The organism is Cetobacterium somerae (assembly GCF_022430525.1).
Taxonomy (GTDB): domain Bacteria; phylum Fusobacteriota; class Fusobacteriia; order Fusobacteriales; family Fusobacteriaceae; genus Cetobacterium_A.
The window spans coordinates 57,672-115,342 of record NZ_CP092520.1 but is presented as its reverse complement, the minus strand read 5'-3'; the positions used below and the strand labels follow the sequence as shown (position 1 = coordinate 115,342).

Here is a 57,671-nt window from a genome sequence, read left to right as displayed (position 1 = left end):
CAATTAAATTTACATATATATAATCTGTAGTTATTTTAAACATTAATAATGTTAATATTAATCCTATTACATTTTTTTTCATCATTTTTCTCCTACTTTTTTCGGACTAATATTTTATATTTTTATTTCCAAAGAATAACCTCTGTTATAGCATTAAATCCTAAAAATTTATGTATTTTTTTTATTTTTTCTATTAAATTATATGCTTCTTTAAAACTTCCATTTCCATTATTGATAATCCAATTGGAAGTTTTTTTAGAAAAGTGAACTCCTTTTGAATTTCCTAACCCTATAAATTTTATTATTTGCATTAAATATTTATTATTTTGTCTAAAAACACTTCCAAAATTGTATCCTGAATTATCTTGGAGTCTTCTCACTAATTCCATTCTTGTTTTTTTTCTTTTGTCTGATTCTATTTTTTCCATTTTTTCAAAATTAAAAATAACTCCTATTACAAAAATTTTCTTTTCTTTACATACAGAATGTCTGTAACTAAAGTCACACTCACTTTTATTTAAAATTTTATTTTTTTTCTCTTCAAAATCATACACATGTAATTCCTCGATATAATCGCTTATTGATAATTTATGAATTTTTCCTCTTCCAGCATTCATGGCCACAGCTCCACCCACTAATGCTGGAAGTGAATATAAATATTCTATTCCTCCATAACTTTTATCATTAATAAAATTTATTAATTTTTGAAGAGGGACTGAAGCCCCTATATAAAATTTCCCATCCTTTATTTGCGATATTTCACAATTCATTTCTTTTAAAGAAATAACTTTTTTAAATACTTTTAAATCATTTATTAATAAGTTTGAACCACCACTAATTATATATAACGATTCTTCTTTTCCATAATTTTCTAATAAATCTGAAAACTCTTTTGGCGATTGTGGAAAATACATTTTTTCAGCTCTACCACCTATTTTTATAGTTGTATAGTTTCTTAACTCTTCATTTTCTAAAATTTTCATTATTTTCTCACTCCTAATTAAAAATCGAGTCTTTTAAAAATTTTACTGAACTCTTTATATATTTATCTAATTTTTCTTGAACAACTTCATAATCTATTGGAGTATTTATTTCTTTTTCTGTCATTCTTTCATTAAATATTCTATTCTCTAATCCAGTTATTCTAAGGATATTTAAAACTCTTTCATCTTTTCCTTTATCTCCAACCAATATAGCCACAAAAGGAACATTTAATATTATAGCCATTGCTATACAATGAAATGAAGCTGAAACTACTAATTCTGCATTAGCTATTGTTTCTATAAATTCAATAGGTGAAATTGAATAACTTATTTTTATTTTCGAACTTAAAAAATCATTTATTTTTAGATTTTTGCTTATTTTATATACTTTTTTATCTTCAATTTGATAATTTGTTTTTTCTATAAAATTTTCCCATTGATTAGGTTTATTTGTATATGAAAAGATATATTTAAATTTCGAAGGTTTAATATTACATAAAGATAACCATTCTTTTTTACTTAAAAGAAAAACTGGATCTAAAACTAATTGTGCTTTTCTGCCTGTTAATTCCTCAATCAATTCTATCCCACAACTTTCTCTACAAGAAATATTTTTTATATCTTTTAAATTTTTTATGTACAAATTTTTATATTCTTCGGGTATTGACGCTAATCCAAAACTAGAAGAATACGAAATTTTTTTACTCTTATTTTTTACAAACTCTAAAAGAAACGAAAAATCTCTACCATTATTTTTATAATTCCAAACTTGATCACTGCCTACGATAAATTTATCATATTTTTCATTTAAAGTTTCAGCTTCTTTCATATTCTTATATGTTTTTTTTGTGCATATTAAATTTTTATCATAAAATTTTAAAAATTTTTGCTTTCTAGATGATAAAAATATCCCTCCTAAAAAATATTTTAAAGATGAAATTATTTTTTTATTTTTTAATTGTTGAAAAGCATGATAATTAGTATTATATGCATTTTTTCTACTTTCATTAACATAATCTATTACTTCGCATTCTGCTCCAAGTGATTTTATAGCTTTTTGAGAAGCATAAACTTGTAATGCTGCTCCATAATTTATTGCATTATGAAATGTTAATAAACCTACTTTCATTTTTTCTCCTCACATACGTCTTTATAAGACATTATTTTAATTTTATCAATAATTAAATTAACTTTTATTTATTACTCAATTCTTTATAAAAATTATTAAGCTCTGCTGCTATGTTTTTCCAATTAAACATTCCAGAATTTTCAATACATCTTTTCGATATTAATTCATAATTATCTTTTATTTCTAATATTTTTTTTGCTATATAGTCTGCATCCATACTTGGAACAGCATTTCCTATATAACCATCTTCAAAAATTTCATCAAATCCTTGATTTTTAGAATAAATGACCGGTAATCCTTGTGTCATCGCTTCAGCATATACTCTTCCAAAAGTTTCATTTATAGATGGCATTACAAAGATATCATTTTTTCTGTATACTTCTAACAATTCCTCTTTGTTTAAATATTTTATTAGTTTTACAAAATTTTTAGTTTTTAAAATTTTAAAAATCTCTTTTTCTACTACTTGACCAACAATTGTAAATTCAATTTCATATCCAACTTTCCTTAGTATTTCTATTGCCTTTAGTGTTGTACTTAAATTTTTATTTTTATCTATTTTTCCTACACACAGAATTTTTATAATAAATTTATCTATTTTTTTTTCTTGAGTTAATCTATTATTTATCCAAAATTCTTCTAATCCATTACGTATTACAGAACTTTTTTCTTCTAATCTTATTTTTTGATTATCATTACAATATTTTTCTAAGTATAATTTTTTATATGGAATTGATAAAAATTGTACACCTAAAGAGTTTTCAATAATTTGATTAGCTATTTTTTTAAAATATGGTAATTTTAAAAAAATATTCATATCTGTATTTCTTACAGAAATAATATAAGGTATTTTAAATTGCTTATTAGCCAAATAAGCTACATACCCTCCATTAAAGAGAGTATGTGCATGTATCATTTCTATATTTTTTAAATTTACAGATTTTATTAATTCTTTAAAAATTTTTTTTTGTTTATAAAAATAAAAAAATCTATCCCATTTTGAAAAACATTCTCTATGAATTACTAAGTCGTCCATTATATTTTCATATTTTTTATCTATTTTTGTTCCATAAGATACTGCATTAAACGCAACAACATTTTTTCCAATTTTTTTTAAAGCTTCCATTAAATCCCTAAAAATCATCGCTCTATGATAATAAGTACACAAAAATAATATTTTCATTTTTTACTCCTATTACATTCTCCAATAATTAAATTCTTCAACCATTTCTTTCTTATTAAATATTCCTTTTAAATCAAATATTAATGGTTTTTCTTCAGACTTCGCATATAATTTTTTAAGGTCATTTTTAGTTATCGTCATAAATTCATCATGCTTTACTGCCATTATCACAGCATCGATATTTTTTACAACATCAATAGCTGTAAACTTAATTCCATATTCCTCTTCCGCCTCATGTGAATTTGCAACTGGATCATTTATTAAAATTTCTACCTCATACTCTTTCAGTTCCTTTATTACATCTACAACTTTAGAATTTCTAAGATCTGGGCAATTCTCTTTAAATGTTAGGCCTAATATTAACACCTTTGCTCCTCTAATTACCTTTCCGGCTTTTATCATCTCTTTAACACATTTTTCAGCTACAAATTTGCTCATTCCATCATTAATCCTTCTTCCAGAAAGTATAAGTTGGGAAATATACCCAAGCTCTTCTGATTTGTATGTTAAGTAATATGGATCTACACCTATACAATGTCCTCCCACAAGTCCTGGTAAAAATTTTAAAAAATTCCATTTTGTTCCCGCTGCTTCTAATACTTCGTGAGTATCTATTCCCATTTTCTCAAATATCATTGCAAGCTCATTTACAAAGGCTATATTAACATCTCTCTGTGAATTTTCTATAACTTTTGCTGCTTCTGCAACTTTTATAGATGATGCTCTATGAACTCCCGGTCTTACTATGATTTCATATACCTTAGCTATTGTTCCTAAAGATTCTTCATCCATTCCAGATACAATTTTCACTATTGTTTCCACTGTATTTACTTTATCTCCTGGATTAACTCTCTCTGGTGAATACCCTACTTTAAAATCTACTCCACACTTTAATCCAGATTCTTTTTCTAAAATAGGCACACATATATCCTCTGTTACTCCTGGATATACAGTTGATTCAAAAACAACATATGAACCCTTAATTAGATTTCTACCTATTACTCTTGAGGCTCCCTCTACTGGACCAAGATCAGGAATATTATTTTTTCCTACTGGAGTTGGAACTGCCACGATTATAAATTTCCCTTCAGATATTTTTTTCTCATCTGTTGTATATTCTATAGTTTTTACAGTTTTAAGTCTATCCTCTCCCACTTCATTTGTTGGATCTTCTCCATTTTTATATTTATTTATCTTGAGTTCATTAAGATCAAATCCAATAACACTAGCCCCTTTTTCTGCAAAAGCTACAGCTAAGGGTAAACCTACGTAGCCCATTCCTATTACTGTTATTTTTTCTTGTCCAGTTAAAATTTTACTGTTCATTTTTCCCCCTATTTTTCTATTTTTTTTATTATATTATTCAATTTTTCACACGCTATTTTGGTTGAATATTTTTTTCTTGCCAATTCATATGCACTCTTACTTAATTGTTGCTTTTCTTTTGATTCTTTTATCATCAAAATTTTATCAGCCATCTCTTTTGGATTATCTGGTGAACATCCATATCCAGCTTTAAATTCTTCCAATACTTTTTTTTGCCATCCTCCATAATTAACTAATACGGGGAGTCCTGCAGCCAAAAAATCAAAAAATTTATTTGCACTGTTATCTTCTAAAATTTTAAACTTTTTAGTTATCATTAATCCTAAATCTGAGGTTTTTATTAATTTTACTATTTCTAATTTTGGAAGTGAATCCATAATTAAGATATTTTTTATTTTTTCATTTCTAATTCTTGCTTTTAATCGTTCCTTTTCTTTTCCTTCACCCACAAGCAATATTTTAATTTGTCTATCTTTTTCTTGAATAATTTTTCCAACATCTAGAATATAGTCAAGTCCGTTTACAAACCCCATAGTTCCAGGGTGAATACATATAAAATGTTTTTCAAGATTATACTTTTTTCTTTCAATATTTTTTTCAATTTCTGTAACTTGATCATATAAATAAACATTCGATAGATTATGAATAACTTCAATTTTATAAGATTTTACTCCTTTTTTAATTAAATTTTCATACATCCCTTCCGAAGCAACTATAATTTGTTCAGAACTATTATAAATTTTCATTTCAAACCATTTTAAAATTTTAATTAAAATTTTATTTTTTATAAATCCCAACTCTACTGGAATATCTGGCCATACATCTCTAACTTCAAATATTAATTTTGTTTTCTTGAATCTTTTTAAAATTAATGCAGGCACTCCTATTGTTAAAGGAGTCGAAGTTGCAAAAATAATATCTATTTCGCGTTCTTTATTCCCTAAATATATTGCTTTGATTAAATAATGAAAAAAACTATATATTCTCTGAAAAAAATTCATTTGTTGATTATACTTAGTCTTTGTTGAAATCACTCTAAATTTTAATATACCTTCTATATAATTCTGACTTCCTGTTATTATAGTAACTTCGTTATCCTCAGATAAAAATTTTGAAAATTCATATGACCTTGTTCCACCAGCCTCTTTATTTGTATTAAAGTATTGATGTAAATATAATATTTTCATTTTAATTTCCCTCTATTTCAGTTCTTATTAATCTAATTGGATTTTGCCTTATAACTTTAAAATATTTTCTTATATTCTTTATTATTACAGTTCCTGCTCCTACCATAACTTTCTTTCCTATCTTTTTTTCTTGTATAATAGTTGCTCCTGCTCCTATCCAAGTTTCTTCTCCTATTGTAATCCCCCCACAAAGAGTAGCATTTGGCGATATATGAACATAGTCTTCTATTGTATTGTCATGTTCTATTATACTTCCAGTATTTAAAATACAATGTTTCCCTATTTTAGTGTAAGAATTAATTATAGATCCCGCCATTACAACAGTTCCCTCTTCAATACTGACTTTCTCTCCTATAATTGCTTTTGGATGAATCAATGTTATAAATTTTTTATCAGAATACTTTTCTGCTATTTTTCTTCTAACACTGTTATTTCCAATTGCAATTACATAATATACATCTTCTTGTAATTCAAGCATTTCATCAATTTTACCAATAACAGGAGTTTCAAAAATTTCTATTTTTTCATCTTCATTATATTTATCATCTAAAATTCCTATTATCTTTAGATTATCATCTAAAACTTTATTTCTCTGTAAAATAATATCAATTACAACTTTTGCATGACCACCCGAACCAATTACGATAATTTTTTTCATAATTTATTACCTTCAAATTTTGTCATAGTTGCATTATTCTCTTGAGATATTCCCTCTTTTACAAATACTTTTTTTACTGTTAAAAACAGTATTTGTATATCCAGTAAAAAGTTATAGCTATCAACATAATCTACATCTAATCTAAATTTTTCATCCCAAGAGATTGCATTACGTCCATTTACTTGAGCCCATCCTGTAATTCCTGGAAGAACTTCATGTCTTCTAGCTTGAAAATCACTATATCTTCCTAGATACTCAACTAAAAGAGGCCTTGGTCCAACTAAACTCATCTCTCCTTTTAATACATTCCATAGTTCTGGCAACTCATCTAAACTAGTTGCTCTTAATAGTTTTCCAAATTTAGGAAGTCTTTCAGTATCAGATAGTAGTTTTCCATCCTTATCTTTAGCATCAGTCATACTACGAAATTTATACATAGTAAATATCTCACCATTTTTTCCTGGTCTTTCTTGTTTAAATATCACTGGGCTTCCCAGTTTAGTTTTCACTAAATATCCAACTATCAAAAATACCCACCAAAAACATGTAAAAACTATTAAGGCAGCTAAAATATCTATAAATCTTTTAAAAAAGCATCTATACATTATCTTGGAACTCCTTTAACTTTTCAATTACATATTTTGCATCTTCTTCAGTTAGATTAGATGAGCATGGAATGTTTAAAACTCTGTCATGATACCATATTGCTCTTTCTATTCCATATGCTTGATGATTCTGATATGGCTTTTGCTGGTGAATCAATCCCCAAATAGGTCTTGTTTGAATATTAGCTTCTACTAATTTTTTTAATAGCTTATCTTTATTCATTCCATATTTTTCTTCATCTACAAGCACTGAATAAAACCAATAATTTGGTCTAATATCAGAATTAAACGGTAACAGTGTTAATCCCTCAATATTTTCTATAGCCTCTTTATATAAATTATAGTTCTTTATCTTTGTCTCGATAAAACTTTCTAAATTATCTATCTGGCTAGTTCCAAGGGCAGCTTGAAGGTTTAACATTCTATAGTTATATCCAATCTCATCATGAATAAAATATAGTTGATCCGTTTTAGCTTGAGTTGTTAAGAATCTTATTTCATTTAAAATTTCAGGATTATTAGAAACAACCATTCCTCCTCCTCCAGTTGTAATTATCTTGTTGGCATTGAAAGAAAATACTCCTGCATCTCCCATAGTTCCAGCATACTTTCCAGCATATTTTCCTTCTGTATAATAAGTTCCAAGTGCCTCTGTAGCATCTTCTAAAACTTTAAAGTTAAACTCTTTAGCTAGTTCTATTATTTTTTCCATATTTGCCATATTTCCAAATACATGTACCACTGCTAAAGCAGCTATTTTAGCATTAGTTTTTTTGTTATATGTAACTCTATCTCTAACAATACACTCTTCTCTTAAAAACTTTTCCAAAAGATTTGGATCCATACAAAGAGTGTCATCACAACCTATAAATACAGGAATTGCTCCTTGGTAAGTCACTGGATTAACAGCAGCTATAAAAGTAAGTGTTGGAACTAAAACTTCATCTCCAGGGTTTACTCCTAAAACTCTTAATGATGTATGAAGTCCTGCAGTTCCAGATTGAACTCCAACTGCTTCGGAAGTTCCTACGTATTTTGCAATTTTTTCTTCAAACTCACCTATAAATCTTCCTCCAGTTGATACCCACCCAGATTCTATGCACTCTTTTAGATTTTCCACTATTGGATCTACATCTAAATTAGGCACTGATAGATTGATTGCCTTTCTCATAACTTCCCTCCCTGTATGTTTGCACAAATTTTTTCATTAATTCTTTTAATTCATCCTGCTTTGGATTTTTTACTGCTGCTTTTAGTTTCTCTAAGTGATACTCTAAATCCACGTTCATTCTATCTATATCAGTTATAAATATCTTGTTGTTATCTGTTTTAGTGGCTTTAGTCACATCATAAAGAAGCTCTTCATAAAGCTTTTCTCCTGGACGAAGTCCAACTATCTCTATATTTACTGGTGCATTTGATAATTCAATCATAGTTTTAGCTAGATCCATTATCTTTATTGGTGCTCCCATATCTAAGATAAATAGCTCTCCACCATTTCCTAAGGCTCCTGCTTCTATAACAAGTTGAGCTGCTTCAGGTATTGTCATAAAGTATCTTGTTATATCTGGATGTGTCAGCGTTAGATTTTTACCTTCGCTTATTAACTTTTTAAATATTGGTATAACTGAACCATTACTTCCAAGTACATTTCCAAATCTTACAGCCATAAACTTAGTCTCTGATCTTTTGTTCATCTCCTCCACAACTAACTCACAAGCTCTCTTTGTAGCTCCCATTATATTTGTTGGATTTACAGCTTTATCTGTACTTATAAGTACAAATCTTTCCACTCCATACTTTATAGCCATTTCAGAAACATTTTTTGTTCCAAAGATATTATTCTTTATAGCTTCCTCTGGGTTATGCTCCATAAGAGGCACATGTTTATGAGCTGCTGCGTGGAAAACTAAATTTGGTGAATATCTCTTAAATAGTATCTCTAACTTATCTTGCTCTCTAATGTTACAGATCTCACTTTGAAGATTCAAATTTTTATACTTTCTTTTTAACTCTAACTCTAAGAAATAAAGATCATTTTCATTTACATCTATTGTTATAAGTTTTTTAGGATTATGCTTTGCTATTTGACGAGCTAGCTCACTTCCAATACTTCCAGCTCCACCAGTTACAAATACAACTCTGTTTTCAATAAGTTTATGAATACTATCTCCATTTACAAGTATCTGCTCTCTTCCAAGAAGATCCTCTATACTCACATCTCTTATCTGGTTAGAAAGTTTATCATTTGATAATACCACTCCAACTTGTGGAAGAATCTTTACTTTTATATTTTTTTTCTTACATCTTTCAACTATATTTTTAATGCTCTCTTTATCTATATCTGATATAGCTATAATCAAACCCTTTGCTCTTTTTCTTTCTAAAATCTCCTCTAACTCACCAATATTTCCAAGAACTTTTACTCCATTCACATATATTCCACGCTTTTTAGGATCATCGTCAACAAATCCAAGTATGTTGTATTGAAACTCCTTATTGATTTTAGCCTCTCTTATTAGATTAACTCCCATCTCTCCAGCTCCGTAAACAATAACTCTTTTCTTATCATCATCTTCACCCTTTTTAGGTCGAGTATATGTCCTATTTAATCTAAAAACAAATCTTCCACCTAGTTGTAAAACCATAGCGAAAACTGCTGTTAATAGAACAGTTGCCCTTGAGTAACTCATACCTAAACTTGACATATATACTATTGTTGTAACTAACGTTAATGTATGAGTGTACATTAAATTTAAAACATCTAGTGAGTTAGTGAAACTCCAGCTTTTTATTCCATCTCTTTTAAAAAGATAAAACATTAAGAAGAAACTACCATAGATAAACACATACTCTTTTTTAGCATTAATTAACCATGAATCTTCAAATCTAGCTAGCAGTGCAAATCCAACACCTAAAACTATAGATAGTACATCGATTCCTAGCTTTACAAAATTACGCTTATTTGACAGTAACTCATCTAGTAACTTTTCTTCTACCATTTCATTCCCTCCCTTAAATTTTCAGTGCCTCTACTATCTCTAACTCTCCTGCTCTTTTAGCTGGGAAAACTCCAAATATTAGACCAACACCCATTGTAAGAACTAATGCTCCTACCAATTTTATAAAGTTAAAATATGGTGGTATTTTTAGTAAATTTCCAGCTAGGTACGACACCGCCACTCCAAGGATTACTCCTATAACAGCTCCTAAAGTTATCACCACTGCTGCCTCTATTAAAAATATTTCCATCAAATTTTTTTTACCCATCCCCACTGTTCTCAGTATCCCTATATATGATGTTCTCTCTCTTACCGCTGAAGCTATTAGATTTAAAATCCCAGCTCCACCAACAATTAAAGAAATAAAAGAGAGGATAAATAAACTTTTTCCTACAAAGCTTTTTATCCTCTCCACTTTTTTATAGACTGCTGGCGTTTCTAAAACACGCACCTGGTTGTAAAGCAACCGAGACCTGTTAAGCTCTCTTAGTACAACTGGTATATATTCCTCCCCGTCTTCATCTTGTGGAAAGGAGACTACTAAGCTATTGTAGTTACTCCTTCCAAAGATTCTTTCAAAAGTTTCATCACTAACTATGACTCTATCGCCCATTTTCATAGTTTCAAATGGACTCTCCTCTTGATACAAATCCCTAATTGTAAATTTCCTTTTTCCTAACTCAGTTTGTAGCTCTACTTCTGCCCCCACTTCTGCGTCTAAAAACTGATTTCTATCTAAAACTACCTCATTCTCTTTAAGACTTGGTAGCCTCATAGCCTTTAAAGCTTTTTTACTATAACCTCTATACAGTGTATTACCTACAAGTTTTCTCTTTTCTGGGAAAACTCCATACTCTACAAAAGGCATTCTTTCCATTAGCTCTAAATCTTTACTACTCAGTGATCCACCACCTACGAGAATCCTATTTCCTCCTATGGCAGATAGATCTTTATCTATAATATTTTTTGCTCCATCTCCCAGCGATAGAGTCATAACCAAAGACATAGCTCCAACTATAACTGCCATCAAAGGAAACGCTGCTCTTTCTAGATTTCCCTTTAAAAACCTAAATGCCATCCAAAATCTCATTAGATCACAGCCTTTACTCTTTCACCGTTACTAACTTTAAATGGATTTATTACAACCTCAGTTCCTAGCGGTAAGTTAAGCACTTCATAATCTGTTGAAGTTTTCGCTCCAATTTTTACCTCAGTTTTACGAACTCTTCCTTCATCCACTATGTAAACATAACTTCTATCTCCCTCTTCTATTACAGAAAAAGATGATACAGTTGCTACACTACGACTACTTTCGCTGCTTATCTCAACGTCAGTTATAAATCCAGGTTTTAAATCATTAGCTCCAGCAACTTTTACTTCAACCTCTATAACTTTATCGTTTTTTCCACCTAAAACACTTTCACGAGCTACACTAGAAACTCTAGATACAACACCGTCATAACATAGATCTCCACCTGATGATGAACTTCTCACTATGGCTTTTTGTCTTGGTGCAACACTACTTGCCTGATACATTGGAACTTCAACTTTTACTATACTCTCACCCTTTGGTGAAATAGCTAGTAATCTCTGTCCACTAAAAGCGTTACTTCCCTCTGTCACATCTATTGTTGTAATAACTCCAGCTACTGGTGCTTCGAGAGGTTTTTTTAGTTGCTCTGCACGACGAACTAAAATCTCATTCATAAGTTGTAACTTCTCTAAACTTGACTTTAACTTCGCTTCCTCAATTTGTAACTCTCTTGTTAAACTTTCAAAACTCACAGCTGATAGTTCAAACTTTTGTCTATTTAACTCTAAACTAGTTTTCAAATCCTCTAGTTCGACTATTTTTTTCTCAGCTTCATTCACAGCTTTGTTCGCTTCTGTACTAGAAACTCCATCAGCAGCTAGTAGCTTTTTGTAAGCTTCAGCTTTCTCTTTTAAAGTTCTCGTTTCCGCTGTTAATACTGGAAGTCTTCTTTCATCTCCTCTTATCTTCTCCTCTAAGTTTCTCATCTCAAGTTTTCTGTTATCTAACTCTAACTTTAGTGATCCACCATCAAGGTCAGCTATTCGAAGTTTTATATCTTTTATATCCAACTGATTTATTCTTAACTCTTTATCATTTTCAATAACACTCTTAGAACTAAAAGTCAGTAGTTTATCTCCTGGTTCAACTTCTTGTCCCACTCTTGCCATTACTGATTCAACTAGTACTGGAGCTTCAACATATACAGGTATAACCTCTCCAGGAGCAACCATTCCTGCGTAAAGTATTGAGCTAGATAGATTTCCCATCTCAATTTTTGAAACTTTAACATCTTTTCCAGTTACTTTATTAACTAGAAGATATCCTCCAAGAGCTAAGGTTGCTATCACAGCACCAATCATTAATTTCTTATTCATAACTCTCCCCTACTTATATAGATTCTCATACTCAATTACAGCTAAAACTAATCCTCTTTGAAGTTTATAGAAATCCTCTTCAGCTGTTCTAAGTTGATTTACTGAGTTTAAGTAGTCAAAAGTTGTAACTAACTCATTGTCATATCTTAAGTTATCAATTTTTAGGTTTTCTCTAAGTAGTTCCACTCTTTTCTTTTGAGCTTCACTTTGTCCTGCAAGAGACTCTATCTCTCCAAGTTTGTTTCTCATGTCTAACTCTATCCCTGCGATGTTATTGTCATATTTTATCTTAGCTTGATCTAGCTTATATTCGCTTTGATCCACTGAATCCAAAGTTGCGCCCCAAGCAAAAGTATATCTAACTCCAATTTCAACTCTTCCCTCGTTTACCGTTTCATACTTATGCGTATCTAAATTTTCCTCTTTAAACTTATGAGATGGCTTAACATACAGTATTGGATACAGATCAGCTTTTGCAATTTTCAGATCATATTCAGCTAAATCAACCATTAAATTTTGTGCTTTACCTAAAGTTGTATTTCTTGGATCTTCAACTTTTTTAATTGTTCCAAGAGATTTTAGATAATCTGCTGCATTAAACTCATCTAATGTTATTGCCTTATCTAAATCATATCCAAGAAGTTGCATTAAAGTTTCCTTAGATGCTCTCTCTTTTTGAGCGTTTTCAAAGTTTATTGCTTTATTGTTTTCAATATCCGCTTCAACTTTTAAAACTTCAGATTTTGGAATCATCTTATTCTCTTTATATAGTCCATCAAGTCTATTACGCTGTTTTTGTAGCGCTGTTATTGTTAAATCTGTTATCTCTCGCTGCTTTTTATAATTTAATGCTGCAAAATATGAGTTTACTCCAGCTTCCTGCCAAGAATACACTGCTAATCTTTGTTCTGCTTTAGATAATTCTAACTCACTCTTAGATTTTTTATAGGTGTTCATCATCTTTCCACCTTGGAAAAGAGGTATTGTAGCCTCTATCTTTTCAAATCCAAATCCCTCATTTTTAGCTGTTTCCCAGTCGTTTTCACTCTGTATAGTTACTGGTGGCAAAATTAAATTTCTAAACGCTTTCTTTTTACCCTTCTCTTTTATCTTTACATCTAACTCTTTAACTTTAACCTCAGGATTATCGCTTTCAACTCTTTTAAGAATCTCCTCCAATCCAAGCCCCTGTGAATATGCTCCTAAAGAAAGAATTAAAAACCCTGTTAACAGGTTGTTTTTTCTCATGCCCCTTAGCCTCCTTTTGAATTTCCCTATAACTTCGTCTCTCCACTCCGTGAGCGTCACTACCTAAAAAATCAATATGTTTCTCTTTTTGCAATCTAACTATATGTTTAGGTTTCTCTCCCCCTATGTTTACCTGAAATTTAACTCCAAGTTTTTTTAACCTCATTAAATCGCTACCTTTAAAGTTAGTATATCTTTCCACATGAGCTAAAATTGGGTGAAATCCTGCTACCAAAACTTTTTTTATTAAATTTTCTCCCGCTGGTACTGATGTCAAAGGTGAAAATTCTACTAAAATAAATTTATCCCACATTAAATTAAAATTTTTTTCTTTTAAAACCATATCTATATTTTCATCTAAATAAACTTCATTCCCTTTATGGAGTTTTACTTCTAGATTTAACTCTTCACACTTTTTCTGCAAAATCTTATAATTTTCATCATAGTTTTCATTACAGAATCTCCCTTTATTGTAATGAGATGTTAAATAGAACTCATTAAATCCTAACTTCATTCCATCCTTGATCATCTCAATAGATTCCTCTACTGTTTTAGGTCCATCATCAACTCCAAATAACAAGTGAGTGTGGATATCTACCATCTTTTCCCCTTTTGATCCCCACTTAACTGTCTCTTGTAGTCTCTTTTTAGTTTTTCAACGAACCCTTTAAATCCCTTTTGAGGTTTATACGCTTTTGCTAACGCTTCTCCCTCTTCTGTGTAATAATCCTTATAGTATGAATAGTTATTGTTGTAATATCCATAGTTTCCATATGACAAACCATTTTTATCAACTTTATTTACAACAAATCCGTATATATTTGCTTTTGCATTATTTAGCATAGTTTTACCAAACTCTAACTCTCTTTTAGCAACTTGGTCATAAGCTACAACATACACTACTCCATCGCAATGTTTTGAAAGTATCGCTGCATCACTTGCAATTATAAGTGGTGGTGTATCTAGTACTACTGTATTGTATTTATCTTTTAAATCTTGTAACAATCCTTTCATTTTGTCCCCTAAAAAAAGCTCTGTTACATTATGTGTCACATTTCTAGTAGGAAGAATGTCTAAATTCTTCTCTACATCCTTTAAAATAACATCTTCAACTTTACATTCTCCTGACAATACTGATTCTAACCCACGATTAAAATTAACTCCAAAGCTCTCGTGAGCTCTTGGTCTTCTGATATCACAGTCTATTAGTAAAACTTTTTTTCCTGTGATAGCTATACTCATTGCATAGTTAGAAGCTATTGTACTTTTTCCCTCTTTAGGTGTAGTGCTTGTAACAAGTACTGTTCTTGCTTTCTCTTTCTCATTTAAAAAATGTAAATTTGTTCTAATAACTCTAAGAGCCTCATTCATCTCATGATTATCAGCATCTTTAAAAAATAACTGTCTTCTTGCTTTATTTTCCATCTTTACCTCCATCTACTAGAGAAAGATTGAAATCTGGAACCATTCCAAGCATTGATGTCCCTAAAATTTTCTCTATGTCTTTTGGCTTACGTAACTTACAGAAGAAAAACTCAACTATAAATGCTGCCATACATCCCATCATAATTGAAAGCACAAATGAGATAGCAATTATTAACGCACGCTTTTTAGGCAATGCCTCTCTTGGAATCTCTGCTGGTTCAACAACTTTTATATTTTGAAAGTTCATAACCTCACGAACTTTTAACATAAACTCATTTCCAATCTCATTTACCACAGCTGCGGCTAAAGCTGGATCTCCATTTTTATATGTCAATTGAAGTAGCTCTGTATCTTGAACTGGAGATATTGTAACACTATTTTGTAATCCCTTTAAACTTGTTTCTAAATCATATTTCTTAATAACGCTTTTTAAAATAGCGTTACTCTTAGCTATCTCTGCATAAGTTGTGGCTAACTTTTGATTTACTGATAGCTCTCCACCATCTAGTGAGCTAGCACTGAAATTTCTTCCACTTGATACCATCATTGTCATCTCAGCTTTATACACAGTTGGTCTAGTCATTGCAAAGAAAACTCCTAGTGCAAAAACTGGTATAGCTATCAAGGTAATTAACTTCCATCTTCTAAGAAGTGTAAAAACAAGATCCATTAAATCTAACTCTTCCTCATCTTCATAGAAGTCATCCTCGTAAAAATCCTCTTTTCTCCTCATCCTTCTCCCCATATTCCAATATTTTTTTCATAAAAAAAAGCTGTTCTCTGAACAGCTTTTCACTTTAATTATTAATAATTATTTATGTGTTGCTTTCAGTGTTACTTAATTTTTATTTCTTATTTGTAGCTATAAGGTGTATTTTGTAAATGTGTTAAACTTATTGCATTTCCATGAGCTGATGCGTGAGCTACAGCTGTTGAACCTGTTTGATTTTCTTCTCCATCTGGAGAATCTTTCATTCCAAAAGCCACTAAAAATGAATCGCTTTTTGAAAGTGTTACTGCTGGAGTCTCCTGTGCTGCTGGTGTCTCCTCTGGCTCAGCTGCTAATGCTAAACTACTTACTAATAAAAGTGATGTCATTATTAATAAAATTTTCTTCATTTTTACCTCCCATTAAAATACATATGCTGCTGCTAAAGATCCAATTGCAGCTACTTTATCATTTGATCCCTGTTCATTTATATTTGTTGCTCCTAAAGTAAGTGAAACTGGATAATCTGGGAATGGTACTAAACTTACCCCTGCTGTTAATATATTACTTGTATAATCAACTATTACACTTAATTGAGGATGTACGTAAAGTGCTACTGCTCCAAATCCATCAACTTTATCTTTTCTATCATTTTCTCTATTTATATCTGCATATGAATTATTTCCAAATCCAGCTGTAATAGCTACAGGTATAAATTCATTTGCCCATAATTTTGTAACTGCTGTATAAAAACTTGGATCTTGATAATCTCCATCAAGTCCATTATCATGCCAAAGGTCAAGTCCTATCATACCTACTGACCAACCAAATCCATATTCTTTGAAATGGTGTCCAACATTTAAGTTTAAGTTTCCTCTATTAAAAGATCCGCCATCTCTTGGATCAATACTTCCAATTCCTAAAGATACAGCTCCTCCTATTTTATTGGCATCTCCAAATCCCATTCCAAGTGACATTGCTCCATCAGTGTTATCACTGTCTCTTCTTCCTGAAATACCTGCAAAAACTACTCCGTATGACGAAACTAGTCCAGAAGGTGCTCCTAAAGAAAAACTAGGTAGTGTTGCCATTTCATGAAAATTATCAGCTAAATAGATTAACGGTTTATCACTCACTACTTCTTTTTTTGCAAAAGTTGCTACATTCTCTCCAGTAACGGTTGATAAATCTGATGCATAAAGTGCTGAGCCTAATAGCATTGTTCCCACTAAAACTTTTTTCATCATGTTTTCCCCTCCATATTTTTCATTAGTATGAAAACCTTTTTTATATCTAAGGGTAGTATACTCGATAACTCTTCTTTTTTTCTACTTGAAATTTTTTTATTTTTTTATAATATTTTTTCAAAAGTGTTTGACTTCTGAACTTTTTTACTCTATAATAAACTGGAATTCATTTTCAAAGAGGGGGAAGAATTGTGGCAATTACAATTTGTTCAAAACATTTAAGAGTTTTAAATCTCTTAAATTTCACAGAGGGAAATAACTTGGATTTTTTAGAAAATTTTTTAGAGCTTTCAAGAGCAAATTTAAATGTATATCTTAAGGATCTTTATAGTTCTATTCCAGATATAAATAAAACAAATAAAATTGACTTGATGATTAAAGAGATTTTAAACTGTAATGATCTTTTTTCTATACTAAAAAAACAACAAGTAATTTCAAAAAATGAAAGAGTATTTTTTTTAACTTTAAAGCTTCTTGTAAAAGGTAGCCTTAATTTAGAAACTCTTTCTAAAAAACTAGATGTTTCTAGACGTACTGTTAATGGTGATTTAACTGATATTAAAAAGGATTTGGAAAACTTTCAATTAATTATTGAAAGTCACACTGGTAAGGGTGTATTTTTAACAGGGGAAAATATAAATAGAAAAAGAGCACTTTCATGTTACATATATAAGTATCTGATTGAAGAGCAGTATCTTCCACCAATTTTTATAGATTACTTTCACTCTTTAATCCATAATAGTGAAATTGATACTTTTTTATTAAAGGATATTGAAAAACTCTTAACACTTTCAAATATGGATAATTTTTTTTGTAATAGAGAGTTACTCAAAGCTTTTTATATTAGCTTTAAATACTTTGATGACTTAGGAAATAATTATAATAATACTTTTGGAAATATTTTAAAAGACTTTTCTATTTTTAATTTTTATTTTTCTAAACTTTTTTCAAATGATGATTTAAACTCATTTTATAATATTTTACACCATTCACTTTTCAAAGATATTGATTTTAATGAAATCCCATACTTTTTAAATATTTTAAAAATATGTACTGGAAGTTTCCCAGAAGAGGCCATATATTTCGAAGATCATCTTATCTCTTGGAATGCAGCTAGTAAAAAAATTTTGAATAGACATTTAACTTCTAAAGAAGAGTTAGCTCTAAAAAAGATTATTTTGAGAGTTGGGTTTTCTAGTAGACAAAAACACTATATTCCTGTTCAAGAGTTTTTATTTTTTAACCTGAATATTGAAAAAGAAATTATTCATAAATGTATCTCCCTTTTTACAGAATTAAAACAATACTATTGGAACTTATCTTTTAATGACATCGTTTCTGTTTTTTTTATAATGAACTGTATAAAAGAGGATAAAAAAGAAGTTGTAGTGGTGTATAAAGATGTCCCTAGATATATTGTTGAAAATCTAAAAGATAGATTAGAATATAAATATAACATTTTTATAAAAGACTTTGTTACTATGCCACTATTTGAAAATTTTAAAAAAAATAACTCTGTTAAAACCGTCGGAGTTTTCACAGAGTTAAATTTTGACACTAATGATTTTGAAGTTATAAAATTAGATCTTAATCTATAAATATTAATTATCTACTTTAAAAATTTTAAAGTCAAGGGGGAGTTTTTCCTAAACTCCCTTTTTTATAAAAGTACCATAAATTTCTAATAGTTCTTTTATTAGCTTCTCTTTGTTTACTCTCTCACTATTATTTTCTATAATTTCCAAAAGAGTTTTCAAACTTATAACTCTATTTTTCTCGTTCTCCATATAAGTTTTAATCTCCTTAGCTATATGAAAAACCTCATTTTCAGTTAATTTTTCAGGAAGATAACTTTCATCTTTAGAGTACTTTTCCACTAAAGTAAAGATTTCATCTCTCTCTCCACTCTCTTTTATACTAAAGTTATTTTTTAGTCTATATATAGCTGGGATTAAGTACCCCATAAGTTTTGAACTAAGCTCATCATAATTTAAAGATCCATTAAAAGTTTTTTCCAGTGCTAAAATTAATCCATCTAAATATTTTTCAGTACTTTCCTTTAGCTCCTCTATATTTTCAGTTACTCCACCACTAATAAAGTACTCTGTTATATGTACTAACTCATAACTTAACTCTTTATCTAAATATTTTTCCAAACTATCTCTTGCTATTTCATAGTGAGTAGTATTAACTAAAAACTCATAGTTAACCTTTCTATCTATAACATGTCCCTCTTTTACTCTTTCAAAAGAAACATATAAAAATATCTCCATAAGTTTTACAAAGTCCTCTTTAAACTCCACAGAAAATTTCTTACTGATATTTAAAATAACCTCTTTTAACTCACTTAACAAATCTCTATCTACATTTTGAAAAATATAATCTATATCTAAAGGTGTTATCTCTACATCAAAATATTCTAAAAACTTTATAGACTTCAAATGTCTCAATTTTTTTTCATTTCCAACTATAGAGAATCTATTTTTTTCTGATTCTAACTTTAAACTATATCTTTTCAAACTTTCATTTAAAACATCTATATCTTTTTTCAAAGTAGCTCTTGTTATTCCTAACTTTTCCTCTATAAAACTAAGTCTTACATCTTTCACAAAAAGAAAGGTCATAAGTATAACCTCTGCCCTTTCCTCTTGCTCTAATATATAGTAGTTTTCATAAACCACTTTATAAAATCTTCTTAGTTCACTCTCACTTAGATGAACTAACAGTTTTTTTCTATCCTTCTCTATCCATTTATCCAATATTTTTTTTAGATAAAAGTTTAGATTATCAATTATATATCTTAAATTTCTTTCACTTGTTTCCATTTGAAAAAGAATCTCATCTACTGTTTTCCCAGTATTTATAAGTTTTAAAACTTCTAACTCTTTTCTTTTTAAACTCATTCACATCACCTAAGATATTATAACTTTCTTACCTTACTTTTTCAATAGCTCTTTTAATTCCTTCAACAGCTATTTTAACTTTTGATAGTGGACATCCTACATTTAAACGTATTCTATTTTTGTCACCATAAGCTTCTCCAGACATAATTGCCACTTTTCCATCTTCAATAAGTGCCTTTTTAAATCTATCCATATCTATATTACAATCTTTTAAATCTATCCACATAAGATATGTTCCCTCTGGAATATTAGCTTTAATTCCATAAAATCCATTTAATTCTTTTTCCACATACTCACAATTTTTAGTTAGGTAACTATTTAACTCATCCACCCAGTATCCACAACTATTATATGCAACCATTGTTGATAGCACTCCAAAAATTGTTGGAGATGATAGTGAGTCTACCTCTTTTAAATGTGTTACAAACTTTTCTCTAATATCATCTTGAGGAATTATTGCATATGATCCTCCAAGAGCTGGTGTATTAAAAGTTTTTGATGCTGAACTTACAATTAAACATCTCTTCGTGTCTATTTTTAACACTGGAGTTACCTCTCTTCTAGCTATATCCATATGAATATCATCTGAGATTAAAACTACATCATACTTTTCACATAGTTCTATAAGTTCTTTTAACTCCTCATACTTCCAAACCTTTCCAACTGGATTTTCAGGATTGCAAAGCAAAAACGCTTTAACTCCATTTTTAAATCCCTCTTCTATTACAGAAAAATCTGTATGAAACTCTCCATTCTCATCCTCTTTTAAAGTTACTTCAAAAAGGTCATATGGTTTTAAAATTTTTGTAAACCCATCATATCTTGGAGTGTGAGTCATAACTTTTCCATTTTTTCCAAGTAGCTCCTCTAGTAGCATAGAGATACTATAGATTACATTTGGCGAATATACAACCCAATCACTATTTATCTCTGTAGAATATCTAGTTTTATACCAGTTTTTTATAGCCCCTTTATAATCCTCATGATTCCAACGTGAGTATCCAAAAATTCCATGAGTTGTTCTTTCTACTATTGCATCTAAAATCTCTTGAGGACATTTGAAATCTGTATCAGAGATAGAAAATGGAGTTAAATCCTTTGTTCCAGGTCCAAATCTATCCTCTATATAATCCCACTGAGTACAGTAAGTTCCTTTTCTATTTATAATTTCATCAAAATTCATAAGTCCTCCTAATATTCTCCTATATAAAAGGGGGGATTATTTCCCCCCACTTTATTACATTAATTTTTGTAATTGCTTCTTTAACATTTGAACTTTTGGTCCAATTATTACCTGTACATTTGTATCATTTAGTTTTACTACGTTTACTGCACCTGCTGCTTTAACAGCTTCTACATCTATTATACTTGCATCTTTAACTACAAGTCTAAGTCTTGTTATACAGTTATCTAAACTTACAATGTTCTCTTTTCCACCTAAAGCTTCTAACATAACTTTAGCTGTATATCCAGCTATATCTCCACTATCAACAGCTTCTTGTGCTTGAGCTGAGTTATCTCTTCCTGGAGTTGGGATATCATATTTTACAATATACCACTTAAACACAAAGTAGTAAATTAGGAACCAGATAATTCCAACAGGAATTACGTAGAACCATTTTGTCCAGAATCCTTGGAACACTCCAAATACTAAGAAGTCAATTATGTTTCCATCAGTGTTTCCAATAGCTACTTTTAAAAGTCCCATTACCATAAATCCAAGTCCAGTCATAATTGCGTGGAACACATAAAGAACTGGTGCAATAAATAGGAATATAAATTCGATTGGCTCAGTTATTCCACCAACTGCTGATGCTACAACTGCTGATATTAAAAGTCCTTTGATCTTTTTTCTATTCTCTAAGTATGCTGATTTATATATTGCTAAAGCTGCTCCTCCAAGTCCAAACATAAATGTTGGCATCTTACCTTGAGATAAGAACTTTGTTGCTTCTGGAGATACAAACTCTGCTCCTTGTGCAAATTGATTATAAAATATATTTAAAGCTCCATGAATTGTTTCTCCTGCCTGAGTTACATAAGTTCCTCCAGCTTCTGTAAATCTTATTGTTGCAACTAAGATGTGGTGAAGTCCAAATGGAAGAAGTAATCTCTCTCCAGCTCCAAATAGGAATGGTCCAAATGGTCCAGCTCCGTGGATTGCTGCTCCAACTTTATTTATTCCAGCTGCAAAGAACGGCCATACCATTGGCACTGCAAGTCCAACCACTGACATTATTAAAACTGTTGCAATTGCTACAAATCTTGTTCCTCCAAAGAATGAGAAAGCATCTGGTAACTCAACGTTTTGGAACTTCTCGTGGATAAAGAAAACTATAACTCCACATATTAATGCTCCTAGTGCTCCTGTATCGATACTTTGAATTCCCATTACCATCTTTGTATCTACAACTTTTAAAAGTCCAGTCTCACTTAAATAGAAATTTGTTCCAAGCTGCATTGCAATGTAACCCATAAGTCCTGCAAAAGCTGCAATCTCTTTGTTCTCTCTAGCCATTCCCAGTGGAATTGCCACAGCAAACATAAGTGGTAAAAATGAAAAGGCAACTAAACTTATTTTTATCATAAAGTTAAATATACCTTGTAAAAAACTGTTTCCTAAAAACGGAAACATCTCTATTGTTGTTCCACCAGTAAAGGCAGCACCTATTCCAAGTAAAATTCCCATTGCTGCTAGTAAAGCTACCGGCAACATAAATGTTTTTCCTAAGCTTTGGAAAAACTCCCATGCACTTATTCTATTTTTGGTAGTCATCTGACACACTCCCCTTAAAACTTTTTTTATATCACAAATTGTACATATAAAAATACTTTTGTTCAATTCATAATCTTTTTCATAATTTTTTGAAAGAAATTAATAGTTTTATTTATGAAAATTACTTTTCATTATACCACATAAGAAAAAATTATTTGATTTTTGTACCTCTTTGGTGTACAATTGTACATATTAAAGTGAAATATTTAACAAAAAAAGGAGTACTAAATTAATGGAATCAAAAAAATTAAACTGGCGTATGCTAGCCATGATGGGATTCACAATTGTTTGGGGATTTGGTAACGTTGTTAATAACTACGCAAATCAAGGTTTAACAGTTGTAGTTTCTTGGGTATTAATTCTTTCTCTTTACTTTTTACCATATGCACTTATGGTTGGAGAAATGGGATCTGTGTTTGATCATAAAGCTGGAGGAGTTTCAAGTTGGGTTGGTTCAACTTATGGACCTATGATAGCTTATCTTGCTGGTTGGACATATTGGGTTGTTCACATCCCTTATTTAGCACAAAAACCTCAAAGTGCACTAGTTGCTTTAAGTTGGGTTTTCTTCCAAAATGGAGACATGATAAAAACTTTTAATCCTTTAGTTTTACAGAGTTTTGTTTTAGGAATCTTCCTACTTTTCCTTTGGTTATCATCTAAAGGTATGAACTCTTTAAAAAGAATAGGAGCTCTTGCTGGAACATCTATGTTCTTCATGGGTATTTTATATATTTTATTAACAGTTGCTGCACCATCTCTTATGAGTATAAATCCTGCTACAACTGATTGGTCACTGGCAACATTTATGCCTAAATTTGACTTTACATATTTTACTACTATATCTATGTTAGTATTTGCTGTTGGTGGATGCGAGAAAATCTCTCCATACGTTAAAGACGTTGAAAATCCTCACAAAAACTTCCCTAAAGGGATGTTAGCACTTGCTGCTATGGTTGGTATGTCAGCTCTACTTGGTTCATTTGCTATGGGAATCATGTTTAACAGTGGAAACATCCCTGCTGACTTAAAAATGAATGGTCAATACTATGCATTTAAACTTTTAGGTGAGTACTACGGTGTTGGAAATGCACTTATGGTTTTATATGCTGTAGCTAATACTTTATCTCAAATATCAGCACTTATGTTCTCTATCGACGCTCCATTAAAAATATTAATTGGAGAAGGGGATAAGAACTTTATACCAGCTGCATTTACTAAAACAAATGAAAATGGAGCACCTATTAATGGATATAAGTTAACAGCTGTACTTGTTGGAATCTTAATTATAATTCCTGCACTTGGAATTGGAGATATGAACAACCTTTATAACTGGCTTCTTGATTTAAACTCAATTGTTATGCCACTTAGATACTTATGGGTATTCTTAGCATACATTGGACTTAGAGGATTAATTAAAAATAAAGCTTTAAGTGATAGTTCAGGATTTAAGTTTGTTAAAAATGATAAAATTGCAACTGCAATTGGAGTTTGGTGTTTTGCATTTACATCATTTGCATGTTTAATGGGTATCTTCCCTAAAAACATTGAAACATTCAGTTCTGAGTGGTTCTTCCAAATTACTCTTAACATTTTAACACCAGTTGTTTTAGTTGGACTTGGACTTATCTTCCCTAAAATAGCTAGAAAAACAAATAAATAGTTTTTACATAGAAAACACAGAGGTTTTATAGAAACCTCTGTGTTTTTTTATTTTTTTGTATATAAAATAACATTTCTTTTACTTCATTTTAATTTTCATTTAACATACCTAGTTTATAATGAGTCTGATAAATATTTTTTACAGGGAGGATTTTTAAAAGTGAATACCATTAAATTTTTAGCTATTTTTACCACTTTAGCTACTTCAGCTTTTTCAACAGACTTTAACTACTTAGGTACTAAGCAACCATACAATGTTAAAGAGATTTCTACAGCACCTGTACCTAATGGATATAAACCATTTTTTATAAATCACTTAGGAAGACATGGATCTAGACATCTATCTTCACCTAAATATGATGTATCTTTATACGAATTGCTATCCATTGCAGAAAAAGAAGGTGCTATTACTCCTGAAGGGTTAGAGTTAAAAAACTCTATAGCACAACTAATGGAGATTGAAAAAGGAAATTACGGTCTTTTAACTGATGTTGGAGTTAAAGAACAAAAAGATATTGCTAAAAGATTCTATGAAAATAATAAAGAAATCTTCGGAAAAGATATATTCGCTTCATCTACTTATGTTGAAAGAGCTCAACAAAGCAGAGATGCTTTTTTAGAGGAGCTTGGCCAGTACACACCTAATATAAATTTTAAAGTTTCAACAAACAATAAAAAAGATATACTTTTAAGATTTTTTGATCTTTCTCCAGAGTATGAAGAGTTTTCAGAAAATGGTTCTTGGAAAAAAGAGCTAAACACATACTCTAAAAGTAAAAATTTTAATAATGAAGTTTTAAATCAACTTTTCTCTAAAGATTTTATTAAAAAATTAGAAAATGGTGAATTTAAATTAAAAGATAGTAAAGGTAAAACAGTTTTAAAAAATCCAACTGACGCAGTTAGAAACCTTTATGATTTATATATTATTCAAGCTAACATTGGAAAAGATTTAGGTTTTGGGAAATACTTTAGTGAAGAGCAACTAAAGTGGTATGAAGAGGTTGATAATCTAAATGATTTCTATGAGAAGGGACCTGGAAAAAATGGTGAAGATATTGCTACTAACATAGCCTTTCCTCTCCTAGAAAACTTTATAGTTACAAGTGATGATGCTATAAAAAATCAAAACACTTCAGCTAATTTGAGATTCGCTCATGCTGAAACTACTATCCCATTTATAACTTTATTAGAGATCAATGGTTACTCAGCAAAAGAGGACAATATTGAAAAGGTTTATGATAAATGGTTAGGAAGAGATATCTCTGGCATGTCTACAAATATTCAGTGGATATTCTATAAAAATAATCAAAATGATATCTTGGTTAAAATTTTACATAACGAAAAAGATGCCGAGTTACCAATAGCAACTTCTATGAAACCATACTATAAATGGGATGACGTTAAAAACTTTTACACTAATAAATTAAAATAAAATTTGGGAGGATATAGATTTGAAAACTTTAAATAAGTTATTTACATTGGGGTTACTTAGTTCTGGGCTTTTTATAACTGGATGTGGTAAAGAGGAAACAAAAGAGAAAAAACTTGTTATCGCCTTTGGAATTGATGAAGATTTAGAATCTAAGGTTGTGGCTAAAGATAAATTTTTAAAAGATCTTGAAAATGCTGTTGGAATGAAAGTTGAATGGTTTGAACCATCATCTGATATGGCTTTAACAGAATCTTTAAAAGCCAAGAAAAATAGAACTGATGTAGCATATACAGGAGCTATGCCATATTTTATGGCTGCTACTAAAACTCAGATTGAACCTTTAGTTTCTTTTGCTAAAGATGGAAAATTAGAAAATTGGGGGAAGTTTTCATATTTTTTAACTAGACCAGATACAAATATAAATGAGTTCAGTGAAAAAGATTTGATAAATCCAAAGAGTCCTTACACTTTTGCTTATACAAAACAATCTTCAGGTTCTACATATCTTTGGCCTGTAAATGATCTTATTACAAGTGGAATAATTAAAGATTCTAACGATTTTACCATTAAGTTTAAACCTTATGAAACTGGTTCTACAACAAATACTGTTAGAGCGCTTTTAGATAAAGATGCAGATATTGGAGTTATTTCATCTAACTCGTATGTTAAAAATAGAAAGTTTTTTACAGAGGATAATCACAAGATTATATATAAAAGTTCTGTTATCCCTGACAATCTTTGGTTAGTTCAAGAAAGTATGCCACAAGATTTAAAAGAAAAATTACAAAACTTTTTCTTAAACTATAATGATAAGTTCTTCATGGAAAATTTTTATGGAAAGAAAAATGGAGAACAACATATTAAGGTTACAAAAGAAAACTTTAAAATAATCGGACAAGTTATGAAAAATCTTAATTTAACAGAGATTAAAGAGGATTAATTTTTAGGGGGAATATATGAACACTATTATAACTATAAAAGATGGAGTTAAAAGCTATAACAATAGTTTTTTAGCTCTAAATAATATTAACTTATCTATAAAAAAAGGGGAATTTGTAGCTATTATAGGTTCTTCTGGAGCTGGCAAATCTACATTACTAAGATCTATTAACGCTATGAATCCACTTAGTAGTGGAAGTGTTATTTTTAACGGAGAAGATATTTGTAAAGTTTCTGGTGGAAAACTAAGAAAAGTGAGAAGAGAGATTGGAATGATTTTCCAACACTATAATCTTATTGAAAGGTTATCTGTTGTTCAAAATGTTCTTCACGGAAGACTTGGTTATATGTCTGACTTTAAAGGTTTCTTTGAACTTTATTCTGAAAATGATAAAACAAAAGCTTTAAATATTCTTAAAAGATTAGGACTTGAAGAACACTGTTATAAAAAAGCTTCTGAACTAAGCGGAGGACAAAAGCAAAGAGTTGGAATATCTAGAGCTCTTGCACAAAATCCAAAACTAATTTTAGCTGATGAGCCTATTGCAAGTTTAGATCCAAAATCTTCTGAAATTGTTATGGAAACCCTAAAAAACATCTGTCTTGAGGATAATATAACTTGTATTGTAAATCTTCATCAAGTTGAGTTTGCTAAAAATTACGCCACTAGAATTATTGGAATGAAAAATGGAGTTATAGTATTTGACAATACTCCTGAAAATTTAACAGAGGAGATTATAAATGAAATATACGGTAAAAATGTTTAATAAAAACGATATCTTTACTTTAGGAGTTATCTCCATTATCTACCTTTTCATAGCTTATAGATTGGATTTTTCTTTTTTATCTTTCTTAGTTGAACTTCCATCTGCAGTTTCATTTATAACTGAGGAGATGTTACCTGTAAATTGGAAAAGTTATAATAACTATATGACACCTTTACTTGATACATTTTGTGTAGCTATAGTTTCATTAATTTTTTCCTCTACTATCTCATTTTTTCTAGGTTTTCTATGCTCAGAAAAGACTATGCATTTTAAACCAATTAGAAATTTTGTTAAAAGTTTTGCCACAGTTTTAAGAAATATTCCTAATATAATCTGGGCACTAATGTTTGTTCCTGCTTTTGGTGTTGGCATAACAACTGGAATCATAGCTTTAACTGTTGGAAACATTGGAGACATGACTCGTTTTTATTATGAAACTATCGATGAAGTTGATTTAGAGCTACTTAGTTCTTTAAAAGCTACTGGAATGTCTCATCTACAAGTTATAAGATTTGGAGCTATTCCTCAAGCTATTCCTGGATTTATCTCTTGGACTATCTACTCTTTAGAGAGCAATATTCGTTCCTCTGCTGTAATAGGTTTAGTTGGGGCTGGAGGAATTGGAATGTACATAAGTAATAACCTGAGTCTTATGAAATACAACACTGCTGCTATGGGTATTCTTTTAATTGTTGTTTGTGCCATTGCAACCGAAATCATCTCTAATATTTTAAGAAAGAGGATTATTTAAATGAAGAAAAACTATTTTGGAAAAATAAAAATAAAAGATCATAAAAATGATAAGTTTTTAAATAAAATTATGTTAGGAATTTCAATTTTGTTCCTTCTATCTTTTTTTAAGTTAAACTTAGATTTTGGAAGAGTTGCAAGAGGATTAAATAAATTGGGAAATATTCTTTTAGAGTTTGGAAAACCAGATACCTCTGTTTTTAAGTTTGTTTTAATCGCTGTTTGGGAATCTTTTGAAATTGCTTTTATGGCTACCTTAGTAGGAGTTGTTTTCTCTGTTCCTCTAGCTTTTTTAACAGCTTCAAATACAGCACCTTGGAAACCTTTATCTTTAGCTATAAAGTCATATATATCTTTTATTAGAGCGGTGCCCTCTTTAATCTGGGCTGTTATATTTGTATCATCTGTTGGTCTTGGACCTTTTTCTGGAATTTTAGGACTTTCTGTTCATACAGTGGCTTATCTCACTAAGGCATACTTTCAATCTATCGAAGATTTAGGAGAGGAAAGTATTTTAGCCATTAAAGCTACTGGTGCATCTTGGTTAAATATTATGAAAGCTGCAATACTTCCAAATATAAAAAGAGTTATTACTGGATGGACTGCACTGAGATTTGAATCTAATATGGCACAATCATCTATTATAGGAGTTGTTGGTGCTGGGGGAATAGGTTACATAATATCAAAATTTATAAAGTCTTATGATTTTAACGCTGCTGGAACCGCTTTAATTGTTTTAATGATTATATCAGTTTCTGTAGAGCGTTTAGGTTCACTACTAAAAACTTATACAGAGAGAGGTTAAAAATGAAAACTATTTTTTTAGGAACGGGGTCTGCAAATGGACTTCCTGATGTATTTTGTTCATGTGAGTATTGTAATTCTTTAAGAAAACTTAAAGGAAAAAATATTCGTAAAAGGTCAACTTTTTTATTGGGGGATAAAATACTATTAGACTTTTCACCAGATATTAGAACCCAGATTTTAGAAAATGGTATAGATTTTAGTAGAATCAAAGGTGTTCTTCTATCTCATACTCACAATGATCATTTAGATATACAAGAACTTATAAAAATTAAAAATCCTATGAATATATATGTTAATAGTTCATCTGAAGTGTGGCTAAAAGAACAGATTAAAACAGCAATAAAACCTAAGCATCAAAAAAATCTTCAGGAAAAAATAGGTCATCTTAATATAATTCCTATGAGTTATTATACTCCTTTTACTATTGAAGATTTTGAAATTATACCTATTGAAGCAAAACATACAGGTTTAAATGGTAATGAGCAAGGTACAAACTTTATAATAAAACATGAAAAATTTACTAGATTGCATGCTTCTGATACTGGCATCTACTCTTTAGAAACATTTGAATTTTTGAAAAATTTTAAATTTGATGATATTGTTATTGAATGTACTTTTTTAGATTTTCAAAAGGATAACTCAGACCATCTTGATATTTTCACACTAAATATGGTTTTGAATAGATTGAAAGATTTTAACTGTATCGATTCTAAGACTCCAATAACTGTTACACACTTTGGTCATGATCCTAAAAAAACTCACGAAGAGATTGAGAAACTTATGAAATCTTTAAATTTTAATATCTCTGTTGCATATGATGGATTGTCCATTAAGTAAAATAAAAAAAGGGAAATTAATTTTCCCTTTTTTAATTCTATAAATCTATTCTTACAGGTTCCTTAACTCCAGACTCAGATGCTATAATCGCCTCTTTTGAAAGTAGCTTAAACTGTACTAACGATTCTGTTGCTCCAGCAACATTATCTATTTCATCTGGATTTTGTGTTTGTACTAACTCTTCAGAGAAAATCTCTTTAAGCTCTGGTACATCTATTTTACTAATCTCTTTATATTTTTTATTATACTCTACATCTTCACTTTTTAATTTTCCATCTTTATTGATGTAATCAAAATTTGCAGATTCAATTTTTCCCTCTTTCACTGTAAGATCCAAAAATACTTTCCAACCTCTTTTATCAAAATCTTTTGCTTCACTTTTATACACTCCATCATTCATCTTAGCAAATCCCAATGATGTTATACATAGAGCTCCAATTAAAATTAACATCTTTTTCATAATATCTCCCCCTAGTTTTTAGTTATTATTTAATAATGTTACTTCAATCATTTTATATACTCTATTTTTTATCTCTTGTCAAATTTTTAACCATTTATTATATTACTCTTCTTGTTTGCCAGAATCTTTTAGCCCAGTAGCTATCATACTCAGATATTGTAACTCCTGTACTTCTTCCTGCATGAACAAATTTATTATTTCCTATATATACACCTACGTGTTTTATTCTACTATTCATTTTAAAGAAAATAAGATCTCCTACTTTCCAATTTTCTCTATTTCCAACAACTTGCTCACCAATCTTAACCTGAGTAAGTGTTGTTCTAGGAAGCTCTACATCAAATTGCTCTTTATACAGATGCTGCATAAGTGCTGAACAATCAACTCCCTTTTTTGTTGTTCCTCCATAACGATACCTAGTCCCACGCCAACTTGAATAGAAATCAGTTATTTTACTACTTTTTATATATTCTTTTTTCTGATTTAAAATCTCCTCATCCACTTCAATTTTTTCTACGACCTTTGGTTTAGTAAAACTTAATGCATGAACCTCTGATGTTATAAAACTAAAGGCAAGTATGAAAAAGGTAAACAATTTTATTAATCTTTTCCCCATAATCATCTCCTGTCTTTTTGTATTTGTTATTTTTCTGAACCTCCCCATGTCTAAAGACAGGGGGTTCTAAAATATCAAATATTCTCATTTCTCTCGAAAGATGAAATGCACTATATTTTTTCTTTTAGACTTTCACTATCAATTATTCCATTGAACAAATTTGCGATAGTATTACGCCCGATTCAAGACGTTTTTTTTTTAATTTTTAAAACCTTATATACCTATACTACTTAAATTTTTATTACCTATTAACCTTTTTATCTCTTCATTGTGCAATTTTAAAAAATTCTTGTATGTTTCTTCACATCTTTTTTTATCTATTGATTTTAAATCTTCATTCACATTCATAATTAAAAATGCTGAATACATATCTCTTTGTACTCTTTCTCCTTCTATTATATTCCATCTAGCACTTAATTTTTTCTTTTTATAACTATCATCTATATGATTATACTGACTGGCTTTTACACTCCATGTATCTATTTTTTTTAAACTCAGATTCCATGACAAAAGTTTTCTCTCTAAGATATTCAAAAACATACTTGGAGCCTTATTTCCTAAGGACTTTCCGAATCTTTTTTTTCTTTTAAATTTCCCTTGTTCATTTACCTCAGTTCTTTTTGCTCTTCTCTGTAGTCCTGAAAAACTCATTTTTTCTACAAAAAAATCATCTCCTAAAGAGATTATCTCATTAGCTAATTTTTCATGTTGGTATTTTCTCACATCTGCTTGTTTTCTATATAGCTCTTTCAATTTTTTCTGAAGTGCTACATATCTATTAGATTTAATCCAAAGAACCCTTTTGTTTCCCTGTTTTTTTATTGTCCCATTAAGATTAAAATTATCTTTATTACTTGCTCTTCTTGATCTATCTAGCTTTCTTAAAATATTTTTTTTCATGTGTTCAATATTATTAACTCTATCTGCTATTTCTAAAATTTTTACTTCTTTTTCGCTTGATATAGCAAGTGTTTGTGTTCCTATATCTAATCCTACTCTACCCTCACCAATAGGATTCTTTATCTCTCCAGTTTTTAGATTAATCTTAGCTGGTGGCACACCTTTAAAAATTATTTGAAGATAATATTTATACTTGTTCCTTACAAATTTTCTAATTATTCTACAATAACTAATAGGATTTTTTAAAGACTCTACCTCATATTGATTATTTTTATTTATTACTACTGGCACTTTAAGACCAAGCCATATTAAATTATTATCTAAAAATCTAATTCCTGTTTTATTAGATTTCCCTTCAATAGAAAACATAGAATCAAATTTTTTATAGTGAATCTTATTTCCATTTCCAAAAATAAATTTTTCATAACTTTTCCATAAGTTTGTAGCTAATTTTTGAGCAGTAAAGCTATCTAAATTTTTTTTAAAATGATGTTGAAACTCTTTTACATCAGCATGAAACTTATATTCAGAAAATCCATATTCTTTATATAGAAGGTTCAACTCTTTTAAAGATTGTTTTTTCAACTCTTCATTTTTTATATTTTTACATTGAGTTAGAACTATTTGAACTTTTCTATATCTCTTAGTTTTAATGAATTCGTGATAACGTTTTGCAATTTTAGTTACTAAAGCATTATATATTTTTCTAGCTATTTCAAATCTTTTTTCTAAAATATCTTCTTGATAAATTTCTGTTTTAAGTTTAAATTCAACAACAAAATTACTCACATTACCACCTCACTTTATACTTTTATATTTATCTAATGTCAATAATTAAAAGATATGCTTATATCCCCATAACTAAAGCAAGGAGCTTTACGCACAATTTGGTAACTGATATATTATACTCAATTTTTGTCTATCTTGCAAATTTTTGACTTTTATATAACCTTTATGATAGAATCTAGGAACTTTATATAAGTTAAGGGGAGTGAAATTTTTATGATTAAAAGTGCATTTTTAAATCGGTCAAAAGAGATTATAAAATTAGCTATTCCCGCTGTTGGTGAAATGATACTCTATATGTTAATCTGGGTTTTTGATACACTTATGGTTGGAAAGTATGGTGGACAAATCTCTGTTTCCGCTGTTGGTTTCAGTTCTGAAATTATGTATACTTTTATTAATATCTTAATTGCTATGGGCCTATCTATATCTATAACATCTATTGTAGCTCGTTGCCTTGGAGCTAAAGAGCATAAAAAAGCTGAAGATATGGCTGATCTAGGAGTTAAAATTGGTGGAGTTATTGCTGTTCTTGTCTTTCTAATCTTTTTTATTTTTTCAAAAAATATATTAAGTTTAGCTGGAGCTAAAGGAGATGTATTAACTTTAGGTTATAAATATATGAGAATCTGTTCTATTGGACTTTTCTTCAATATGGTTACTAATCTTTTAAACGGTGTTTTCCGTGGATGTAAAAATACTAAAACTCCTCTTTATGGAGCTGCTATTTTAAATATTGTAAATCTTTCTTTAGATTATACACTTATATTTGGAAAGTTTGGTTTTCCTGAACTAGGAGTTGAAGGTGCTGCCATTGCTACTACAATTGGAAATATATGTGCATTTTTATTTATTTTAAGTCAACTTAAAAAACTACCATTTAAAATATCTTTAAAAGGTAAAGTTAACTTTAATTACTTAAAAGAGCTTGTTGATTTAGCTGTTCCATCTGGACTGCAAGAGGGAGCTTTTAGTATTGTAAGACTTTTAAGTGTTATGATGGTTATGAAACTTGGAAGTTTAGCTTTCTCTGCTAATCAAATATCTGTAACCATTGAAAGCATCTCCTTTATGCCAGGTTGGGGATTTGCTATATCTGCAGTTTCCTTAGTTGGGCATAGTATTGGAGAAAAAGATTTAAAAGGAGCTAGAGAATATGCTAATACATCTCTACTTCTAGCTTGTATTGTCATGGGATTTTTCTCTCTAATATTTCTATTTTTCTCTGAAAATTTAGTTAGATTATTTATAAAAAGCGATGAGATTGAAGTTATCGCTCTTGGGGCTGCTTGTCTTATGATTGGATCTATTCAACAGATTCCTACAGCTATAGATATGGTACTTTCAGGTGCCCTTAAAGGAATGGGAGATACTAAAACTCCATTTAGAATAGTATTGTTTTGTAACTGGTGTATAAGATTACCTTTAATGTATTACTTTATATATTTAAAAAGAATGCCTGTTACATATTTCTGGTGGATCACATCATTACAATGGACTGTTGAAGCAGCAATATTTATTAAAATCTACCATGATAAATTTTATAAGAATCCATTAAAGAGTTAGTTATTCTAACTCTTTTTTATTTGGTATAAATTTCCAAACAAAAAAGAAGGATTTCAATTCTTTTCTATGTATAGTACTTTTTGTTTAATAGTGCACAATATTTTATTTGTCAGGAGGAAAAGTTATGAAAAATTTTAATCTTTTACTACTTGCAGTAACTTTACAAACATCCAGTGTCTTTGCCCAAGAGCAAAGTGGCCTCATCTTTTGGTCAGATTATAATTACTTTAAAGACAACACTCGACCTATGAGTCAAACTAACAACTCTTATTTCAAATTATCAACTCAAGCTATTACACTTCCACCTATTGTTCCACCTCAAAAACCAGTTCTTCCACCTGCTCCACCTATTATTCCTACGCCTCCCACACCAGAACACCCATCTACAGATCACGTCCATGAAGTTGAACCACCAGAACAACCTCATACTACTCCATCACCTAAAAATGGATATATTTTCTATGGTAAATATTATTATCCCGGAAAAACTTTATACACAGACAAAGCCCCTTTAATGGGTGATTTTACTATTAACAAAGATCATTTTGTTGGAATGGGTAGTATTCTAACTGGCTATACTCTTTTTAACAAAAATACTTTAACTATTGATAATAATCCTCATAATACTACTACAACTGGAATGCAAGCTTCTGGTGGTGGAACTGTTATTAATGATGGAAATATAAATATTAATGGTCTTTATGGAACTGGTATCAATGTTATCAGTGACGGTTTAGGAATCAACAACGGAAATATTCACTTAAATTCATACTACGCAACTGGTATTCAAATTTATGGAAATACAACAGGAATTAATAACGGTACTATTTCTGGTAACGGGTATCAAGGAGTTCAAGTTATTGGAAAGGGACACTTTACTAACTCATCAACAGGTGTTATTGATATAACTAATGGGAATATTGGTATTTGTGCTTCTGAAGGTGGTATTGGAGTTAATGATGGTATCATAAAAACATATAACACTAACTTTGGTATGTTTTCACCTGGAGGAACTATTATAAATAATGGGACTTTAACAATGGATGACACTGGAAAAAATCCAAACAATATTGTTTCTAGTGGTATGGGTGTTTCTGAAGCTGGAGTCGCAATAAATAATGGGACTATAAATATAAATGGTAGAAGTTATTCAGGAATGAGTGGTGGAAAAAATACTGTTCTAAAAAACTTTGGACTTATTAATATCAATCCACCTGCTCCTCAAGATATATATACTGATGGAAGTTTTGCATTCCAACTTGGTCATTCAGCAATTGGAACAAATGAACCAAGTGGTGTAGTTAACCTGAATAAAAATGGTATTTTATTAAATGGAAAAGGTACTCTTCATAACTGGGGTAAAATAGTTAAACCTACTGATAATAATCTCCCTTTAATATATCGAGGTGGTAATTTAGTTATGGAGAAAGGTGGTTCTATTGTTACCTCTTCTGAAAAAAAATCTATTGAAACTATTTATTTAGGAAAAAGTTATATGGGAAATAACTACAATCTTATGAGTAAAGCTACTCTAGATAATACCATTATAAAATCTGCAAAAGAGATAAAAAGCAATCTCTACGGCTATAAATTAATTCTACACGGAAATGAAGCTATCTTTAGTAAACTTAGCTTTTCTGTTCTTACAAATGATCCTTTAGGTAATTATTTAGAAAATATCTATTACGATTCTAAAAATCCATCTAAAGATAGATTGTTTGATATAATTCTATCTTCTAAAAGTAGTGATCATTTTGAAAATTATTTAAATGAAATTTTTGGTCGTGGATATTTCCCATCTCTTATTTATCAAACTAGAGATGCCATAGAGTTTGGAAACAATAATATTTTATCTCATTTAACTGAAATTCCAAAAATTTTATCTAAAGAGAGATATATTTTCGGATACTCTTTTGAAAAAGTTAATAAAAGTGGTTATGACAATATTCTTGGGTATAATCAAGAGTTAAATAGTCTTTTTATTGGTAAAAACTATCCTTTAACCTCTTCTATCAGTAGTGGTTGGCTTCTTAATTATACTCGATTAAGTGACAAATTTAAAAATGACTACGGAAAACGTGAGGATAATTTATTTCAAGGAACAGGTTATTTAAACTATAATAAAAATAATTTTAATGGACTTGGAGCTTTATTTCTTGGATATTCTAAAGGCGATTTAGATAGAAATATTCAATTTGATTACTCTCAATACAATGATACTTTAACATCTGTCAAAACTGTAGATTTCAATGAAAGTTTAGATTCTAAAATTAAAACTTTCTATGTTGGTGGAATGGGAAAAATATCAAAAATATTTAATTGGAACTCTTTTTATGTAGAACCAATTGGAAAATTCCAATCAATGGGAGTATTTCAAAAAAGTATTGATGAACACAATGGAACATATAATCTTAACTTAGATAAATTAAATGGATTCTTAAATACTTTCTATCTTGGTGGAGATTTAGGAAAAAAATTTGATATTAAAAACTATGGAGTTAAACTTTCTTTAGTTGGATATCTAAAACAAGACTTAAACAATATTGATAAAAATATGAAATTTAAAGTGCAATCTTTGGGAAATGAAACTGGTTCTATAGATATAAATAACAAAAATAGATTTTCTCAAGAAATTGGAATTAATGTTAAAGTTGGGGAACTTCAAACAGGACTTTCTATATATACTAACTATTTATACGAATTTTCTAAAGAGAACTCTTGGAGAATTGGTGCTGGAATAAGTTACATTTTTTAATAAAAAATCCCAAGAGTATTTAAACTCTTGGGATTTTTATCTTATCCTATACCTCCATATAAAACTCCTAATATCAGAATTATTAATACTCCAGGTACAAATATATATTTTCCTATTTTTACAATATACTTTCCAACTTTATGTTTTGCTCCTAAATCAATCTCATATTCTATAGATTTTGAATCTATTCCATAGAAATAGAATCCTAAAATTATAATCGCTCCAAGAGGAATTAAATAGATTGTCATTGTATCTGCAAAAGTTCCAAATAGATTCATATCTAAATCCAATGGTAATCCTATTAAAAATAAAATTCCACCAACTATTATACTAGCTTTGACTCTAGAGATATTAAACTTTTCCATAGCTGCTTCTACAGGAACTTCCAATTGGTTTATTGCAGATGATATCGCTGCAAATATAACACTTAAAAAGAATATTATTCCTAAAATTCTTCCACCAGCCATATTATTAAACACAGATGGAAGCGTTATAAATAGTAAGCTTGGTCCTGCTCCAGGTCCATATCCAAAAGCAAAAGCTGCAGGTATAATTATAAATCCGGCCATTAGTGCTGCTAAAGTGTCTAAAATACATGTTTGAACAACACTTACAGATATATTTACATCTTTATCTAAATAACTACCATAAACTAAAAGTGCTGATCCACTTACTCCCACTGTGAAAAATGCTTGACCTAAAGCCATTACCCAAGTTACTGGATTTAGAAGTTTATCCCAATCTGGATTTAATAAAAATTTAACTCCCTCCATAGCTCCAGGAAGACTTAAAGATTTTATCATAAGTCCAAAGAATATTATAAACATAAGTGGCATTACAATTTTATTTATCTTTTCAATACCTTTTATAACTCCTAAAGATATTACTCCAACACTTAAAACTACAGCTACAAAATGCCAGAATATTGATTCTGTATTTCCTGTAAAACTCATAAAATACTCTTCATAATTTAAAGTATTCATATCTACCATTAGATATGTTACAAAATATTTTATTATCCATCCAAAAACTATTACATAAAATGTAAATATTCCAGCTACAGAAACTATTGGAACAATTGGTAAAAACTTAGCAAATGGTACTTTCTTTTTTTCCATAAGTTTTCCAACACCTAAAACACCTTTTTTCATCATTCTTCCAAATGATATCTCCCCAACTAATCCGATATAAGCAAATAGTGCCATGAATATAAAGTATGGTATTAAAAACGCTGCTCCACCATAAGTTCCTAACTTCCAAGAGAAAAGCCAAATATTTCCAAGTCCTATGGCTGCTCCTACACATGATAAAATAAATCCGATTCTGTTACTAAACTTTTCTCTTTTGTCGTTCACTTTAATACACCTCCTAAATTTTGTAAAAAAAAATTCCACAGAAATATATCTGTGGAATAAATGGTTTCTCAATTTAATCTATCAGATACAATCTTTTTTAGTTTTTGACCAAGCTAAAATAAGTTTGTATCCTGCATTCTCAGGTTACAAACTAACTATGGCCACCACCAAAATAAAACTGTTTCTGTTAAAGATGTATTAATTTTTAAGATATCTAATTGCTTTTTCATTTAATACACCTCCCTAAGAATAATTATTTTGAGTTATTGTAGCATTATACAATAAAAAAAACAAGGATTTTTTTATTTTTGTGATATAACTATATGTAGATATTATTTTTTTAAGAGAGGTAACTATGGAAAAAATTAACTGTAATCAATTTCAATTATTAAACTACTACAAAAAAAATAGAGAGCTTTATCGTAAATTGGGAAAAAGATTAGAACGTTTTTTAAAGCAGTCCTTTGAAAAAGAAAAGATTATCTATCATTCAATTACAAGTAGAGCTAAAACTCGAGAAAGCTTCCAAAAGAAAGTAGAACGAAAAGGTTATACATGTATTGAAGAAGCTACAGATTTATGTGGTCTTAGAGTTATCACATTTTTAGAAAGTGAAACTAAGATTGTTGAACATTTTTTAAGACACGCATTCATAATTGATGAAAGCAACAGTGTTGATAAAAGCGATACTTTAGGAGAAGACAAAGTTGGATATAAATCTATTCACTTAGTTGCAACTCTTCCTAAAACTCTTTTAGAGCTTCCTGAGTTCGAAAGATTTGAAGGACTAAAATTTGAAATCCAAGTTAGAACAATACTACAACATGCTTGGGCTGAAGTAGAGCACGATAAAAACTATAAGTTTAGTGGACAACTTCCCACAGATATAAAAAGAAGATTTAAACTTTTAGCTGGATTTTTAGAAATTGCAGATAGAGAGTTTGAAAGTATTTCAAAAGAGATAACAGAGTATGAAAAGAAAGTTGTAAATACTATCGAAGGAAATACTCTGCACGAAATTGAGATAAACTCTACATCATTAAGAAAATATCTAAATAAAAAATTCAATATCACATTCTCTCAAGGCATAAGTCCAAAAATTATTACTCTTTTACATAGTAATAATATAAATACCTTAGAGGATTTCTCTAAAATAGAGGAGTTAGAAATTATGAAAAAATACTTTGGAAATGGTAGTAAAAAATTTCCAGCTCGTTATGATCTAATGATTAAAAATCTTTTAGACTATAGAGAAAAACAATTATAGATTCAAAACAGGAATTGCCTTCTTACTCTTGTATATTCTAGAAATAGAATTTACAAAATAAGGAGGTTTTTTTATGGGCATTTTAAATAATGAAAGCTGTTTAAAAATGAAGGAAAAGGAGTATCATAAAACTATTGACCCCTTAAAGTTAAAACTTGCTGAACTTCAAAGAGTTGGTAAAGAGAAACAAATTCCTATTTTAATTATTTTTGAAGGTCTTGAAGCTTCAGGAAAGGGTGCTATTATAAATGAAATTCTTGTAACTTTAGATCCTAGAGGATATCGTGTTATTAACCATAATCATCCTTTAGCTGAAAATAACCTTCCTTTAAAACAATACTTAGAAGATATTCCTGGAAAAGGAGAGTTTCATATTTTTGATAAATCTTGGTATGATTTAGCTTTTCAAGAATCGACTGATATCACTCGAAGATGTAAAGAGATAAATAAAATTGAACGTTCTCTTATTAGAAGTGGAATGTTAATAATTAAATTTTTTCTTCATGTTTCTAGAAAAATTCAGAAGAAAAGATACTTTAAAGCTAAAAAAAATCCAGCTAAATCATGGAAAGTAACTCCATACGCTTGGAAACAAAATTTTAATTATAAATCTATTATTGAAAGTTGGGAAGATATTATTGAACGAACTAATAACTATGATTGTGGATGGAATATTATCTCTTCAAATAGTTTATATGGAGCTAAATCTGAAGTTTTTAGAATAATTGTTGAAAAAATAGAAAGTTATTTAAATCAAAAAGAAGTGCGACCTGATGATGTACTTCTTCCTTATAAAAAACCATACTCTTTAGATGATGTGGATCTTTCTAAAACAATTGATAAAAAAGAGTATAAAAAAGAGTTAGTAAAACTACAAAATAAAATTTCAAATCTTCATCATGAACTTTACACTAGGCGTATCCCTGTTATAATAGCCTATGAAGGTTGGGACGCTGCTGGAAAAGGTGGAAATATTAAAAGAGTTGTTGAAAAAATGGACCCTAGAGGTTATGATGTTATCCCAATTGCAGCTCCTAACGATGTTGAAAAGAGTAAACACTACCTTTGGAGATTCTGGAGATCCTTTCCTAGATATGGCCATGTAGCTATTTTTGATAGAACATGGTACGGTCGAGTTCTTGTGGAAAGAGTGGAAAAATTTGCCACTAAGTATGAGTGGAAAAGAGCTTATCAAGAGATTACGGATATGGAAACTCAGTGGGTAAATAATGGTTCTATTATTATTAAATTCTGGTTACAGATATCTAAAGAGGAGCAATTAAAAAGATTTAAAGAAAGAGAAAATACTCCATCTAAACAATGGAAAATAACTGAAGAGGATTGGAGAAACCGTGAAAAGTGGAAAGAATATAAAGAAGCTGTAGAAGAGATGATCTCTAGAACCTCTACTAACTCTTCTCCTTGGTATATAGTTCCTGCTAATGACAAATACTATGCTCGAATTTTTGTATTAAAGAAAATTATAAAAGAGATTGAAAAATGTCTGTACGGAGTTTAGATTAATTAAAAATCCCCTTCTGGCTTAGCCAAAAGGGGATTTTCTTTATTTATAAGAACAACAGTAATCTGCGTAATCATTAACTACAACTTTAAAAGATGAATCTCCCTCTACAGAAAAACTTTCTCCCTCTTTTATCTTGATAAATCCAGAATCTTGAGCTCTTTTAATTAGCATCTCTCCACCTAAAACTTCCATTACTTCTGGAGCTGCTGTTCCAAACTCATATTCTCCTTTTTGCATAAACCCTAAAGTTTTTCTACTTCCATCTTCAAATATAATTGTTCTACTATCTACCCTTCCATCAAAATATACATTTGCCTTTTTTATAACCTTTACATTTTTAAACTCCACTTTTTCTCCCCCTTACATTTTTCTAGCTTTAGCTACACAACCTCTAATCGCTTCTATAACACTACTTCTCATTCCTCTTTCTTCTAAAATACTCACAGCTTCTATTGTTGTCCCTCCTGGAGAACAAACCATATCTTTTAAAGCTCCTGGGTGTATCCCTGTTTCTAAAACCATTTTAGCACTTCCTAAAACTGCTTGAGCTGCAAACTTATATGCCATCTCTCTTGGCATTCCCTCCATTACTGCTCCATCTGCCAAAGCCTCTATAAACATATAAACATATGCAGGTGAGCTTCCACTAACTCCAACTACAGCATCCATCATATACTCAGCTACAACTTCAGCTTTTCCAATTGAATTTAAAAGAGTACAAATATAGTCTAACTCCCCTTTAGTAACTTTTTTATTTGCACAAATTGCTGTCATTCCTTCACAAACCATTGCTGGAGTGTTTGGCATTGTTCTAACAATTTTAATCTCTTTTCCAAAAGTTGCTTCTAAATTTTTTAAAGTTTGTCCAGGGGCTATAGTTACCACAGTTGTAGTTTCTTTTACAAATGGTGATATCTCTTTTATTACTTCACTATAAAATTGTGGTTTTACAGCTAAAAATATTACATCACAATTTTCTACAACCTCCTTATTATCCTCTGTTATATTTATTCCATAGTTTGTTTTTACTTTTTCTAAAGTTGGTAAAAACTTATCAGCAGCAAATACATCCTCTTTTTTAACAATCCCTGAAGAGATTATCCCTTTTATTATTGCACCAGACATATTTCCTGCCCCTATAAATCCTATTCTCACTGTGTCCTCCTTCTTTTTCTAACTAATTAAAGTTTTGTTCTGTTCTATCTATTATTTCATCTTGTAAAGCTTTACTTAGATTTCTAAAATGATCACTATATCCAGCAACTCTTACTATTAAATCCTTATATTCATCTGGATTTTGCTGAGCCTTTAAAAGTGTCTCTTTATCTATTACATTAAATTGTATGTGATGTCCATCCATATTGAAATATGTTTTTACAACATCTGCCATATGATTTAATCCCTCTTCACCTTTTACTACATTTGGAAGAAACTTTTGATTTAACAACGTTCCACCAGTTTTTAAATGATCCATTTTTGCTGCTGATTTTAAAACTGCTGTCGGTCCATAAATATCCGCTCCCTTTTCTGGAGAGATTCCCTCTGAAACTGGTTTATGAGCTAATCTTCCATTTGCACTTGCCATCATAACTTCACCGAAATACACGTGACATGTTGTTGGTAACATATTTATAGCATATCTTCCACCTTTCATATTAGGTCTATCTGTTACAACTGAGTTATAATACTCAAATACTGATTTCATTATATCATCTGCATAGTCATTATCGTTTCCATATTTTGGAGTTTTATTTTTTACTAAATTTAATATTCTTGCACTACCTTCAAAGTTATTATTTAAAGCATTCATTAACTCTTCCATTGTAAAGTTTTTTTCATCATAAACATTATATTTTATAGCTGCTAGAGAGTCAGTTATTGTTCCAATTCCTACTCCTTGAACATACGTTGTATTATAACGAGCTCCTCCAGCATTATAATCTTTTCCTCTAGAGATACAATCATTTGTTATAACTGATAAAAATGGAACTGGCATATATTTAGCATAAATTGTTTCTATTATATTACTTCCCTCTATTTTAATATCCATAAAATACTTTATCTGTTTTTTATAAGCTTCAAAAAGTTCATCATAGCTTTTAAAATCCTCTGCATAACCCAATTTTAATCCTAGTTGCTTGTTACTAATTTTATCATAACCATTATTTAAAGTTAACTCTAAAATTTTTGGTAGATTAAAATATCCTGTTAATATATATGCTTCATTTCCAAAAGCACCAGTTTCTACACATCCACTTGCTCCACCTCTTCTAGCATCAGCTAAAGTTTTCCCAGCATTTAAAAGTTCTTGAACTATAGCTTCTGTATTGTAAAAAGCTGGTTGTCCCCACCCTTTACGTGAAATCGCACAAGCTTCTTTTAAAAACTTAAGAGGTGTTTTTCTACTAATTTGAACATTGGAACTTGGTTGTAGAAGTTTCATCTCATCCATACATCTTAAAATTAAATAGCTTACATCATTAACTCCATCCTGTCCATCTGGAGTTATTCCTCCTGTATTTATATTTGCAAAATCTGTATACGTACTACTCTCTTTTAAAGTTATTCCAACTTTTGGAGGTGCAGGTTGATTATTAAACTTAATCCATAAATTTTCTAAAAGTTCTAATCCTCTCTCCTCATTTAAAATTCCATCTTCGCAGTCTTTTATATAGAAACCATTTAAATGCTGATCTAATCTTCCTGGACTAAAGGCATCCCATGGATTTAACTCTGTAGTCACTCCAATATGAACAAACCAATACATTTGAATAGCTTGCCAATATGTTTTTGGCTTATGAGCTGGTACAACTTCACAATTTTTAGCAATTTCTAAAAGCTCCTCTTTTCTAACTGGATCTTTTTCAACTTTTGCCAACTTATGAGCTAACTCAGCATAACGTTTTCCTAAAGTTATAATTGCATCACAACAAATACTCATTGCATTCAGTTCTTGTTTTTTATCTAAAGCTTCCTTATCATTTAAAAAATCTAGTTTTTCAATAGTTTTTTGAATTTTTTTCTTATAATCTAAAAATCCATATTTATATATATTTTCAGAACCTACAGTATGTCCTGGGCCTCTTTGCTCCATAAACTCTGTAAAAATTCCACTTTCATAACACTCTTTCCACTCTTTCCCCATAGAGTTTATAATTTTATTTCTAATAGATCTTTTCTCCCAATATGGAATAATTTCATCTTCCTGAATTTTCAAATCCTCTTTTGTAACTTTAAAAGATATTAAATCTCTATCATTCATAATATGCATATCTTCTAAAGTATGACAACAAAGTTCTGGAAAAGTTGGAGCTGCCTGTGGTCCATTACCTTTTTCTCCTACAATTAACTCACCTTCATTTATACAAATAGATTTATTTTCCATAAAATGTTTAAAAGCAAGAGCTCTTAACTCTGGAATAGAAACCTCTCCTTCATACTTTTTATACGCTTCTGTTATTAATTTAGCTCTTTCAATATAAATATGTGCTGGAGTTTCCACACTTTGCTCTCTCAATTTTTGAATTCTTTCATTCATTCCTCTTTTTTTCATTTTATCTACCCTCCTATTTTAACATCTGAAAATCCATTTTTTCTAAAGATATCTAAATATTTTTCTAGTTCTTCCTGTGAAGGTGTAACAAAATCTTCTCCTAAATAACTTAAATCTAACTTCTCATATTTATTGGTTCCTGCTTTGTGATAAGGAAGCAGATTTATTTTTTTTACCTGAATATTCTCTTTTAAAAACTTTACAATTTTTTCAATACTTTCCTGGCTACTATTCACTCCACCTATTAAAGGTATTCTTATGTATATATTTTTTCCACACTCACTTAAATACTTTAAATTCGATAGTATTAACTCATTTCCTTTCCCCATATACTTTTCATGAACTTCGTTGTCCATTGTTTTTATATCGTATAAGAATGTATCTACATAATCTATTAAAGCTTCATAATTTTTTTGTGGAGCATAGCCACAAGTGTCTACAGTAACATGGTACCCTCTTTTTTTTATCTTTTTTAATAACTCAACTAAATAGCCAATATCTTGAGTCATTATCTCCCCACCTGATAAAGTAACTCCTCCACCTGACTCCTCATAAAACATTTTATCCTTATCAATCTCTTTTAAAAGCTCTTCCACTGGATATTGCTTCCCAACTATTTCTCTAGCTTCGTTTACACAATAATCTAAACATGTTTCACATAATATACAACTTTCTCTTTCTGTTTTAGCTATGTTCTTTTCAACTTTTATAACATGTTCTGGACAAATTTTTTCACACTCTTTACATCCTTTACATCTTTCATAATTAAAAAGTAGCTCTGGTGTATATCTTTGACTCTCTGGATTATGACACCACCAACAGTTTAAAAGACACCCTTTAAAAAATATTGTCGTTCTTATTCCGTCTCCATCATGAAGAGAGTACTTCTGTATATTTATTACATAGGGTATTGCCATCTTCTTCACTTCCTTTAAAATAATAATAGTAGTTTAAATAGATAGTTTGCTGCAACTCCTGCTATAAGCCCTCCTAAAAGTTGCCATAAAATACATATTTTTATAAAATGATTATGTTTTAATGTATCCAACATTCCAACATGTGTGCTTAAAAAACCACTCCAACAAATCCCCATTCCTGTAAATACTGCAATTGTATTTGCATTAGCTAAACCTTTATCTATAAATCCTTTAGTTAATCCCATAGCACTTCCTACAGCTCCCAACGCTGTAAAAGGATAAGCTAACAATTCTGGTTCCCCAAATCCCCATAACATTTTTGCAACTGGTGTAAAGTATGATCCTAACCTTGGCAATAATTGAACTCCTTCATAAGCTGCTCCCACATACGTTCCATTTTCTCCTTGAGGTCCAAATGTTAAAATCATAACAAATGTACAAATTAAAACTGTTCCAGAAGCACAAGCAAGACCTAGAGTTACTCCTGATTTAGCTCCATCCATCATAGATGCTAAAAGTCTTTCAAAAGCACTTCCTCCTCTAATCTTTCTAAGATCTCCTTCTTCTTTAGTATCTATTTTTTCACTACTTGATTCATTATAATATTTCTTAGCATATCTAAGAACCATTCTAACTGAGAATACTCCTCCAATAACTGCTCCTATATTTCCTATAAGTACCGCTTTAATATACTCACTTCCTAAACTTAGCATATACGCTGTTACAATAAGCCCCATTCCAAAAGTTGTTCCTAAATTCGTATAAGTAACTTTTTCAGCTTTTGTAAAATATTTACTAAATCCATGATCCTCTGCAAGTCCTAAAATAGCTGGATTGTCTGATATATACGTTGTTACAGCTCCTAGTGCTGCTGCTCCTGGTAATCCAAAAAGTGGCCTCATAAGTGGTGATATTATTTTATTAATTAAAGCGACAATTCCAAACTCTGACATAATTGAAGCTACTGCTCCTGCTAAAATGGCTACAGCCATAATGTAAAAAGATGTGTTCATTAAAACATCGTGACCAGTTTTCATCATAACACTAAAAACTTTGTCAATTCCCATAACGCTACCAAGATAAATAAAAAGAGTTACAAATACTGTTAAAACTACAAAAGTTTCCTTTGAAACTGAGGCGACTTCCCTTTCAACGCTCTCTTTTTCTGTCATTTCTTCTACTGCATTTTCATCTGTTATCTTTTGTTCTGTCATTTCCATTTTAATACCTCCCTTTTATTTTTTGAACGTATTATTCGTATTGTGCCTATTATAATCTTTAATTTTATTTTTTTCAACTACTTTTTTCATTTTTATGAATTTTACATGTTTAAAATAACTTAAAAACCATTTTTGAACTAAAATTCAAGGCTTATAAAGCCTTTGAAATTCATATATATGAATTTATAGATTTAATTTAAAAATTTTTCTAGAATTTTATCATTTTTTATGATAATTTAAACTATAAAGATATTTTTTACAATAAAGGGGGTTTTAATGAGTAAATATTCTACTAATATTGGTTCTTTAATAAAAGAACTTCGAAAAAAAAGAGAGATGACTTTAAAAGATTTGAGTACTGCTTGCAATCTATCTGTTGGTTTTTTATCTCAATTAGAAAGAGGAATGACAAGTATCGCCATTGATTCTCTAGAGATTATTGCTCACTCTCTAGGTGTTGAATTAGAATTTTTCTTTGATTTTAATAAAAAAGAAGAGGAGAGTAAGTTAATTGTAAGAAGTTACAATAGAGATGCTGTAGCTATTACAGATAAGATTATCCAACATAATTTAAGCTCAAATACAAAAGCTTATAATTTGTATCCTAGATTAATAGATATTATGCCCTTCACAGATAATGGTTCATACAATTTACAACTGTATTCTCATGAGGGAGAGGAGTTTATATTTGTTTTAGAAGGAGTCTTAACTTTAAATCTTGAGGATGAAGAGTTTATACTTTACCCAGGAGATAGTACTACTTTCAACTCGACAAAACCACACAATTGGAAAAATGAAACAAACTGCATAACTAAAATTATATGTGTTCATAATCCAAATCCATTTAAAGAGATTTAAAAAATATTACTAAATAAAAAGAGAGAGGATTATTTCATAACCCTCTCTCTAGCTTTTATAAATTTTTTATTACAATACAAACATCTACTACTCAATTCACCTTCATCTTCAAATTGCTCTGAAAAATCACTATTTGGAACTCTTTTTCCACAAATTTTACAAAATTCGTTTCGACCCTCTCTCTGTTCAAAAATCAACTCTATATTTCTAGCTATATTTTTAAAAATCTCTTGAATCCTTTTAAAACTAAAGAAATTTAGCATTTTTATCACCTCTTAATTATTATAATCATTTTACAAAAAATAAACAACATTCCTTTTATTTTATTAAAGTTTTAAAGGATTTTTATTTTTTTTCAGAACATACAGATGTAGATATTTTTATCGGGAGGATTTTCATTATGAAAAAAGTTGTTATTCTATTAAAAAATGGCAATGATTTAGATCTTATTTTTAAAAGCTATATTCACTTAAAAACTCATTTTGGTTTTGACATCGTTCCAATGTATATTCGAGACATTGCTTATAAAATTCCAATTAGCGAGACTGTTTTAAATTCAGGTGGCGCTGCTGAAATTTTAAATGAGATGGAAGATGATTTTGTTGCTCAAGTGCACGAAGCTTTAAGAAAATACAAAATTGAAACTGAACTTATAGTTCAATCTGAAGTTGGAGTAGACGAAGTTAAAACTCTTTTAAAAACTGCCGACTTACTTATGCTAGAACAAAGTGTATATTTAAATGATTTATTCTTAGAACTATTAAAAATAGCTTATAGACCTATTATTATTTTAAGAAATAAACCATTAACTTTTGAAAATATCTCAATAGTTTCTAACGATGGTGTTAAAATTAATAAGAGTGTTTATAACTTCTTAAGTCTTTTCCCTAATTTAGATACAGATAGTATTCCAATACTTACATGGAATTGTAATTATGAAAAGCACTACTTAGTTGAACTTCTAAAAAACAAAGGTCTTTCTGCTGATGTTATAAACTTTAACTCTAAAGATGATACTTTAAAAGATTTTTATTTTGCTTTAGGAAAATCTAACTTAGTACTTATGGGAAATCTAAGTCGTTCTTTTTTCTTTGAAAAAATAACTAATCGAACTGGATTAAACCTTTTAGAAAATCTTAATACTTCAATTTTTATAGGATAGATTAAAATAAACCAATAAAAAATGGTGTAACTACTTTTAGCTACACCATTTTTATTTATGCTTCCACTTCTCTTTTAACTTTTATAGCTTCAACTATTTCATCATAATATTCACCATTTAATCTATAATATTTTTTATAGATTACATACCCAAATATTGAAAGTAGAATTGGGAAAACTATCATCAAATATTTTATTCCCATTATAGCTGACCCACTTTGAGCTACATTTGGAACATATCCTACTAGTGACAATCCCATTCCTATTAACCATCCACTTACAGCTGATGCTGATTTTACAAGTAGTGTTTGAACTGAGAAAATTACACTTTCATTTCTACTTCCAAACTTAAACTCTCCATAATCTACAACATCTGCTAGCATTACTGTTGAAATACCTAAAGTTAATCCCCCACCTAACTTTGCCACTATTCCAGCTAAAGCTATTAATGTTCCATTTGTTGGTGCTACATTTCCAAAAATGAATAACATTAAAAATCCAACTACAGGAAGTGCACATGCTAAGAAAAACACCTTTTTTCTTCCTAGCTTTCTTGATAAAATTGGAAACATCATTAAAGATCCAATCTCTGCTAACCCTGAAAATCCAGTGAAAACTGAAAATAAAGTTTCCACTCCAATTACATATTTAAAATAATATATTGCTACTCCACCAGAAATTTGCGCCATTAAGTTATACATTAAAACTGTTCCAATCAATGCTACCAATTGATCATTTTTCAAAATTAATCTAAAGGCTTCTTTTAAATTTATCTTTTCACTATTTTTTTTAGTTTTTATCTGCTCCTTTACATTTGTTACCATTAGTAAAGTTGTTAAAATAAATACTCCTGCAATTCCAAGTGATAGTAATGAGAATCCCCTTCCCTCATTTCCTTTTCCTAAAAATGCTATTAGTGGTAATCCTAAACTTCCAAGAGATAACCAAGCTAAACTTGCAAATATTCTAGGTACTACTGCTATCTCCTCTCTTTCTTTTTTATCATCAGAAAGAGCTGGTATCATAGACCAAAATGGTATATCCATAACTGTATAAGTCATTCCCCAAAGAATATACATAATAGATATATAGATATATAAACTTTTCCCACTAAATGCCTCTGGTTTTGTAAACATTCCAACCACTGTAATAGCATTTAAAAGAGTTCCAATTAAAATCCAAGGTCTAAATTTTCCCCATTTACTTCTTGTATTATCTACAATCATACCCATAGCAGGATCATTTATTGCATCCCACATTCTAGCTACTAAAAATAGTGTTCCTACAAAGGCTGGAGCTAACCCTAAAACATCTGTAAAATAATACATTAAAAATATATAAACTATTGCACAAGCATAATCTTTTCCTAAAGCACCTAAACCGTATGATAATTTTGTTTTTAAACTAACCATGATACTCCTCCCGTGAGCTTTTATTTAATCTCTTTTAATTTAAAAATTCTACTTTTAAAATCTTGAGTTTCTGAATCTTTTGAAAAATATCTCTCTGGTTGTGGAAATACAATTCCAACACTCATAAGTTCATCTCCATAAGCTTCAAATTCATCATTTACTAAATATTTTTTCTCAGAATCTAAACCTTTTAGTATCACTTTTTTATTATATCCTGGATTTGGCTCAGCTAAAATTGTAAAATGTCCAACTAAAGCCTCATCTTTTTCTTTACTCACAACCATCCAAGCTGCTGTATTGCTTTCAAAAGGACTTTCTAATCTATAAAAATCTCCAAACTGTATAAGTTTTCTATTTCTTTTATAAAAATTTAAATACTGTCTTACCTCTTCCCCCATTTCAGTATCAAAATCTAAAAGATTCAATTCATATCCAAAGTTTCCAAAACTAGCTACATCATTTCTTGTTTTTAAACTAGTTTTTCTAGCTGTTTGATGATTTGGTATATCTGACACATGAGCTCCCATTGATATTAAAGGATAAGCTAATGATGTACCATGTTGAATATTTAGTCTCACTATTGCATCTGTATCATCACTAGTCCAAACTTGTGGCATATAATGTAACATCCCTGCATCAAATCTTCCCCCTCCTGATGCACATGATTCAAATAATATATGCGGAAACTTAGTTGTTAATGTCTCTAAGATCTCATATAATCCAAGTATGTATTTATGTGGTAAATCTTGATATGTTATCTCTGTCATATTTCTATTCATATCCCATTTTACATAACTTATTGGTGCCTCTGAAAATCTTTCAGATAAAATATTAACTATATAATCTCTAACCTCTTCTTTTGAAAGATCTAATATATATTGATTTCTCCCCATTGATAATCTTCTATTTTGTACTCCTAAAATCCAATCTGGATGCTCCTCATATAATCTACTATTTTTACTAATCATCTCTGGTTCAAACCAAAGTCCAAATTTAATTCCCTCTTTTACTACTTTTTCTCCTAAACCTTTAATTCCATTTGGTAATTTTTCTAAATTTGGAAACCAATCTCCTAAAGATGTTTTATCATCATTTCTTTTTCCAAACCAACCATCATCTAAAACAAAAAGTTCAAATCCTAACTCTTTTGCTTTTCCTGCCATAGCTACAATTTTTTCCTCATTAAAGTCAAAATATGTCGCTTCCCAGTTATTAACTAAAATTGGTCTTTCTTTATCTCTCCATTCCCCTCTTGCAACTCTCTCACGGAAAAGTTTATGAAAAGTTTGGCTTAAATCATTCATTCCTTTATCACTATACACAATTATTGCTTCTGGAGTTTGAAAACTTTCTCCGCTTTTTAGCTCCCACTTAAAATCAAATGGATTAATACCCATCGTAACTCTTGTTGCATCAAAGTGATCTACCTCTACATGTGCTAAGAAATTTCCTGAATAAACCAAAGCAAAACCTATGCTTTCTCCCATATTTTCAGTTGTTTCAGGTCTTTTTAAAATTATGAATGGATTTTGATGAGCACTACTCGCCCCTCTAGTACTATCAATATATTGACATCCAACTTCAAGTTTTCTATTTTTTATAAATCTCTCTCTTGCCCAAGCTCCCGAAAGGTGTATCATTTCATAATTATAATCTGGAAGATCTAATGCAAAACTCATAGCTCTATGAATATTTATACTTTCTTTTCCATTGTTTTCAAACCTTGCATTTCTTGTAATTACATCTCTATCTTTATACACCGTGTATGTTAAAAACAGTTTACAATTTAAAACATTATCTTCTAACTCTATTTCTAAAGTTTCTCCCTCTCCTTCATTTTCCATATAAGTGGAAGGTAACCCTTTTAATTTTTCTTTTCCTTTATAAACTCTATACCCTTTATATACAAAATCACTAATTCTACTATTATCTCCACTTTCTATTTGAAAAGCAGGTTTTCTAAAATCTGTTGTCCCATACGATGGATACTCTTGTTTATAATACTCTAATGAAAATCCAGGATCATCTTCATGATGAGCTATTATTCCTATACCTACTTCTGGTTGATGAAAAAAATGAGAGAAACTTTCTCTATGTTTTATTTTTTTTCCAAAGTATAAGTTACCTAATTGCCCATTTTTCATAACATTAAATATATAGCTCATATTTATACTTTGTAAGTGAAACTCTTTTTTCTCTTCGTTTATATATATCATCTTTCCTCCTACTTAATCTAAATAACTCTCTTTTACATACTCCTCTAAACCTTTTATTAAAGTTGTTTTCACAAAAGTTACCTTTGGTTTTTCTCCTTTATCATTTACAAGTAGTTCTACTGCTGTTTTAGCCAAGTTATTTATATCTGGAGCTACCGACATAAGTCCTAAAGGAATTGTATTTCTTAAATTATCAAACCCTATAATTGGAATATTCTCTTTTCCATTTTCTTTTAAAATATTATTTACACAATAACTCATATTGTCATTGGCACAAAACACTCCATCAAACTCTATATTTTTCTCTAATAATTCCATTACTATCTCTGTAGCTTTTTCATCTGAATAGTTACCATTATAAATCATTGGAGCTATTCCAAATTTTTTCATAGCTTCTAAATAACCATTTTCTCTTTCTTTTCCAGAAAGTTTACATCTATCTCCTGATATATGGATAACTCTTTTTTTTCCTAATTTTATAAGGTGTTCCGTAGCTTCTTTAGCTCCATTAAAATCTTCTGTATTTATATAATAAACTCCTTTGTTTTCACAACTTGGATTTAAAAGATAGTCAACTAATACAATTGGAGAGTATTGCTTTATTATTTTTTTTATATTTTCTTCGCCCTCTTTAAATCCTATAAATATTCCTCCAACAATATCTCTATTTACATATAACGACTCTACTTTAGAAAAACTATTATCGTTTATTACATCAACTAATAACTGGTAATCTGATTTTAATGCCTCTTTTAAAACTCTATTTATAAAATCTAAGTAATAACCAAAAGATAATCCATTATCTAATATCTTGCTTTTATCATTATTATCTCCATAGATAAAAAGTCCAATTGTTCTACTTTTTTTTCCAGCTAAAACTTGAGCACTAGAGTTAGGAATGTATCCTAGCTCATCTATAATCTTTAAAACCTTTTCTCTCGTTTCTGAAGGAACATTGGGATAATTATTTATAACTCTCGAAACTGTACTTCTTGAAACTCCAGCTATTTGAGCTACTTTAGTGCTATTTATCTTCACTTTTCTTCTCCTTATTGTTTTATGAACGCGTGTTTATTGTATTTATAAAACGATTATATTGTATTTAGAACATTTTTACAACATTTTTTATTTGTATATTCAACCACTTATTTAACTCAGGTAAATTAAGTATTCTTTTTTTTATTTTTATTTAATAGAGGATAATTTAGTTTTTTTTGTAAATCTATTATAGTGATATTTAATTAATGAGGTGGGGTTACTATGGAAGATGTTTCAAAATTTAATAAGAAAAAAATTATTGAATATTTTAAAATTGCAGCTGAATTAACTATTTTTTTAGTTGCTGTATTTTTTATACACAAAGAGTTAAAAAAATATAGTCTTCATGACTTAAGATCTTCAATTGAAGCTATCCCTTTTTGGGCAATAACTTTAATTATTTTCTTTGTATGTTTAGACTATCTAATTTTAACTTGCTTTGATATTTTAGCTTTTAAAAACGAAAACTACAATTTACCTAAAAAAAATATAGGTTTCGTTGCTTTTGTTAGTTTTGCTTTTGCTAACTCTATCGGTCTATCTGGTCTGACTGCATCTGGACTTAGATTAAATCTGTATTCTATTTTAGGAGTTCCGTATAAAACTATTATGAATGTAGTTATATTTTGTTATACAACCTTTTGGTTAGGACTACTTTGGATTGGAGGTATTTTTTTAACCCTTCTTCCAGTTTCTTTAGTTGATATAAAGTTACCTATAAAACTACCTATAGACACTACAGTTCCCATTGGAATTATTCTTTTAATTGGAGCTATTATTTTTACTGGGGTAATCGTAAAAAAGCATAAAAACACTAAAGAAATTTTAATCAATAGGATTATTGTTGCTTTAGCTGATTGGATTTCTTTAAGTTTTGTATTGTATTTTGCACTACCTCCACATAATAGAATTGATTTTTTCCATTTTTTAGCTATTTTTATTATTGCACAAATTTTAGGTTTCTTAAGTAACGTTCCTGGAGGAATTGGTGTTTTTGATTTGATTTTTTTAACTTTATTAGGAGGGGCTTATTCTTCAGATAAAATTATTGGTGCTCTTTTAGTATATAGAATAGCTTATTTCTTCATACCACTACTTGTAGCTTTTACTATTTTTACAATCTATCATCTTTTCATCAGAAAAGATAACACTAAAATTACTGGTATTGAAAATATTATTTTTTCTCAGTTCCCTAATTTTTTAAGTGTGATTATATCACTTTCTGGAATTATTCTTATTTTTTCAGGATTTTTTCCATTTAAGTCTGATTTAATAACAAAAGTAGAGGTTATCTTTCCGTTTTTAAGCTTGGAAACCTCTCATTTTATAGGTGCTGCTGTTGGAACTACTCTATTATTTTTAGCTTATTATATTCAAAATAGATTTGAGCTTGCTTATTTTCTTTCTATAATATTCTTAGGATGTTCTGTTGCTTTATCTATAGTTAAAGAGTTCCATCTATTTTTTATAGCTTTTTTAACTTTAACCTTTATTGGAACTATCCCTACTAAAAAATATTTTTATAGAAAAAGTGGATTTTTATCTGAAAAACCATCTATAAAAAAGATTTTAACTATTGGTTTAATCATTTTAATAGGAATATATTTAGGTATTTTTTCATATAAAGAAACTGAATTTTTTTCAAAAATTTCTTGGAAGTTTTCAAATACACTTTTAGGTATTTTCTTTGCCTTTGCTATATTAGCTATTTTAAACGTTATTGTAGCTAAAAAAAATTATAAGAAAGAACCTAATATTGAACCAAGTGAAATAGAAAATTCTCCAACAGATACAGATTTAAAAAATTGTATCAATCTTTCTAGTACAACAGATGCTTATTTAGCTCTTTTAGGAGATAAAGAGATTATATTTGATGATAGTAAAAACTCTTTTATCATGTTTGGAAAAAGTGGGCACTCATTTGTAGCTATGGGAGACCCTATTGGAGATGAAAAAACTTTTGGAAGTTGCATTTGGAAATTTTATAATCACTGTAAAACTAATAAAAAAGAGACTGTTTTCTATGAAATTAACAAAAATTACTTAAATTATTATTTAGATGTGGGACTTAGCTTTTTAAAAATTGGTGAATTTGCTCAAGTTCATTTAGAAAATTTTACGTTAGACGGTAGTGATGCGAAACCTTTAAGACATGCTTTTAATAGAGTGGAAAAAGAGGGGTATGCTTTTGAAGTTATTCCAGTTGAAAAAGTGCCTGAAATTTTAGATGATTTAGAAAGTATTTCTAATGAATGGTTACAAGATAAAAATGCCAAAGAAAAAGGATTTTCTTTAGGTAAATTTACAAAAGAGTATCTATTAAACTTTCCAGTGGGAGTTATAAAAAAAGATAATAAAATTTTAGCCTTTGGAAATCTCTTAGAAACAAGTAATAAAGAGGAGATATCTCTTGATTTAATGAGATATCGAAATGATGCTGTTCATGGAACTATGGATTATTTTTTTATCTGTGTTATGAATTATGGAAAGGAAAATGGCTTTAAAAAATTTAATTTAGGGATGGCCCCCTTAGCTGGAATCGAAGATAATACCGCTTCATTTTGGAATAAGATAGAACGTGCTATTTTCTCCCACGGAGAGCATTTTTATAATTTCAAAGGACTTCGTAGCTTTAAAGATAAATTTAATCCTCAGTGGGAACCTAGATATATAGCTTACTCTGGTCCTTTCAATCTACCTAATATACTAAAAGATGTTACTCTTTTAATTTCTGGAGGTATTCGAGGACTTATTTCTAAAAAATAAAAATAATTTAAGGAGGATTTTAATGAAAAAAATATTTTTATCTATGTTATTACTAGTTTTAGGTTTAAACTCTACTTCTTTTGCTAATACTCCATCTTACAACGATGTTGAAGGTTACTATGAAACTGTTTCTCTTTCTGAAGTTATGGATATTCTAAATAAAAATAAAGGTACTCTTTTAGATGTTCGAAATAACGATGAAGTTGAAAAAACAGGATTAGTTAAAGGAGCTAAACATATTCCTCTTCCTGATCTAGAAAAACGATTGTCAGAACTTAATAAAGATGAAACATATATAACTTTTTGTGTAAGTGGAAATCGTTCTAAAAAAGCTGCTGAAATTTTGAAGAAAAACGGCTTTAAAAATATCTATAATTCTAAAGAAGGGATGAGTACTTGGCCTTATAAAGATATGGTTGAACCAGTTAAAAAGTAAATAAAAATCTGAGCTTGTCACTAAGCTCAGATTTTATTTTATTTTATTTTATTTTATTCCAAAACTCTCCTATCTCCTCTAAAGTTTTACCCTTTGTTTCAGGAATAAAAGGAATAAAAAATAGTGATAATAAACTTATTATAAAAAATATAAAAAATGGTAGTGATTCACTTCTTAAATCTATCGCTGGATAAATTTGTGTTAATGTTATATCAAATATATAGTTTATAACATTAAATAGTGTAACTCCCAACGACCTAATTGAATTTGGTGTAATCTCTGATATATACACTGTTAAAGCTGTTCCTAGTGCCACTGTATAAGTTAAATTATATATGTATACTGAATATACATCATAAACTCCTCGCTCTTTATAAAATAATGCATACGTTAAATAACCTAAAGAAATTGTCATTACTAAAGTTCCGTAAAATAACAATTTTTTCCTTCCATATCTATCGATTAGAAATAAAACAATAATTGATCCTAAAATCTCATATATTCCCATTGTTACACTTTGAAAATATCCTGATGTACTAACTGAAGAAGTCTCTTGAAAAATTTCTGGCGCATAATATATTATTGGATTTATTCCAGAGAATTGCTTAAAAACTGCCGAAACTACAACTAACAAAAGAACTATTTTTATTCCTTTTGTTATGCTTTGAAAATTCCTTTTATTTGGTGTTTTTTCATTGCTTTCAGTTACATTTAACTCTTCCATAACCTTTTCAACTCTATCATCAGGTAATACTTTTTTCAAACTTTCTCTAGCTTTATCTTTAAATCCTTTTAAATATAGCCATCTAGGACTTTCTGGAATCTTTAGAAAAAGTATAAATATAATTAACCCTTGAAAAGTTTCTAAAAAAAATAA

General features: G+C 29.6%; 51 protein-coding genes (2 of these 51 cut by a window edge). 16 read left to right on the top strand and 35 right to left on the bottom strand.

Annotated features, from left to right (window positions below; genetic code table 11):
* The 18 genes from MKD34_RS09615 to MKD34_RS09530 form a co-directional block, all read right to left on the bottom strand.
* Nucleotides 1-82 carry the start of an O-antigen polymerase gene (locus MKD34_RS09615; RefSeq protein WP_240221110.1) on the bottom strand. Its footprint begins 1,196 nt before the window's first position, so only the first 82 of its 1,278 coding nucleotides appear in the window; the start codon lies at nucleotides 80-82; its stop codon lies beyond the left edge, outside the window.
* Nucleotides 83-122: 40 nt separating this feature from the next.
* On the bottom strand, nucleotides 123-983 hold the full coding sequence (locus MKD34_RS09610) for an FAD-binding protein (RefSeq protein ID WP_240221108.1): 861 nt from the start codon (nucleotides 981-983) through the stop codon (nucleotides 123-125).
* 13 nt (nucleotides 984-996) lie between these two features.
* Nucleotides 997-2,112, bottom strand: a complete 1,116-nt coding sequence (locus tag MKD34_RS09605) for a polysaccharide pyruvyl transferase family protein (RefSeq protein ID WP_240221106.1) — start codon at nucleotides 2,110-2,112, stop codon at nucleotides 997-999.
* Nucleotides 2,113-2,176: 64 nt separating this feature from the next.
* Complete coding sequence (locus MKD34_RS09600; RefSeq protein WP_240221104.1) at nucleotides 2,177-3,295, bottom strand: glycosyltransferase family 4 protein; 1,119 nt, start codon at nucleotides 3,293-3,295, stop codon at nucleotides 2,177-2,179.
* 12 nt (nucleotides 3,296-3,307) lie between these two features.
* On the bottom strand, nucleotides 3,308-4,621 hold the full coding sequence (locus MKD34_RS09595; protein WP_240221102.1) for a nucleotide sugar dehydrogenase: 1,314 nt from the start codon (nucleotides 4,619-4,621) through the stop codon (nucleotides 3,308-3,310).
* 8 nt (nucleotides 4,622-4,629) lie between these two features.
* Nucleotides 4,630-5,808: a glycosyltransferase family 4 protein gene (locus MKD34_RS09590; RefSeq protein ID WP_240221100.1), complete on the bottom strand. Its 1,179-nt coding sequence runs from the start codon at nucleotides 5,806-5,808 to the stop codon at nucleotides 4,630-4,632.
* A 1-nt stretch (nucleotide 5,809) separates the two neighbouring features.
* Entirely contained in the window at nucleotides 5,810-6,466 is a 657-nt protein-coding gene (locus MKD34_RS09585) for an acetyltransferase (RefSeq protein WP_240221098.1), read from the bottom strand.
* Nucleotides 6,463-7,071 carry a sugar transferase gene (locus MKD34_RS09580; protein WP_240221096.1) on the bottom strand — a complete coding sequence of 203 codons (609 nt, stop codon included), beginning with the start codon at nucleotides 7,069-7,071 and terminating at the stop codon, nucleotides 6,463-6,465. The genes MKD34_RS09585 and MKD34_RS09580 overlap by 4 nt, the downstream gene beginning before the upstream one ends.
* Entirely contained in the window at nucleotides 7,064-8,242 is a 1,179-nt protein-coding gene (locus MKD34_RS09575; protein ID WP_240221094.1) for a LegC family aminotransferase, read from the bottom strand. The genes MKD34_RS09580 and MKD34_RS09575 overlap by 8 nt, the downstream gene beginning before the upstream one ends.
* Nucleotides 8,211-10,073, bottom strand: coding sequence for a polysaccharide biosynthesis protein (locus tag MKD34_RS09570; RefSeq protein WP_240221092.1), 1,863 nt, complete (start codon nucleotides 10,071-10,073; stop codon nucleotides 8,211-8,213). Before MKD34_RS09570 ends, MKD34_RS09575 begins: the two co-directional genes overlap by 32 nt.
* Nucleotides 10,074-10,086: 13 nt before the next feature.
* Nucleotides 10,087-11,151 carry an ABC transporter permease gene (locus tag MKD34_RS09565; RefSeq protein ID WP_240221090.1) on the bottom strand — a complete coding sequence of 355 codons (1,065 nt, stop codon included), beginning with the start codon at nucleotides 11,149-11,151 and terminating at the stop codon, nucleotides 10,087-10,089.
* An 11-nt stretch (nucleotides 11,152-11,162) separates the two neighbouring features.
* Complete coding sequence (locus MKD34_RS09560) at nucleotides 11,163-12,482, bottom strand: efflux RND transporter periplasmic adaptor subunit (RefSeq protein WP_240221088.1); 1,320 nt, start codon at nucleotides 12,480-12,482, stop codon at nucleotides 11,163-11,165.
* A 9-nt stretch (nucleotides 12,483-12,491) separates the two neighbouring features.
* The gene (locus tag MKD34_RS09555) at nucleotides 12,492-13,730 is read right to left on the bottom strand and encodes a TolC family protein (protein ID WP_240221086.1); all 1,239 of its coding nucleotides are present in this window, start codon (nucleotides 13,728-13,730) and stop codon (nucleotides 12,492-12,494) included.
* Nucleotides 13,645-14,331: a CpsB/CapC family capsule biosynthesis tyrosine phosphatase gene (locus tag MKD34_RS09550; protein WP_240221084.1), complete on the bottom strand. Its 687-nt coding sequence runs from the start codon at nucleotides 14,329-14,331 to the stop codon at nucleotides 13,645-13,647. The genes MKD34_RS09555 and MKD34_RS09550 overlap by 86 nt, the downstream gene beginning before the upstream one ends.
* Nucleotides 14,325-15,155 carry a CpsD/CapB family tyrosine-protein kinase gene (locus MKD34_RS09545; RefSeq protein ID WP_240221083.1) on the bottom strand — a complete coding sequence of 277 codons (831 nt, stop codon included), beginning with the start codon at nucleotides 15,153-15,155 and terminating at the stop codon, nucleotides 14,325-14,327. The genes MKD34_RS09550 and MKD34_RS09545 overlap by 7 nt, the downstream gene beginning before the upstream one ends.
* Nucleotides 15,145-15,888, bottom strand: a complete 744-nt coding sequence (locus MKD34_RS09540) for a YveK family protein (protein WP_240221081.1) — start codon at nucleotides 15,886-15,888, stop codon at nucleotides 15,145-15,147. The genes MKD34_RS09545 and MKD34_RS09540 overlap by 11 nt, the downstream gene beginning before the upstream one ends.
* A 119-nt stretch (nucleotides 15,889-16,007) precedes the next feature.
* On the bottom strand, nucleotides 16,008-16,274 hold the full coding sequence (locus MKD34_RS09535; protein WP_240221079.1) for a hypothetical protein: 267 nt from the start codon (nucleotides 16,272-16,274) through the stop codon (nucleotides 16,008-16,010).
* Between the two features lie 12 nt (nucleotides 16,275-16,286).
* Nucleotides 16,287-17,111, bottom strand: a complete 825-nt coding sequence (locus MKD34_RS09530) for a hypothetical protein (protein WP_240221077.1) — start codon at nucleotides 17,109-17,111, stop codon at nucleotides 16,287-16,289.
* A gap of 191 nt (nucleotides 17,112-17,302) precedes the next feature.
* Between MKD34_RS09530 and MKD34_RS09525 the strand changes: the two genes are divergently transcribed.
* The gene (locus MKD34_RS09525; RefSeq protein WP_240221075.1) at nucleotides 17,303-18,709 is read left to right on the top strand and encodes an HTH domain-containing protein; all 1,407 of its coding nucleotides are present in this window, start codon (nucleotides 17,303-17,305) and stop codon (nucleotides 18,707-18,709) included.
* A 48-nt stretch (nucleotides 18,710-18,757) separates the two neighbouring features.
* Here MKD34_RS09525 and MKD34_RS09520 read toward each other — a convergent pair whose 3' ends face one another.
* The 3 genes from MKD34_RS09520 to malX are packed head-to-tail and all read right to left on the bottom strand — an operon-like array spanning nucleotide 18,758 to nucleotide 22,790.
* Nucleotides 18,758-20,014 (bottom strand): helix-turn-helix domain-containing protein, encoded by a 1,257-nt coding sequence (locus MKD34_RS09520; protein WP_240221066.1) that lies wholly within the window; start codon nucleotides 20,012-20,014, stop codon nucleotides 18,758-18,760.
* 28 nt (nucleotides 20,015-20,042) lie between these two features.
* Entirely contained in the window at nucleotides 20,043-21,197 is a 1,155-nt protein-coding gene (locus tag MKD34_RS09515; protein WP_240221064.1) for a MalY/PatB family protein, read from the bottom strand.
* Nucleotides 21,198-21,251: 54 nt separating this feature from the next.
* The gene (malX, locus tag MKD34_RS09510) at nucleotides 21,252-22,790 is read right to left on the bottom strand and encodes a maltose/glucose-specific PTS transporter subunit IIBC (RefSeq protein ID WP_240221062.1); all 1,539 of its coding nucleotides are present in this window, start codon (nucleotides 22,788-22,790) and stop codon (nucleotides 21,252-21,254) included.
* Nucleotides 22,791-23,022: 232 nt separating this feature from the next.
* Between malX and MKD34_RS09505 the strand changes: the two genes are divergently transcribed.
* From MKD34_RS09505 to MKD34_RS09475, 7 genes are all read left to right on the top strand, one after another.
* Nucleotides 23,023-24,453, top strand: a complete 1,431-nt coding sequence (locus MKD34_RS09505; protein ID WP_240221061.1) for an amino acid permease — start codon at nucleotides 23,023-23,025, stop codon at nucleotides 24,451-24,453.
* A gap of 159 nt (nucleotides 24,454-24,612) precedes the next feature.
* Complete coding sequence (locus MKD34_RS09500; protein ID WP_240221059.1) at nucleotides 24,613-25,887, top strand: histidine-type phosphatase; 1,275 nt, start codon at nucleotides 24,613-24,615, stop codon at nucleotides 25,885-25,887.
* Between the two features lie 19 nt (nucleotides 25,888-25,906).
* Complete coding sequence (locus tag MKD34_RS09495; protein ID WP_240221057.1) at nucleotides 25,907-26,827, top strand: PhnD/SsuA/transferrin family substrate-binding protein; 921 nt, start codon at nucleotides 25,907-25,909, stop codon at nucleotides 26,825-26,827.
* A gap of 16 nt (nucleotides 26,828-26,843) precedes the next feature.
* Nucleotides 26,844-27,593, top strand: a complete 750-nt coding sequence (gene phnC, locus MKD34_RS09490) for a phosphonate ABC transporter ATP-binding protein (protein WP_240221055.1) — start codon at nucleotides 26,844-26,846, stop codon at nucleotides 27,591-27,593.
* Nucleotides 27,568-28,344, top strand: a complete 777-nt coding sequence (gene phnE / locus MKD34_RS09485) for a phosphonate ABC transporter, permease protein PhnE (protein ID WP_240221053.1) — start codon at nucleotides 27,568-27,570, stop codon at nucleotides 28,342-28,344. Before phnC ends, phnE (MKD34_RS09485) begins: the two co-directional genes overlap by 26 nt.
* Entirely contained in the window at nucleotides 28,345-29,148 is an 804-nt protein-coding gene (phnE, locus tag MKD34_RS09480; RefSeq protein WP_240221051.1) for a phosphonate ABC transporter, permease protein PhnE, read from the top strand. It begins immediately after the preceding gene.
* Nucleotides 29,149-29,150: 2 nt separating this feature from the next.
* Nucleotides 29,151-29,987 carry an MBL fold metallo-hydrolase gene (locus tag MKD34_RS09475; protein WP_240221049.1) on the top strand — a complete coding sequence of 279 codons (837 nt, stop codon included), beginning with the start codon at nucleotides 29,151-29,153 and terminating at the stop codon, nucleotides 29,985-29,987.
* A gap of 37 nt (nucleotides 29,988-30,024) precedes the next feature.
* Here the strand turns inward: MKD34_RS09475 and MKD34_RS09470 are convergent, their stop codons facing one another.
* From MKD34_RS09470 to MKD34_RS09460, 3 genes are all read right to left on the bottom strand, one after another.
* Entirely contained in the window at nucleotides 30,025-30,447 is a 423-nt protein-coding gene (locus tag MKD34_RS09470; RefSeq protein ID WP_240221047.1) for an FMN-binding protein, read from the bottom strand.
* A gap of 97 nt (nucleotides 30,448-30,544) precedes the next feature.
* Nucleotides 30,545-31,063 (bottom strand): NlpC/P60 family protein, encoded by a 519-nt coding sequence (locus MKD34_RS09465; protein WP_240221045.1) that lies wholly within the window; start codon nucleotides 31,061-31,063, stop codon nucleotides 30,545-30,547.
* A gap of 213 nt (nucleotides 31,064-31,276) precedes the next feature.
* Nucleotides 31,277-32,752, bottom strand: a complete 1,476-nt coding sequence (locus tag MKD34_RS09460; RefSeq protein WP_240221036.1) for a transposase — start codon at nucleotides 32,750-32,752, stop codon at nucleotides 31,277-31,279.
* A gap of 213 nt (nucleotides 32,753-32,965) precedes the next feature.
* Between MKD34_RS09460 and MKD34_RS09455 the strand changes: the two genes are divergently transcribed.
* Entirely contained in the window at nucleotides 32,966-34,315 is a 1,350-nt protein-coding gene (locus MKD34_RS09455) for an MATE family efflux transporter (protein ID WP_240221034.1), read from the top strand.
* A 124-nt stretch (nucleotides 34,316-34,439) separates the two neighbouring features.
* Nucleotides 34,440-37,070, top strand: coding sequence for an autotransporter outer membrane beta-barrel domain-containing protein (locus MKD34_RS09450; RefSeq protein WP_240221032.1), 2,631 nt, complete (start codon nucleotides 34,440-34,442; stop codon nucleotides 37,068-37,070).
* A 41-nt stretch (nucleotides 37,071-37,111) separates the two neighbouring features.
* Here the strand turns inward: MKD34_RS09450 and MKD34_RS09445 are convergent, their stop codons facing one another.
* Nucleotides 37,112-38,425, bottom strand: a complete 1,314-nt coding sequence (locus MKD34_RS09445) for a sodium-dependent transporter (protein WP_240221030.1) — start codon at nucleotides 38,423-38,425, stop codon at nucleotides 37,112-37,114.
* 355 nt (nucleotides 38,426-38,780) lie between these two features.
* On the opposite strand from MKD34_RS09445, the gene MKD34_RS09440 reads away from it, so the two are divergent.
* Both MKD34_RS09440 and MKD34_RS09435 read left to right on the top strand, forming a co-directional pair.
* The gene (locus MKD34_RS09440) at nucleotides 38,781-39,692 is read left to right on the top strand and encodes a GTP pyrophosphokinase (protein WP_240221028.1); all 912 of its coding nucleotides are present in this window, start codon (nucleotides 38,781-38,783) and stop codon (nucleotides 39,690-39,692) included.
* A 73-nt stretch (nucleotides 39,693-39,765) separates the two neighbouring features.
* On the top strand, nucleotides 39,766-41,211 hold the full coding sequence (locus tag MKD34_RS09435; RefSeq protein ID WP_240221026.1) for a phosphate--AMP phosphotransferase: 1,446 nt from the start codon (nucleotides 39,766-39,768) through the stop codon (nucleotides 41,209-41,211).
* Nucleotides 41,212-41,256: 45 nt separating this feature from the next.
* Here the strand turns inward: MKD34_RS09435 and ppnP are convergent, their stop codons facing one another.
* The 5 genes from ppnP to MKD34_RS09410 are packed head-to-tail and all read right to left on the bottom strand — an operon-like array spanning nucleotide 41,257 to nucleotide 46,859.
* Nucleotides 41,257-41,565: a pyrimidine/purine nucleoside phosphorylase gene (gene ppnP / locus MKD34_RS09430; protein ID WP_023051300.1), complete on the bottom strand. Its 309-nt coding sequence runs from the start codon at nucleotides 41,563-41,565 to the stop codon at nucleotides 41,257-41,259.
* A 12-nt stretch (nucleotides 41,566-41,577) separates the two neighbouring features.
* Entirely contained in the window at nucleotides 41,578-42,372 is a 795-nt protein-coding gene (gene proC / locus MKD34_RS09425) for a pyrroline-5-carboxylate reductase (RefSeq protein ID WP_240221025.1), read from the bottom strand.
* Between the two features lie 22 nt (nucleotides 42,373-42,394).
* On the bottom strand, nucleotides 42,395-44,770 hold the full coding sequence (gene hypD, locus MKD34_RS09420; RefSeq protein WP_240221017.1) for a trans-4-hydroxy-L-proline dehydratase: 2,376 nt from the start codon (nucleotides 44,768-44,770) through the stop codon (nucleotides 42,395-42,397).
* A 5-nt stretch (nucleotides 44,771-44,775) separates the two neighbouring features.
* Complete coding sequence (locus tag MKD34_RS09415) at nucleotides 44,776-45,687, bottom strand: trans-4-hydroxy-L-proline dehydratase activase (protein ID WP_240221015.1); 912 nt, start codon at nucleotides 45,685-45,687, stop codon at nucleotides 44,776-44,778.
* Nucleotides 45,688-45,701: 14 nt separating this feature from the next.
* Nucleotides 45,702-46,859, bottom strand: a complete 1,158-nt coding sequence (locus MKD34_RS09410) for a CD0519/CD1768 family membrane protein (protein ID WP_407933870.1) — start codon at nucleotides 46,857-46,859, stop codon at nucleotides 45,702-45,704.
* A gap of 324 nt (nucleotides 46,860-47,183) precedes the next feature.
* On the opposite strand from MKD34_RS09410, the gene MKD34_RS09405 reads away from it, so the two are divergent.
* Nucleotides 47,184-47,765: a helix-turn-helix domain-containing protein gene (locus MKD34_RS09405; RefSeq protein WP_240221011.1), complete on the top strand. Its 582-nt coding sequence runs from the start codon at nucleotides 47,184-47,186 to the stop codon at nucleotides 47,763-47,765.
* Between the two features lie 29 nt (nucleotides 47,766-47,794).
* On the opposite strand, the gene MKD34_RS09400 is transcribed toward MKD34_RS09405, so the two are convergent.
* Complete coding sequence (locus MKD34_RS09400) at nucleotides 47,795-48,028, bottom strand: hypothetical protein (protein ID WP_023051294.1); 234 nt, start codon at nucleotides 48,026-48,028, stop codon at nucleotides 47,795-47,797.
* A gap of 137 nt (nucleotides 48,029-48,165) precedes the next feature.
* Here MKD34_RS09400 and MKD34_RS09395 point away from each other — a divergent pair, with 137 nt between their 5' ends.
* Nucleotides 48,166-48,927 (top strand): hypothetical protein, encoded by a 762-nt coding sequence (locus MKD34_RS09395; protein ID WP_240221009.1) that lies wholly within the window; start codon nucleotides 48,166-48,168, stop codon nucleotides 48,925-48,927.
* 55 nt (nucleotides 48,928-48,982) lie between these two features.
* Here MKD34_RS09395 and melB read toward each other — a convergent pair whose 3' ends face one another.
* The 3 genes from melB to MKD34_RS09380 are packed head-to-tail and all read right to left on the bottom strand — an operon-like array spanning nucleotide 48,983 to nucleotide 53,592.
* Entirely contained in the window at nucleotides 48,983-50,338 is a 1,356-nt protein-coding gene (gene melB, locus MKD34_RS09390; RefSeq protein WP_240221007.1) for a melibiose:sodium transporter MelB, read from the bottom strand.
* 20 nt (nucleotides 50,339-50,358) lie between these two features.
* Nucleotides 50,359-52,554 carry an alpha-galactosidase gene (locus tag MKD34_RS09385; protein ID WP_240221005.1) on the bottom strand — a complete coding sequence of 732 codons (2,196 nt, stop codon included), beginning with the start codon at nucleotides 52,552-52,554 and terminating at the stop codon, nucleotides 50,359-50,361.
* A gap of 12 nt (nucleotides 52,555-52,566) precedes the next feature.
* Nucleotides 52,567-53,592 (bottom strand): LacI family DNA-binding transcriptional regulator, encoded by a 1,026-nt coding sequence (locus MKD34_RS09380; RefSeq protein ID WP_240221003.1) that lies wholly within the window; start codon nucleotides 53,590-53,592, stop codon nucleotides 52,567-52,569.
* A 222-nt stretch (nucleotides 53,593-53,814) separates the two neighbouring features.
* Between MKD34_RS09380 and mprF the strand changes: the two genes are divergently transcribed.
* On the top strand, nucleotides 53,815-56,358 hold the full coding sequence (gene mprF, locus MKD34_RS09375) for a bifunctional lysylphosphatidylglycerol flippase/synthetase MprF (protein WP_240221001.1): 2,544 nt from the start codon (nucleotides 53,815-53,817) through the stop codon (nucleotides 56,356-56,358).
* 22 nt (nucleotides 56,359-56,380) lie between these two features.
* Nucleotides 56,381-56,794, top strand: a complete 414-nt coding sequence (locus MKD34_RS09370; RefSeq protein ID WP_240220999.1) for a rhodanese-like domain-containing protein — start codon at nucleotides 56,381-56,383, stop codon at nucleotides 56,792-56,794.
* A 43-nt stretch (nucleotides 56,795-56,837) separates the two neighbouring features.
* Here the strand turns inward: MKD34_RS09370 and MKD34_RS09365 are convergent, their stop codons facing one another.
* On the bottom strand, nucleotides 56,838-57,671 hold the 3' portion of the coding sequence (locus MKD34_RS09365; RefSeq protein WP_240220997.1) for a sugar porter family MFS transporter. The gene runs 516 nt beyond the window's last position; the window shows 834 of its 1,350 coding nt (coding positions 517-1,350); its start codon lies off the right edge, out of view; its stop codon occupies nucleotides 56,838-56,840.

Bases quoted from the DNA above. Each gene is read 5' to 3' on its own strand.
- phnC (WP_240221055.1), top strand. From the start codon at position 26,844: ATGAACACTATTATAACTATAAAAGATGGAGTTAAAAGCTATAACAAT.
- MKD34_RS09605 (WP_240221106.1), bottom strand. From the start codon at position 2,112: ATGAAAGTAGGTTTATTAACATTTCATAATGCAATAAATTATGGAGCA.
- MKD34_RS09465 (WP_240221045.1), bottom strand. From the start codon at position 31,063: ATGGGGAAAAGATTAATAAAATTGTTTACCTTTTTCATACTTGCCTTT.
- MKD34_RS09595 (WP_240221102.1), bottom strand. From the start codon at position 4,621: ATGAACAGTAAAATTTTAACTGGACAAGAAAAAATAACAGTAATAGGA.
- MKD34_RS09550 (WP_240221084.1), bottom strand. From the start codon at position 14,331: ATGGTAGATATCCACACTCACTTGTTATTTGGAGTTGATGATGGACCT.
- MKD34_RS09470 (WP_240221047.1), bottom strand. From the start codon at position 30,447: ATGAAAAAGATGTTAATTTTAATTGGAGCTCTATGTATAACATCATTG.
- MKD34_RS09545 (WP_240221083.1), bottom strand. From the start codon at position 15,155: ATGGAAAATAAAGCAAGAAGACAGTTATTTTTTAAAGATGCTGATAAT.
- MKD34_RS09610 (WP_240221108.1), bottom strand. From the start codon at position 983: ATGAAAATTTTAGAAAATGAAGAGTTAAGAAACTATACAACTATAAAA.
- MKD34_RS09580 (WP_240221096.1), bottom strand. From the start codon at position 7,071: ATGTATAGATGCTTTTTTAAAAGATTTATAGATATTTTAGCTGCCTTA.
- MKD34_RS09600 (WP_240221104.1), bottom strand. From the start codon at position 3,295: ATGAAAATATTATTTTTGTGTACTTATTATCATAGAGCGATGATTTTT.
- MKD34_RS09475 (WP_240221049.1), top strand. From the start codon at position 29,151: ATGAAAACTATTTTTTTAGGAACGGGGTCTGCAAATGGACTTCCTGAT.
- MKD34_RS09575 (WP_240221094.1), bottom strand. From the start codon at position 8,242: ATGAGAAAGGCAATCAATCTATCAGTGCCTAATTTAGATGTAGATCCA.
- MKD34_RS09400 (WP_023051294.1), bottom strand. From the start codon at position 48,028: ATGCTAAATTTCTTTAGTTTTAAAAGGATTCAAGAGATTTTTAAAAAT.
- hypD (WP_240221017.1), bottom strand. From the start codon at position 44,770: ATGAAAAAAAGAGGAATGAATGAAAGAATTCAAAAATTGAGAGAGCAA.
- MKD34_RS09565 (WP_240221090.1), bottom strand. From the start codon at position 11,151: ATGGCATTTAGGTTTTTAAAGGGAAATCTAGAAAGAGCAGCGTTTCCT.
- MKD34_RS09530 (WP_240221077.1), bottom strand. From the start codon at position 17,111: ATGATGAAAAAAGTTTTAGTGGGAACAATGCTATTAGGCTCAGCACTT.
- MKD34_RS09410 (WP_407933870.1), bottom strand. From the start codon at position 46,859: ATGACAGAAAAAGAGAGCGTTGAAAGGGAAGTCGCCTCAGTTTCAAAG.
- MKD34_RS09515 (WP_240221064.1), bottom strand. From the start codon at position 21,197: ATGAATTTTGATGAAATTATAAATAGAAAAGGAACTTACTGTACTCAG.
- MKD34_RS09540 (WP_240221081.1), bottom strand. From the start codon at position 15,888: ATGAGGAGAAAAGAGGATTTTTACGAGGATGACTTCTATGAAGATGAG.
- MKD34_RS09570 (WP_240221092.1), bottom strand. From the start codon at position 10,073: ATGGTAGAAGAAAAGTTACTAGATGAGTTACTGTCAAATAAGCGTAAT.
- MKD34_RS09440 (WP_240221028.1), top strand. From the start codon at position 38,781: ATGGAAAAAATTAACTGTAATCAATTTCAATTATTAAACTACTACAAA.
- MKD34_RS09585 (WP_240221098.1), bottom strand. From the start codon at position 6,466: ATGAAAAAAATTATCGTAATTGGTTCGGGTGGTCATGCAAAAGTTGTA.
- MKD34_RS09560 (WP_240221088.1), bottom strand. From the start codon at position 12,482: ATGAATAAGAAATTAATGATTGGTGCTGTGATAGCAACCTTAGCTCTT.
- MKD34_RS09415 (WP_240221015.1), bottom strand. From the start codon at position 45,687: ATGGCAATACCCTATGTAATAAATATACAGAAGTACTCTCTTCATGAT.
- MKD34_RS09535 (WP_240221079.1), bottom strand. From the start codon at position 16,274: ATGAAGAAAATTTTATTAATAATGACATCACTTTTATTAGTAAGTAGT.
- MKD34_RS09520 (WP_240221066.1), bottom strand. From the start codon at position 20,014: ATGAGTTTAAAAAGAAAAGAGTTAGAAGTTTTAAAACTTATAAATACT.
- MKD34_RS09385 (WP_240221005.1), bottom strand. From the start codon at position 52,554: ATGATATATATAAACGAAGAGAAAAAAGAGTTTCACTTACAAAGTATA.
- MKD34_RS09370 (WP_240220999.1), top strand. From the start codon at position 56,381: ATGAAAAAAATATTTTTATCTATGTTATTACTAGTTTTAGGTTTAAAC.
- malX (WP_240221062.1), bottom strand. From the start codon at position 22,790: ATGACTACCAAAAATAGAATAAGTGCATGGGAGTTTTTCCAAAGCTTA.
- phnE (WP_240221051.1), top strand. From the start codon at position 28,345: ATGAAGAAAAACTATTTTGGAAAAATAAAAATAAAAGATCATAAAAAT.
- MKD34_RS09395 (WP_240221009.1), top strand. From the start codon at position 48,166: ATGAAAAAAGTTGTTATTCTATTAAAAAATGGCAATGATTTAGATCTT.
- MKD34_RS09405 (WP_240221011.1), top strand. From the start codon at position 47,184: ATGAGTAAATATTCTACTAATATTGGTTCTTTAATAAAAGAACTTCGA.
- mprF (WP_240221001.1), top strand. From the start codon at position 53,815: ATGGAAGATGTTTCAAAATTTAATAAGAAAAAAATTATTGAATATTTT.
- MKD34_RS09590 (WP_240221100.1), bottom strand. From the start codon at position 5,808: ATGAAAATATTATATTTACATCAATACTTTAATACAAATAAAGAGGCT.
- MKD34_RS09435 (WP_240221026.1), top strand. From the start codon at position 39,766: ATGGGCATTTTAAATAATGAAAGCTGTTTAAAAATGAAGGAAAAGGAG.
- MKD34_RS09555 (WP_240221086.1), bottom strand. From the start codon at position 13,730: ATGAGAAAAAACAACCTGTTAACAGGGTTTTTAATTCTTTCTTTAGGA.
- melB (WP_240221007.1), bottom strand. From the start codon at position 50,338: ATGGTTAGTTTAAAAACAAAATTATCATACGGTTTAGGTGCTTTAGGA.
- phnE (WP_240221053.1), top strand. From the start codon at position 27,568: ATGAAATATACGGTAAAAATGTTTAATAAAAACGATATCTTTACTTTA.
- MKD34_RS09455 (WP_240221034.1), top strand. From the start codon at position 32,966: ATGATTAAAAGTGCATTTTTAAATCGGTCAAAAGAGATTATAAAATTA.
- MKD34_RS09450 (WP_240221032.1), top strand. From the start codon at position 34,440: ATGAAAAATTTTAATCTTTTACTACTTGCAGTAACTTTACAAACATCC.
- MKD34_RS09505 (WP_240221061.1), top strand. From the start codon at position 23,023: ATGGAATCAAAAAAATTAAACTGGCGTATGCTAGCCATGATGGGATTC.